General features: G+C 47.9%; 64 protein-coding genes, 1 tRNA gene, 1 pseudogene and 1 riboswitch (1 of these 67 cut by a window edge). Of the genes and pseudogenes, 56 read left to right on the top strand and 10 right to left on the bottom strand.

What is annotated here, in order from left to right; all coding sequences use genetic code 11:
• A partial coding sequence (locus tag NXS09_RS08340; protein ID WP_259292088.1) for a hypothetical protein occupies positions 1–817 on the bottom strand: 817 nt, incomplete at its 3' end.
• A 563-nt stretch (positions 818–1,380) separates the two neighbouring features.
• Between NXS09_RS08340 and NXS09_RS08335 the strand changes: the two genes are divergently transcribed.
• The 4 genes from NXS09_RS08335 (at position 1,381) to groL (ending at position 5,200) form a co-directional block, all read left to right on the top strand.
• Complete coding sequence (locus NXS09_RS08335; RefSeq protein ID WP_259292087.1) at positions 1,381–2,391, top strand: S49 family peptidase; 1,011 nt, start codon at positions 1,381–1,383, stop codon at positions 2,389–2,391.
• 389 nt (positions 2,392–2,780) lie between these two features.
• Complete coding sequence (groES, locus tag NXS09_RS08330) at positions 2,781–3,068, top strand: co-chaperone GroES (RefSeq protein ID WP_151049839.1); 288 nt, start codon at positions 2,781–2,783, stop codon at positions 3,066–3,068.
• 77 nt (positions 3,069–3,145) lie between these two features.
• Positions 3,146–3,499: a type III secretion system chaperone gene (locus tag NXS09_RS08325; protein WP_259292086.1), complete on the top strand. Its 354-nt coding sequence runs from the start codon at positions 3,146–3,148 to the stop codon at positions 3,497–3,499.
• Positions 3,500–3,553: 54 nt separating this feature from the next.
• A complete protein-coding gene (gene groL / locus NXS09_RS08320; protein ID WP_259292085.1) occupies positions 3,554–5,200 on the top strand; it encodes a chaperonin GroEL in 1,647 nt (548 codons plus the stop codon).
• 141 nt (positions 5,201–5,341) lie between these two features.
• On the opposite strand, the gene NXS09_RS08315 is transcribed toward groL, so the two are convergent.
• The 5 genes from NXS09_RS08315 to NXS09_RS08295 form a co-directional block, all read right to left on the bottom strand.
• Positions 5,342–6,238 carry an ABC transporter ATP-binding protein gene (locus NXS09_RS08315; protein ID WP_259292084.1) on the bottom strand — a complete coding sequence of 299 codons (897 nt, stop codon included), beginning with the start codon at positions 6,236–6,238 and terminating at the stop codon, positions 5,342–5,344.
• A 113-nt stretch (positions 6,239–6,351) separates the two neighbouring features.
• Positions 6,352–7,107, bottom strand: a complete 756-nt coding sequence (locus tag NXS09_RS08310) for an ABC transporter permease (protein ID WP_259292083.1) — start codon at positions 7,105–7,107, stop codon at positions 6,352–6,354.
• Between the two features lie 121 nt (positions 7,108–7,228).
• Complete coding sequence (gene metG / locus NXS09_RS08305) at positions 7,229–9,307, bottom strand: methionine--tRNA ligase (RefSeq protein WP_259292082.1); 2,079 nt, start codon at positions 9,305–9,307, stop codon at positions 7,229–7,231.
• A 254-nt stretch (positions 9,308–9,561) separates the two neighbouring features.
• Positions 9,562–9,638: transfer RNA gene (locus NXS09_RS08300), tRNA-Met, on the bottom strand.
• Between the two features lie 129 nt (positions 9,639–9,767).
• Positions 9,768–11,180 carry a cryptochrome/photolyase family protein gene (locus NXS09_RS08295; RefSeq protein ID WP_259292081.1) on the bottom strand — a complete coding sequence of 471 codons (1,413 nt, stop codon included), beginning with the start codon at positions 11,178–11,180 and terminating at the stop codon, positions 9,768–9,770.
• 223 nt (positions 11,181–11,403) lie between these two features.
• Here NXS09_RS08295 and phhA point away from each other — a divergent pair, with 223 nt between their 5' ends.
• From phhA to rsmD, 6 genes are all read left to right on the top strand, one after another.
• Positions 11,404–12,192 (top strand): phenylalanine 4-monooxygenase, encoded by a 789-nt coding sequence (phhA, locus tag NXS09_RS08290; protein WP_259292080.1) that lies wholly within the window; start codon positions 11,404–11,406, stop codon positions 12,190–12,192.
• A gap of 80 nt (positions 12,193–12,272) precedes the next feature.
• The gene (locus NXS09_RS08285; RefSeq protein ID WP_259292079.1) at positions 12,273–12,614 is read left to right on the top strand and encodes a 4a-hydroxytetrahydrobiopterin dehydratase; all 342 of its coding nucleotides are present in this window, start codon (positions 12,273–12,275) and stop codon (positions 12,612–12,614) included.
• 143 nt (positions 12,615–12,757) lie between these two features.
• Positions 12,758–13,204 (top strand): surface-adhesin E family protein, encoded by a 447-nt coding sequence (locus NXS09_RS08280; RefSeq protein WP_259292078.1) that lies wholly within the window; start codon positions 12,758–12,760, stop codon positions 13,202–13,204.
• Positions 13,205–13,647: 443 nt separating this feature from the next.
• Positions 13,648–15,957 (top strand): type I DNA topoisomerase, encoded by a 2,310-nt coding sequence (gene topA / locus NXS09_RS08275; RefSeq protein ID WP_259292077.1) that lies wholly within the window; start codon positions 13,648–13,650, stop codon positions 15,955–15,957.
• Between the two features lie 170 nt (positions 15,958–16,127).
• The gene (locus NXS09_RS08270; RefSeq protein WP_259292076.1) at positions 16,128–16,583 is read left to right on the top strand and encodes a hypothetical protein; all 456 of its coding nucleotides are present in this window, start codon (positions 16,128–16,130) and stop codon (positions 16,581–16,583) included.
• Between the two features lie 88 nt (positions 16,584–16,671).
• Positions 16,672–17,247 carry a 16S rRNA (guanine(966)-N(2))-methyltransferase RsmD gene (rsmD, locus tag NXS09_RS08265; RefSeq protein WP_259292075.1) on the top strand — a complete coding sequence of 192 codons (576 nt, stop codon included), beginning with the start codon at positions 16,672–16,674 and terminating at the stop codon, positions 17,245–17,247.
• 21 nt (positions 17,248–17,268) lie between these two features.
• Here the strand turns inward: rsmD and NXS09_RS08260 are convergent, their stop codons facing one another.
• Entirely contained in the window at positions 17,269–17,706 is a 438-nt protein-coding gene (locus tag NXS09_RS08260) for a thioesterase domain-containing protein (RefSeq protein ID WP_259292074.1), read from the bottom strand.
• Positions 17,707–17,948: 242 nt separating this feature from the next.
• Positions 17,949–18,051: riboswitch (TPP riboswitch) on the top strand.
• An 86-nt stretch (positions 18,052–18,137) separates the two neighbouring features.
• Here NXS09_RS08260 and thiC point away from each other — a divergent pair.
• From thiC to NXS09_RS08240, 4 genes are all read left to right on the top strand, one after another.
• Positions 18,138–20,012, top strand: coding sequence for a phosphomethylpyrimidine synthase ThiC (thiC, locus tag NXS09_RS08255; RefSeq protein ID WP_259292073.1), 1,875 nt, complete (start codon positions 18,138–18,140; stop codon positions 20,010–20,012).
• Positions 20,013–20,180: 168 nt separating this feature from the next.
• Positions 20,181–21,275, top strand: a complete 1,095-nt coding sequence (thiO, locus tag NXS09_RS08250) for a glycine oxidase ThiO (RefSeq protein WP_259292072.1) — start codon at positions 20,181–20,183, stop codon at positions 21,273–21,275.
• Between the two features lie 131 nt (positions 21,276–21,406).
• Positions 21,407–21,601, top strand: coding sequence for a sulfur carrier protein ThiS (gene thiS / locus NXS09_RS08245; RefSeq protein WP_151049888.1), 195 nt, complete (start codon positions 21,407–21,409; stop codon positions 21,599–21,601).
• A 131-nt stretch (positions 21,602–21,732) separates the two neighbouring features.
• The gene (locus tag NXS09_RS08240) at positions 21,733–22,533 is read left to right on the top strand and encodes a thiazole synthase (RefSeq protein ID WP_259292071.1); all 801 of its coding nucleotides are present in this window, start codon (positions 21,733–21,735) and stop codon (positions 22,531–22,533) included.
• A 164-nt stretch (positions 22,534–22,697) separates the two neighbouring features.
• On the opposite strand, the gene NXS09_RS08235 is transcribed toward NXS09_RS08240, so the two are convergent.
• Complete coding sequence (locus NXS09_RS08235) at positions 22,698–23,951, bottom strand: OmpA family protein (protein WP_259292070.1); 1,254 nt, start codon at positions 23,949–23,951, stop codon at positions 22,698–22,700.
• A gap of 95 nt (positions 23,952–24,046) precedes the next feature.
• Complete coding sequence (locus tag NXS09_RS08230) at positions 24,047–24,682, bottom strand: MBL fold metallo-hydrolase (protein ID WP_259292069.1); 636 nt, start codon at positions 24,680–24,682, stop codon at positions 24,047–24,049.
• Positions 24,683–24,761: 79 nt separating this feature from the next.
• On the opposite strand from NXS09_RS08230, the pseudogene NXS09_RS08225 reads away from it, so the two are divergent.
• Positions 24,762–25,358: pseudogene (locus tag NXS09_RS08225) on the top strand (DNA ligase); the annotation flags it as partial.
• A 184-nt stretch (positions 25,359–25,542) separates the two neighbouring features.
• Here the strand turns inward: NXS09_RS08225 and NXS09_RS08220 are convergent.
• The gene (locus NXS09_RS08220; RefSeq protein WP_259292068.1) at positions 25,543–26,301 is read right to left on the bottom strand and encodes a S24 family peptidase; all 759 of its coding nucleotides are present in this window, start codon (positions 26,299–26,301) and stop codon (positions 25,543–25,545) included.
• Positions 26,302–26,613: 312 nt separating this feature from the next.
• Between NXS09_RS08220 and NXS09_RS08215 the strand changes: the two genes are divergently transcribed.
• The 41 genes from NXS09_RS08215 to NXS09_RS08015 form a co-directional block, all read left to right on the top strand.
• Positions 26,614–26,862: a helix-turn-helix domain-containing protein gene (locus NXS09_RS08215; protein ID WP_259292067.1), complete on the top strand. Its 249-nt coding sequence runs from the start codon at positions 26,614–26,616 to the stop codon at positions 26,860–26,862.
• Entirely contained in the window at positions 26,859–28,973 is a 2,115-nt protein-coding gene (locus tag NXS09_RS08210; protein ID WP_259292066.1) for a Mu transposase C-terminal domain-containing protein, read from the top strand. The genes NXS09_RS08215 and NXS09_RS08210 overlap by 4 nt, the downstream gene beginning before the upstream one ends.
• Before the next feature lie 203 nt (positions 28,974–29,176).
• A complete protein-coding gene (locus NXS09_RS08205) occupies positions 29,177–29,896 on the top strand; it encodes an AAA family ATPase (protein WP_259292065.1) in 720 nt (239 codons plus the stop codon).
• Entirely contained in the window at positions 29,893–30,462 is a 570-nt protein-coding gene (locus tag NXS09_RS08200) for a helix-turn-helix domain-containing protein (RefSeq protein ID WP_259292064.1), read from the top strand. The genes NXS09_RS08205 and NXS09_RS08200 overlap by 4 nt, the downstream gene beginning before the upstream one ends.
• On the top strand, positions 30,455–30,778 hold the full coding sequence (locus tag NXS09_RS08195) for an XRE family transcriptional regulator (RefSeq protein ID WP_259292063.1): 324 nt from the start codon (positions 30,455–30,457) through the stop codon (positions 30,776–30,778). The genes NXS09_RS08200 and NXS09_RS08195 overlap by 8 nt, the downstream gene beginning before the upstream one ends.
• A gap of 79 nt (positions 30,779–30,857) precedes the next feature.
• Complete coding sequence (locus NXS09_RS08190; RefSeq protein ID WP_259292062.1) at positions 30,858–31,085, top strand: hypothetical protein; 228 nt, start codon at positions 30,858–30,860, stop codon at positions 31,083–31,085.
• Positions 31,086–31,232: 147 nt separating this feature from the next.
• Complete coding sequence (locus NXS09_RS08185; RefSeq protein ID WP_259292061.1) at positions 31,233–31,364, top strand: hypothetical protein; 132 nt, start codon at positions 31,233–31,235, stop codon at positions 31,362–31,364.
• Positions 31,365–31,416: 52 nt separating this feature from the next.
• A complete protein-coding gene (locus NXS09_RS08180) occupies positions 31,417–31,719 on the top strand; it encodes a hypothetical protein (RefSeq protein ID WP_259292060.1) in 303 nt (100 codons plus the stop codon).
• A complete protein-coding gene (locus NXS09_RS08175) occupies positions 31,719–32,402 on the top strand; it encodes a DUF2786 domain-containing protein (protein WP_259292059.1) in 684 nt (227 codons plus the stop codon). Before NXS09_RS08180 ends, NXS09_RS08175 begins: the two co-directional genes overlap by 1 nt.
• Before the next feature lie 9 nt (positions 32,403–32,411).
• Positions 32,412–32,552 (top strand): hypothetical protein, encoded by a 141-nt coding sequence (locus tag NXS09_RS08170; RefSeq protein ID WP_259292058.1) that lies wholly within the window; start codon positions 32,412–32,414, stop codon positions 32,550–32,552.
• 1 nt (position 32,553) lies between these two features.
• Positions 32,554–33,042 carry an HI_1489 N-terminal domain-containing protein gene (locus NXS09_RS08165; protein ID WP_259292057.1) on the top strand — a complete coding sequence of 163 codons (489 nt, stop codon included), beginning with the start codon at positions 32,554–32,556 and terminating at the stop codon, positions 33,040–33,042.
• On the top strand, positions 33,039–33,494 hold the full coding sequence (locus NXS09_RS08160; RefSeq protein WP_259292056.1) for a hypothetical protein: 456 nt from the start codon (positions 33,039–33,041) through the stop codon (positions 33,492–33,494). Before NXS09_RS08165 ends, NXS09_RS08160 begins: the two co-directional genes overlap by 4 nt.
• Positions 33,491–33,706, top strand: a complete 216-nt coding sequence (locus tag NXS09_RS08155) for a hypothetical protein (protein ID WP_259292055.1) — start codon at positions 33,491–33,493, stop codon at positions 33,704–33,706. The genes NXS09_RS08160 and NXS09_RS08155 overlap by 4 nt, the downstream gene beginning before the upstream one ends.
• A 12-nt stretch (positions 33,707–33,718) precedes the next feature.
• Complete coding sequence (locus tag NXS09_RS08150; RefSeq protein WP_259292054.1) at positions 33,719–34,246, top strand: host-nuclease inhibitor Gam family protein; 528 nt, start codon at positions 33,719–33,721, stop codon at positions 34,244–34,246.
• The gene (locus NXS09_RS08145; protein WP_259292053.1) at positions 34,246–34,422 is read left to right on the top strand and encodes a hypothetical protein; all 177 of its coding nucleotides are present in this window, start codon (positions 34,246–34,248) and stop codon (positions 34,420–34,422) included. The genes NXS09_RS08150 and NXS09_RS08145 overlap by 1 nt, the downstream gene beginning before the upstream one ends.
• A 54-nt stretch (positions 34,423–34,476) precedes the next feature.
• Positions 34,477–35,364 carry a recombination-associated protein RdgC gene (locus NXS09_RS08140; RefSeq protein WP_259292052.1) on the top strand — a complete coding sequence of 296 codons (888 nt, stop codon included), beginning with the start codon at positions 34,477–34,479 and terminating at the stop codon, positions 35,362–35,364.
• A gap of 256 nt (positions 35,365–35,620) precedes the next feature.
• Positions 35,621–36,493 (top strand): hypothetical protein, encoded by an 873-nt coding sequence (locus NXS09_RS08135; protein ID WP_259292051.1) that lies wholly within the window; start codon positions 35,621–35,623, stop codon positions 36,491–36,493.
• A gap of 302 nt (positions 36,494–36,795) precedes the next feature.
• Entirely contained in the window at positions 36,796–37,416 is a 621-nt protein-coding gene (locus tag NXS09_RS08130; protein ID WP_259292050.1) for a Rha family transcriptional regulator, read from the top strand.
• A 3-nt stretch (positions 37,417–37,419) separates the two neighbouring features.
• Entirely contained in the window at positions 37,420–37,593 is a 174-nt protein-coding gene (locus NXS09_RS08125) for a DNA polymerase III (protein WP_259292049.1), read from the top strand.
• A gap of 144 nt (positions 37,594–37,737) precedes the next feature.
• Positions 37,738–38,148, top strand: coding sequence for a gp16 family protein (locus NXS09_RS08120; protein WP_259292048.1), 411 nt, complete (start codon positions 37,738–37,740; stop codon positions 38,146–38,148).
• 1 nt (position 38,149) lies between these two features.
• Positions 38,150–38,608, top strand: a complete 459-nt coding sequence (locus NXS09_RS08115) for a Mor transcription activator family protein (RefSeq protein ID WP_259292047.1) — start codon at positions 38,150–38,152, stop codon at positions 38,606–38,608.
• A 139-nt stretch (positions 38,609–38,747) separates the two neighbouring features.
• A complete protein-coding gene (locus NXS09_RS08110; RefSeq protein WP_259292046.1) occupies positions 38,748–39,293 on the top strand; it encodes an N-acetylmuramoyl-L-alanine amidase in 546 nt (181 codons plus the stop codon).
• Positions 39,290–39,523: a hypothetical protein gene (locus tag NXS09_RS08105; protein ID WP_259292045.1), complete on the top strand. Its 234-nt coding sequence runs from the start codon at positions 39,290–39,292 to the stop codon at positions 39,521–39,523. Before NXS09_RS08110 ends, NXS09_RS08105 begins: the two co-directional genes overlap by 4 nt.
• A gap of 2 nt (positions 39,524–39,525) precedes the next feature.
• Positions 39,526–39,759, top strand: coding sequence for a hypothetical protein (locus NXS09_RS08100; RefSeq protein WP_259292044.1), 234 nt, complete (start codon positions 39,526–39,528; stop codon positions 39,757–39,759).
• Positions 39,740–40,150: a SirB2 family protein gene (locus NXS09_RS08095; protein WP_259292043.1), complete on the top strand. Its 411-nt coding sequence runs from the start codon at positions 39,740–39,742 to the stop codon at positions 40,148–40,150. The genes NXS09_RS08100 and NXS09_RS08095 overlap by 20 nt, the downstream gene beginning before the upstream one ends.
• Entirely contained in the window at positions 40,050–40,370 is a 321-nt protein-coding gene (locus NXS09_RS08090; RefSeq protein ID WP_259292042.1) for a hypothetical protein, read from the top strand. The genes NXS09_RS08095 and NXS09_RS08090 overlap by 101 nt, the downstream gene beginning before the upstream one ends.
• Positions 40,367–40,711: a hypothetical protein gene (locus NXS09_RS08085; RefSeq protein WP_259292041.1), complete on the top strand. Its 345-nt coding sequence runs from the start codon at positions 40,367–40,369 to the stop codon at positions 40,709–40,711. Before NXS09_RS08090 ends, NXS09_RS08085 begins: the two co-directional genes overlap by 4 nt.
• Positions 40,712–40,716: 5 nt before the next feature.
• Positions 40,717–40,980, top strand: a complete 264-nt coding sequence (locus NXS09_RS08080) for a hypothetical protein (RefSeq protein WP_259292090.1) — start codon at positions 40,717–40,719, stop codon at positions 40,978–40,980.
• The gene (locus tag NXS09_RS08075) at positions 40,980–41,198 is read left to right on the top strand and encodes a hypothetical protein (protein WP_259292040.1); all 219 of its coding nucleotides are present in this window, start codon (positions 40,980–40,982) and stop codon (positions 41,196–41,198) included. Before NXS09_RS08080 ends, NXS09_RS08075 begins: the two co-directional genes overlap by 1 nt.
• A complete protein-coding gene (locus tag NXS09_RS08070) occupies positions 41,198–41,707 on the top strand; it encodes a DUF1804 family protein (protein WP_259292039.1) in 510 nt (169 codons plus the stop codon). Before NXS09_RS08075 ends, NXS09_RS08070 begins: the two co-directional genes overlap by 1 nt.
• A gap of 10 nt (positions 41,708–41,717) precedes the next feature.
• The gene (locus tag NXS09_RS08065; RefSeq protein ID WP_259292038.1) at positions 41,718–41,972 is read left to right on the top strand and encodes a hypothetical protein; all 255 of its coding nucleotides are present in this window, start codon (positions 41,718–41,720) and stop codon (positions 41,970–41,972) included.
• A gap of 9 nt (positions 41,973–41,981) precedes the next feature.
• Positions 41,982–43,607, top strand: coding sequence for a phage terminase large subunit (gene terL / locus NXS09_RS08060; protein ID WP_259292037.1), 1,626 nt, complete (start codon positions 41,982–41,984; stop codon positions 43,605–43,607).
• Between the two features lie 18 nt (positions 43,608–43,625).
• Entirely contained in the window at positions 43,626–45,050 is a 1,425-nt protein-coding gene (locus NXS09_RS08055; RefSeq protein WP_259292036.1) for a phage portal protein family protein, read from the top strand.
• Positions 45,050–46,390, top strand: a complete 1,341-nt coding sequence (locus NXS09_RS08050) for a phage minor head protein (protein ID WP_259292035.1) — start codon at positions 45,050–45,052, stop codon at positions 46,388–46,390. The genes NXS09_RS08055 and NXS09_RS08050 overlap by 1 nt, the downstream gene beginning before the upstream one ends.
• Positions 46,387–46,710, top strand: coding sequence for a hypothetical protein (locus NXS09_RS08045; RefSeq protein WP_259292034.1), 324 nt, complete (start codon positions 46,387–46,389; stop codon positions 46,708–46,710). The genes NXS09_RS08050 and NXS09_RS08045 overlap by 4 nt, the downstream gene beginning before the upstream one ends.
• Positions 46,711–46,825: 115 nt before the next feature.
• On the top strand, positions 46,826–47,902 hold the full coding sequence (locus NXS09_RS08040; protein ID WP_259292033.1) for a hypothetical protein: 1,077 nt from the start codon (positions 46,826–46,828) through the stop codon (positions 47,900–47,902).
• Between the two features lie 10 nt (positions 47,903–47,912).
• Positions 47,913–48,245, top strand: coding sequence for an oxaloacetate decarboxylase alpha chain (locus tag NXS09_RS08035; RefSeq protein WP_259292032.1), 333 nt, complete (start codon positions 47,913–47,915; stop codon positions 48,243–48,245).
• A 65-nt stretch (positions 48,246–48,310) separates the two neighbouring features.
• On the top strand, positions 48,311–49,297 hold the full coding sequence (locus tag NXS09_RS08030) for a major capsid protein (protein WP_259292031.1): 987 nt from the start codon (positions 48,311–48,313) through the stop codon (positions 49,295–49,297).
• A 14-nt stretch (positions 49,298–49,311) separates the two neighbouring features.
• Positions 49,312–49,731 carry a DUF1320 domain-containing protein gene (locus NXS09_RS08025; RefSeq protein ID WP_259292030.1) on the top strand — a complete coding sequence of 140 codons (420 nt, stop codon included), beginning with the start codon at positions 49,312–49,314 and terminating at the stop codon, positions 49,729–49,731.
• Positions 49,715–50,161 carry a phage virion morphogenesis protein gene (locus tag NXS09_RS08020; RefSeq protein WP_259292029.1) on the top strand — a complete coding sequence of 149 codons (447 nt, stop codon included), beginning with the start codon at positions 49,715–49,717 and terminating at the stop codon, positions 50,159–50,161. Before NXS09_RS08025 ends, NXS09_RS08020 begins: the two co-directional genes overlap by 17 nt.
• Positions 50,161–50,547 carry the 5' portion of a phage tail terminator protein gene (locus NXS09_RS08015; protein WP_259292028.1) on the top strand. Its footprint extends 93 nt past the window's final position, so 387 of the gene's 480 nt are visible here — the first part of the coding sequence; its start codon is at positions 50,161–50,163; the stop codon falls past the right edge of the window. The genes NXS09_RS08020 and NXS09_RS08015 overlap by 1 nt, the downstream gene beginning before the upstream one ends.

Genomic DNA, 50,547 nt, shown 5'->3' with positions numbered 1-50,547 from the left:
GTTCTGCGGTTGTATCGTTTTTTTCAGTTTCTAACGGTGGTTGAACAGCCTGGTTTTCTTCCGGCTGTTTATTGGTTTCAGACGGCTGTTGTGTAGTATTTTCCTGTTTTGTATCAGGTGTTTCAGGCACATTTTCTGAATCTGAAGATTGATTGGTGGTTTTATCTTCAGATTCGGTTGAAATAGTAGGCTCAGTTTGTTTTATTGTTGAAGTAGTGTTGTTTTTAGCTTCTACCGATGGTTGGCTGCTATTTTGTTGGGGTTGGGATGAAGTATCCGCTTTAGACGGATTAGCTATGGATGATACATTTGTGGCTTTTGTATCATTGTGTTCGGACGAACCGCCGCCACCGCCTCCGGCTAGGGCGCCTACCAGGCCTGCTCCGACTAATCCGCCGAGTGCAAGGGGTATTTTGCTACCGCCGGTCTCTTGTGGAGATGAGTTGATGGTAACCTCTTCGGCTAATTGTGTTTCTTGTGTTGTTTCAACCGTATATTCTTGGGTGTTATCGGCTGCATAAAAGCCTGCAGGTAGGCTGTTGCCCACCACTTCAGGGTAGTAAGTGTAGTAATTTTTAATAACAATATCAGGTGTTTCAGAAGTGGAATTTGTTGTTTGAATATATAAATCGTTGCCGTTGCGGGTAAATTCCAAATTTTCGGGCGTTAAGCCAGTTTCGGCATCTGCCAAACGGTAGTGTGCTTGGTCGAAAGCCTGTATATAAACAGGTTGGCCTGAGTTGGGGTGGACAGAGTGAAGTACAGTATTTGACGAGCTGTTGCTTTTGCCTACGGCAATCATGATTGGATTGGACATTTTTTTATTTCCGTAATGTTGTTAATTATTTTTTATGTAGTGTTTTTTTAATTTTCTTAGTATGCTGTATTAGGCTGTTTTTTATATCTTTTTGTCATTTAATATGATTTTTTAACATCATTTCAGCTCCCTTTCTTAATATAAATTAACTTGTTAAATAGTTGATTTAAATTTATAAAGATAAATTTATTTACACATATTAAAAATAACTTATGTCATATTTTTGGAATTTATCATTTATGATAAATTCATGCAAATATTGATATGGTATTTATGTTTTAATATATGATTTATGCAACAGTGGTGATTTTTGATGGGGCTGATTATTAGGAAATAACCCGAGAGGACAAAGATGTTTTGATAGTGCTGCGGTTGGGAGTGATAGAGGGATTAAGCTATTTTTCTGATTAAATATTAAGTACTAAATTCGGGTTGGTTGGTGTTGTTATAAGTTGTGGATAGGCATCAAACAGATTTATTGGCTAAGGCCGTCTGAATGCTAAGTTTTCAGACGGTCTTAATTCGCCTACAATAACCAAAATTTATTTTAGAGAGATTAGATTATGCAATATCGTATCCGTCGAACAGGTGATGATTCTTCTACACCACATCAGTCTAATGAAAGTTGGGAGCGCAATACTTTGCGTGATGTGTTGCTTGAGGCTTATAAAGAGCAGCGGCGTACCCGGTTTTGGCGTAATTTTTGGCGTATTGTGTGGGTATTAATTTTCTTATCGCTGCTTATCAATATAAGATCGTGCAGTGATTCGGAAAAACCATCCGGTCACGGGCGATTTGTGTCTGCTTCCGGTGAGCATACGGCGGTTATCTCGCTGACGGGGGAAATCGGTAATGAATATGGTGAAGATCAGGTTGCGCTGTTGCGTGAAAGCCTAGAGGCCGCATACAGTAATTCGGCAGTAAAAGGGATTATTATCCGTGCCAACAGCCCGGGCGGCTCTCCGGTGGTTTCCAATACGGCGTTTAATGAAATCCGCCGCTTGAAAGCCGAACATAAAGATATTCCTTTGTATGTGGTTGCCGAAGATATGTGTGCATCGGGTTGTTATTATATTGCTTCGGCTGCCGATAAGATTTATGCGGATCCTTCCAGCTTGGTCGGCAGTATCGGTGTGATTGGTGGTGGTTTTGATGTAACGGGGTTAATGGATAAACTCGGTATCAAACGCCGCTTGAAAATCGCCGGCAACAATAAAGGCATGGGTGATCCGTTTACGCCTGAAACGCCTGAGCAGGCGAAGATTTGGGAAGGTATGTTGACCGATATTCATCGCGAATTTATTAATGCGGTTAAATTGGGTCGTGGTAAACGTTTGAAAGAAAAAGAAAATCCTGATTTGTTTAGTGGCCGGGTTTATAGCGGTACCGAAGCCAAACAAGTTGGATTAATTGATGATTTCGGCAGTATTTATACGGTTTCACGAGATGTTATTCAGGCACCGGAAATGGTTGATTATACGGCTGAAGAAGATGATTTCCGTAAGTTATTCAGACGCGGTTTGCGTTCTGAGGTTTCATCGGCCATTGAGGCGGTTGGCAATCGTCTTTGGTAGTTTATCGGTTAATTTGGAAGCAGGCCGTCTGAATTGTTGTTCAGACGGTCTTTTATATTATCGGTAAGATACAAACGATTTTAAATGGTTGATTACAATTTATCAGCTTTGGATTATTTAATTAAACTAAGGTGTTTCCCTTGTTTTGAATATACATTGATTTATTTAAAAGAATAACGTATTTTGTCTGATGGTACGGAAAAGGCTTCCTGAATATGGAATTTTTTTATTGCAAAGATTCAAAAAGGGCTTGAATTTACCGTTTACAGCCTTATGTTGCCTTTCGTTCAAATGAGAAATGTTGTGTTATTCAAAACATGGCATTGCATTTTTTTAAATAACCTGAATTCAGGCATTTGTTTTTTAATTATTTTATTTGGAGCATACTCATGACCATCCGTCCTCTGCACGACCGCGTAGTTGTTAAACGTTTGGAAGCCGAAGAAAAAACCGCTTCCGGTATCGTATTGCCCGGCTCAGCTGCCGAAAAGCCCGATATGGGCGAAGTGATTGCCGTAGGTGCGGGCAAAGTTGGTAAAGGTGGTGAACGCCGCCCCTTAGACGTTAAAGTCGGTGACAAAGTGATTTTCGGCAAATACAGCGGTCAAACCGTGAAAGCAGACGGTGAAGAGCTGTTGGTAATGCGCGAAGAAGACATTTTCGGCATTGTTGAATAAACCATTATTATTGAGTAACGATTATTATTAATTTCAAAAATATCAAGAAAATCGGGTTGGTATCTGCCGGTCTGATGATGGCAGCGTGTGCTTCCCACATACCTACTTCCGGCTTTTATGCAGACGAAAGTTATGCGAAACGCAGCGAAGGATATGATTGGGTGGGCATTGATATTGCGCGAATAGACAGAGAGCACTACCGGGTAACGGTAAATTCCCGTAGCGATATCAAAAAACCGACTTGTTCGGGCAACTTTACCGCCCGGGCTGTCGGCCGGGATACTTTGCAGGTGGATTCCGAGCAGGGTCCGTTTCAGTTGGTATTCGGAAAAGATTCTTTAACCATAGATTCCGAAGAAGACGACAGAATTTTATATTTTTTCTGTTCGGGCGGCGCTTCGCTTATCGGCGAATATCATAAATTCCGATAATTTTCTTATTTTCAGTTTCGTACAAGTTTATTTAATTTTTAGGAGTAATAAAACATGGCAGCAAAAGACGTACAGTTTGGTAATGAAGTCCGCCAAAAAATGGTAAAAGGCGTGAACGTATTGGCGGATGCGGTTAAAGTCACCTTGGGCCCGAAAGGCCGTAATGTTGTGCTTGACCGTGCATTCGGCGGCCCGCAAATCACCAAAGACGGTGTAACCGTAGCCAAAGAAATCGAATTGAAAGACAAATTCGAAAACATGGGCGCGCAAATGGTGAAAGAAGTGGCTTCTAAAACCAACGATGTGGCCGGTGACGGTACCACAACCGCAACCGTATTGGCTCAAGCCATCGTGGCCGAAGGTATGAAATATGTAACTGCCGGTATGAATCCGACAGACCTGAAACGCGGTATTGATAAAGCGGTTACTGCGTTGGTAGACGAATTGAAAAATATTTCCAAATCTTGCGAAACTTCTAAAGAAATCGCCCAAGTAGGTTCGATTTCCGCCAATTCCGACGAACAAGTCGGCGCGATTATTGCCGAAGCGATGGAAAAAGTAGGCAAAGAAGGCGTGATTACCGTAGAAGACGGTAAATCTTTGGAAAACGAATTGGATGTTGTAGAAGGTATGCAATTCGACCGCGGCTATCTGTCTCCTTACTTCATCAATGATGCCGAGAAACAAATTGCCGGTTTGGATAATCCTTTTGTATTGTTGTTTGACAAAAAAATCAGCAATATCCGCGATTTGTTGCCGGTATTGGAACAAGTGGCCAAATCAAGCCGTCCGTTATTGATTATTGCCGAAGATATCGAGGGCGAAGCCTTGGCGACTTTGGTTGTGAACAATATCCGCGGCATTCTGAAAACCGTTGCCGTTAAAGCTCCGGGCTTTGGCGACCGTCGTAAAGCCATGTTGCAAGACATCGCTATTTTAACCGGCGGTACCGTAATTTCCGAAGAAGTGGGTTTGTCTTTGGAAAAAGCCACTTTGGAAGACTTAGGCCAAGCCAAACGCATTGAAATCGCTAAAGAAAACACAACCATTATCGACGGCTTCGGCGATGCGGCACAAATTGAAGGCCGTGTGGCTGAAATCCGCCAACAAATCGAAGTGGCAACCAGCGACTACGATAAAGAAAAACTGCAAGAGCGCGTGGCTAAATTAGCCGGCGGTGTGGCCGTGATTAAAGTAGGCGCGGCTACCGAAGTAGAAATGAAAGAGAAAAAAGACCGCGTTGACGATGCATTGCATGCAACCCGTGCGGCTGTTGAAGAAGGTATTGTAGCCGGTGGTGGCGTTGCACTGTTGCGTGCCCGTGCGGCTTTGGAAAACCTGCCTACCGGTAATGCCGACCAAGATGCCGGTGTGCAAATCGTATTGCGTGCCGTTGAATCTCCGCTGCGTCAGATTGTGAAAAATGCCGGTGGCGAGCCTTCTGTTGTCGTAAACAAAGTATTGGAAGGCAAAGGCAACTTCGGTTACAACGCCGGTAATGATTCTTACGGCGATATGCTTGAAATGGGTGTGTTGGATCCTGCCAAAGTAACCCGTTCCGCATTGCAACATGCTGCATCTATTGCCGGTTTGATGTTGACTACCGATTGCATGATTGCCGAAGTTGTTGAAGACAAACCTGCTGCTATGCCTGATATGGGCGGCATGGGTGGTATGGGCGGCATGGGCGGTATGATGTAATACTGCTTATCCGGCTTTATCCTGAATAAAAAAACCGCATATTTCACAATATGCGGTTTTTTTTATTTCTATGATGAGAAAGATGATTGAAGGCCGTCTGAAATATATTTCAGACGGCCTTTTCACTGGTATTTTATATAATTACATATTCATCATGCGCACAAACACATCTTCTAAGTCGGTTTGTGGCAATGAAAGGTTTTTAACCTCTATGCCGGAATATTTCAGCGTTTGCAAAACAAAGGCCAATTGGTCGTAATCATCTAGTTTTAATACAACCGAACCGTTGTTCTCAGATACCAACCAAGGCCGTAAATTATCAGGAAGGGTGCCATTAATCAACAGCTCGGCGTATAGCTTTTGATCACTTTGTAATAAGTCGGCAGTGTTATCCAATGCCACCAGTTCGCCTTGTTTCAGCATGGCAATCCGGTCGCAAAAACTTTGTGCTTCTTCGAGATAGTGGGTAGTGAGAATCACCGTGTGGCCTTGTTTGTTCAGGCTTTCGATAAATACCCATAAGCTTTGTCGCAACTCAACATCCACGCCGGCAGTCGGTTCGTCGAGCACAATAACGGGCGGACGGTGAACCAATGCTTGTGCCACCATCACCCGCCGTTTCATCCCGCCGGATAGATTGCGTGTATTGGTGTGGGCTTTGTCGGCAAGGCCGAGATTTTCAATAATTTCTTCAATCCAATCATCGTTTTTTCTAATGCCGAAATAGCCGGATTGGAGCCGTAATGTTTCGATAACGGTAAAGAAAGGGTCGAATACCAGTTCTTGCGGCACGACACCTAAGTTCATGCGGGTATGGCGGCTGTCTTTCACCACATCGTAGCCCATGACTTGAATGGTGCCTGAGGTAAGGCGGCTTAAGCCGGCCATAGCGGAAATTAAAGTGGTTTTGCCTGCGCCGTTAGAACCGAGCAGGCCGAAAAATTCGCCTTGATTAATATCGAAGCTGACATCTTTTAGTGCGGTAAAGCCGTTAGGATACGTTTTAACGGCATTTTGAATGTGTATAGCCGGTTGCATAATGATTTCCGGTTTTCAGACGGCCTGTTTATGGTTTGAGGCCGTCTGAAAACATTTTGATAAATAATAAAATAATGTGGTGTGCAGTGGGTGTGTTCAACCATTGGGCTGTTTTATACGCGCAGCTTCCAGCCGGATTTTAATATGGCCAGCACCAAAACAGTCAGTACGGCGGCGGCAGCGGCTACTACGCTCAAAGATAACCACGGGGAAACGTCTGCAACACCGAAAAAGCCATAGCGAAAACCGTCGATCATATAAAAAACCGGATTGAAGTGGCTAACGCTACGCCAGAACGGTGGCAAACTGTTAATAGAATAAAATACGCCGGATAAGAACGTTAAAGGCATAATCAGGAAGTTTTGAAACATAGCCAATTGGTCGAATTTTTCAGCCACAATGCCCGCCAGTAAACCGAACATCCCCATAATAAAACAGCCTAATAAGGCGAAAGCCAGTATCCACGGGATATTATGCGGCATGGGCAGGCCGAACGGTGCGGTAACGGCAACCACACCGATGCCGACCAATAAGCCGCGTAATACCGATGCGCCGACATAAGCCGAGAAAAAAGCCGGTATCGACAACGGCGGCAGCAAAATAAACACCAGATTGCCGGTGATGCGGGATTGAATCAGGCTGCTGGAGGCATTGGCAAAGGCGTTTTGCGTCATGCTCATCATGGCCAGACCGGGGATTAGGAACGCGTTGTATGCAACATCGGGTAAGGCTTCGATATGCCGGCCGACGGCATGGGAAAAAATCATTTGATAAAGCAGGGCGGTCAGCATGGGGGCGGCAACGGTTTGTAAGCCGACTTTCCAGAAACGCAATACTTCTTTTTTAAACAGGGTATAAAAACCAATCATTTTGGTGTGATTTCTTTATATTTTTAACTATTTTGAATATAGGCCGTCTGAAAAGCAGCGCATTCCTATTAAAAGGTTGATGCGTTATTCAGACGGCTGTTTTTAGATGTGTGATAAAAAGTTAACCGACTTTATCGCCCGGTTGTGCGCCTTCGTGTACATCCAGCAGGCGCAGTTTGCCGTCGGCAGTGGCGGCGGAAAGAATCATGCCTTCGGACATGCCGAACTTGGCCATTTTACGCGGCGCAAAGTTGGCAACGGCAATCACCATTTTGCCGTTGAGTGCGGCAGGTTCGGGATAGCTGGCGGCGATACCGGAAAAAATAATCCGCTTTTCAAAGCCAAAATCCAAATCGAATTTCAATAGCTTGGTGCTGCCTTCGACCGCTTCGCAGTTCAATACTTTGGCGACACGCATATCGATTTTCATAAAGTCGTCGAAGCTGGCTTGTTCGGCCACGGGTGCATATTTTGATTCTTCGGCAGGTGCGGCTTCGGCGGCGGTCTGCATGCTTTGTTTGTTGGCGTCGATTAAATCATCCACTTGTTTTTGCTCCACTCGTTGCATTAGGTGTTCGTATTTGTTGATGGCGTGCCCTTCGGGCAATACGGTTGCGGTATCTGCCCAGCGCAGGCCGTTGAGATTGAGGAAAGCGGCGGCACGCTCGGTCACTTTCGGCAACACGGGCGCCAGATAGATACTCAAAATCTTAAAGGCATTAATCAGTTCGCTGCATACTTCGTGCAATCGTTGCTCTTGGCCTTCTTGTTTGGCCAATTCCCACGGCTTATTGGCATCAACGTATTCGTTAACGGTATCGGCCAGCGCCATGATTTCGCGCAGGGCTTTGGCGTATTCGCGGTTTTCAAAATCAGCGGCAATAGCATCGCTTTCCGCAGCCAGTTTTTGAATGAGTTGGCTGTTGGCAACATCTTTCAGACGGCCTTCGAAACGTTTGGTAATAAAACCGGCGGCACGGGCGGCAATATTCACATATTTGCCGACCAAGTCGCTGTTTACGCGGGTGATAAAGTCGTTCAGGTTTAAATCGATGTCTTCGATTTTGCTGTTGAGTTTGGCCGCGATGTAATAGCGCATCCATTCGGGGTTGAGGCCGCCGTCCAAATAGGATTTGGCAGTAATAAACGTGCCGCGTGATTTGGACATTTTTTGCCCGTCTACGGTTAAAAAGCCGTGGGCAAACACGCCGGTAGGGGCGCGGTGGCCGCTGAATTTCAACATGGCCGGCCAGAATAGGGCATGGAAATAAAGAATGTCTTTACCGATAAAGTGATACATCTCGGTTTGGCTGTCGGCTTTGAAAAATTCTTCATAATTCAAACCGATGCGGTTGCATAGGTTTTGGAATGAAGCCATATAGCCGACCGGGGCATCCAGCCAAACATAAAAATATTTACCAGGTGCGCCGGGAATTTCAAAACCGAAATAAGGGGCATCACGGCTGATATCCCAATCGGATAAGGTTCCGTTGCCGTTTTCATCCGTGCCCAGCCATTCGTTCATTTTATTCAATGCTTCGGCTTGCAAATGCGGTTGGATACGGCCGTCTGAAAGGGTGGTGGTTCCGGCCGTCCATTCTTTCAAATAATCGGCACATTCGCCCAATTTAAAGAAGAAGTGCTCGGATGTTTTTAATACCGGCGTGGCGCCGGATACGACGGAATAGGGGTTAATCAGCTCGGTCGGGCTGTAAGTGGTACCGCAGACTTCGCAGTTATCACCGTATTGGTCTTTGGCATGGCATTTGGGGCACTCGCCTTTTACAAAACGGTCGGGCAGAAACATGTTTTTTTCGGGGTCGAACAGCTGTTCGATTACACGGCTTTCGATTTTGCCGTTGGCTTTCAGCGCCAGATAAATCTGTTCGGAAAGGGCTTTGTTTTCAGGTGAATGAGTGCTGTAATAATTGTCGTAGCCGATATGGAAGCCGGTGAAGTCGGCCAGATGTGCTTCGCGTACTTGGGCAATCATATCTTCGGGTGCCATGCCTTGTTTTTGTGCCGCCAGCATTACCGGTGTGCCGTGGGTATCGTCGGCGCAGCAGTAGTAGCATTCATGACCGCGGATTTTTTGGAAGCGTACCCAGATATCGGTTTGGATATGCTCGACCATATGGCCCAAATGAATGCTGCCGTTGGCATAGGGCAGGGCAGAAGTAACAAGGATTTTGCGTGTCATGGTTTGGTGTGTCTTGTATTCGGATAGGAAAAACAAACAGTATAACAAAGAAACCGATGCATTCCACGAATTGCCGGACGATTGTTGTACTGCTGTTGCCACATTGACTTGAAAATGGCGGAAATCCGGTTGGCGGCATAGTATTACTGCCCATTATTGATAACGGTAATGTTCCGGATAACGGGGAATGCGGATTGTTGCTTTATATTTATATATGATAAAAACCCACTTGGAAAAAGTGGGTTTTTTGAATTTGGTTGCGGGGGCAGGATTCGAACCTACGACCTTCGGGTTATGAGCCCGACGAGCTACCATGCTGCTCCACCCCGCGATAGATTTGAAAGTATATGCCGGAGCAGGGGTTTTGTCAATGGTTAATTGTATTTTTGTTACAACCGTGCGGTGCGCCCCTGTTATCCGATTACTGTATTGATGTGTGTGTATTTTGTTTATTGAGGTTTCAGACGGCCTGATTCTGTTGGAATAAAGCCTTGACCAGTTCGCGCTGTTCGGCGTGGTTCACAATGGGATAAGGATAGCCGTGGGTGTCGATACTTTCTTTTGCCAGCCACGGGGCGTGGATAATATCTTTACCCAGATGTGCCAACTCGGGGATATGGCGGCGGATAAATTGCCCGTCGGGGTCGAATTTCTGCGATTGCAATACGGGGTTAAAGATGCGGAAATAAGGTTGTGCATCACAACCGGTGCCGGCCGACCACTGCCAGCCGCCGTTGTTGGCCGATAAATCATAGTCGATTAATTGCTCGGCAAACCATGCTTCGCCCAGCCGCCAGTCGGTTAACAGGTCTTTCACCAGAAAGCTTGCCGTTATCATGCGCAGGCGGTTGTGCATCCAGCCGGTGCCGGAAAGCTGGCGCATGGCGGCATCGACAATCGGAAAGCCGGTTTGCCCCGCTTTCCAACGCTCGAACCATTCGGGATTATTCGGCCATTGGATGGCACGGTATTCGGGGCGGAAGCTTTGGTATGCGGTTTCAGGGTGGTGAAACAACACTTGTTTGAAAAATTCGCGCCAGATTAATTCGCTCAGCCATACGTTTGCGCCTTCGCTGTCGGCTTGTTTGGCAAGATAAACCAGATGGCGGGGGGAAAGCAGGCCGTGGCTGAGGTAGGGTGATAGGCGGCTGGTGCCTTTTTGTGCGGGGAAGTCGCGGCTGATGTGGTAGGTGTCGACGTGTTCGAGAAACCGGCCGAGTTGTTTTTGTGCTTCCGCTTCACCGCCGGGAAATAAGGTGTTTTGATGGGTGAAGCCGATGGTTTCCGGTGAGGGTAATGTTGGAGTACGACGTGCGGCCTCCGGCAGCTTGGTTTGCAGTGCCGATAAGGCGGCCCAATCGTCGGCGGGTTGCCAGTGGCCGAAATATTGGGTGTAGGTTTGCAACCATGCTTTTTTATAGGGGGTAAACACGGAATAGGGGCGGCCGGTGTGGGTCATCACGGCGGCTTTGGGCAATAAGACTTGGTCGTCTACGCGTATCAGTGTGCGGCCGGCTTCATCAAGTCTGCGCCAGATGGTATTGTCGCGTGCGGTGGATTGGGGTTCGTAGTCTTCGGCGCATATCACGGCCGTTGCATGGAGTTGTGCCGCCAGTTTGGGTATTTCCTGTTCGGCCGCACCGTGCAGGATATAAAGCGGGATATTCTTTTCGTTTAAGGCCGTCTGAAAAGCCTGTACGCTGTCGTAAATAAAACTGGCGCGGCGGTGGTTGGTGTGTAGTAAAGGATCGGCATCATTGTCGAAAATAAATACGCCGACAACGGGCAGTCCCTGCCTTATGGCGGTTTGTAGGGCTGTATTGTCAAACAGGCGCAGGTCGCGGCGGAACCAGATTAGGGTGATAGGTTGCATAAGGCCGTCTGAAAATAAAATGGGTTGGCAAATATTGTAAAGCGTTTGGCAAGGGGTTGCGTATAAGGTTCATTCATAATCATCAATTTGCTTGCTAAATAAAAATAAAAATGCCAAACTGAGCTCGAGTATCTAAATAAATATTATAAATTTCATACTCATTGAAAGTAAAATATAAAAAAATAAATAATTAAGCAACTTAATGCTTAAAATAGGAGGATGTATGACTACTGCCTGTGCTTATACCGCAAGAGAAGCCGATTCAGACGGCTTCATTCATTATCCGCCCGAAGAACATCAGGTTTGGCATGATCTGATTGTGCGCCAACAACGTAACCTGCCCGGGCGTGCCTGCCACGAATATCTTGAAGGGCTGGCCAAGCTGGCGTTGCCGCACGACCATATTCCTCAATTGGCCGATATTGATGCCGTATTGTTAGACAATACAGGTTGGCGTACCGCGCCGGTGCCCGCACTGATACCGTTTGGCCGTTTCTTCAAATTGCTTGCTAATAAAGCGTTTCCCGTTGCCACATTTATACGTCGGCACGAAGACTTCGATTATATTCAAGAGCCGGATATTTTCCATGAAATTGCCGGCCATTGCCCGTTGCTGACCCATCCGGCTTTTGCGGAGTTTAATGAAATTTATGGCAAACTCGGATTAGATGCCGATAAAACCGAAAGAGTATTTTTGGCCAGACTGTATTGGTTTACCATTGAATTCGGCTTGGTCGGTCTCAATCCGCAAGAGCGGCGTATTTATGGCGGTGGTATTCTCAGCTCGCCTTCGGAAACCGAGTATGCGCTGAGTGGCAAGCCTGAATACCGCGCGTTTAATATTGCCGATGTTTTGCGCACGCCTTACCGTATCGATCGCATCCAGCCGATTTATTATGTACTCGACAAGCTGGATACATTATTTGAAATAGCGCAAAGCGACATTATGGGTGAAGTACATAAAGCCATGAGCAAAGGTTTATTCGAGCCGCATCCGAGTTTGGCGGATTGAACCGACACGGTTTTAATCAGGCCGTCTGAAAATCATCAAGGCGGATTCAATCATATAAATAGTTAATGAAGGAGAAAAAGATGAACGATTTGGCTAAACAAGCCTGCGAAGCCTGCCGTGCCGATGCGCCGAAAGTCAGCGATGAGGAACTGGCGCAACTGATGAAAATGATTCCGGAATGGCAGCCGATAGTGATAGACGGCGTATTGCAATTACAGCGGCAATTTAAATTTAAAAACTTCAAGCAGGCGATGGCGTTTACCAACCGTTTGGCCGACTTGGCGGAAGAAGAAGGCCATCATCCGGGCATTCTAACCGAGTGGGGCAAAGTAACGGTTACCTGGTGGTCGCATAGCATTAAGGGGTTGCACCGCAATGATTTTATTATGGCGGCGAAAACCGATACATTGGCGGCCGTCTGAAAAAAACGCTATTATTCGGTTTAGTGCATACGGCAAATATTCTTTGCCGTATTTTATTTATTTTTGTGTTCAATCACATAAAACCGCTTAATATACGCTATTTTGATTTAAGGCTTGATATCAGGCCGTCTGAAAGGAAAACAATGAACTTTTACCGTTTCTGCCAACGTACCGCTGCCGTTTCACTGGCTCTATGGGTTGCCGCCTGTTCCACAACTGGCATGGAAAATGTAGTCGGCAGCAGTTGGAGCAGCATCGGCACCACTTCGGATGGCAATATCAAAGCTTATATCGATAAAAACAGCATCAGCAAAAACGGCAATCTGGTGACCTTCCGCGACCGTAAAGTTGTGGTGGATCAGGATAAAGAACGCTACGTCAACACGCCGCGCTATAAAACCGCTATCGGTACATGGGAAATGCATTGTGCCAATAAAACCTACCGTTTGACTGCTTTGCAGCTATTGGACGAACGCGGCACGGTTGTGGTTAATGAAAACTATACTGCGGTGGATTTGCGCCCGATGAGCGTAATGAACGGGTCGGTAACCGAAAAACAATTCGAGCAAGTGTGCGGGCAAAGCCTTTAATTTTCAGACGGCCTGACTTTATTTAAATATCTGTTTGAAATATATTTGAAAATATTTAAAACCGATTGTATGGCGTGTGGCATTATTTTATGCGTTGCAGGGCAAAAAGTTTCATACTTTCTTTTGCGGGTGTCTGGTATAGTAAAAAACAGACGATGTTCAATTTAGGTAGAATCATTGGTAAATATTCTCGGTTTTATCCATTACCCGACCGCCTTTATTGACAATCATCGCATCCCCTGACGCTATGTGTTCCTACCATTGCAGACAGGGCCGCCGTCTTGAAAATGCCGTTTACCGCCTCAAAATTGTTTTGACAAGGCTTCAGACGGCATCATATAAATAATATATAAGCACAGTGAACCTATATTTATTTCAGATGGCCTTCCATCTGAAAATTTATTTGTGCGCGAAGTAAACGACTTTAAAAGGGAAACCGGATTATGGCAAAGAATTTATTGATTGTGGAGTCACCCTCCAAAGCCAAAACGTTGAAAAAATACCTCGGCAGCGATTTTGAAATCCTCGCTTCCTACGGACACGTGCGCGATTTGGTACCGAAAAACGGTGCGGTGGATCCCGATAACGATTTTGCTATGAAATACCAATTGGTTGCCCGCAACAGCAAGCACGTGGATGCCATTGTTGCCGCTGCCAAAGAATCCGAAAACCTGTATCTCGCAACCGACCCGGATAGAGAAGGCGAAGCCATTTCATGGCACTTGCAGGAAATTTTGAAATCCAAACGCGGTTTGAAAAATCTCAAGCCGCAACGTGTTGTGTTTCACGAAATTACCAAAAATGCCGTTTTAGATGCCATTGCCCATCCGCGGGAGTTGGAAGAAAACTTAGTGGATGCGCAACAGGCGCGGCGCGCATTGGATTATTTGGTCGGCTTTAATCTTTCCCCGCTGTTGTGGAAAAAAATCCGCCGCGGCCTGAGTGCCGGTCGTGTACAAAGCCCGGCCTTGCGCCTGATTTGCGAGCGTGAAAACGAAATCAAAGCGTTTGAAGCGCAGGAATATTGGACCGTTCACCTTGATAGTCATAAAGGCCGCAGCAAATTCACCGCCAAACTGGTGCAATGGCAGGGCGAAAAGCTGGAACAGTTTTCCCTGCCAGACGAAGCGGCACAGCAAGCCGTTTTAAACGGGCTGACCGATAAAGAAGCCCAAGTTGCCAATATTGAAAAGAAAAAACGCAGCCGCAACCCCGCCGCACCGTTTACCACTTCGACGATGCAACAGGATGCCGTGCGTAAACTCGGCATGACCACCGACCGCACCATGCGAACCGCCCAACAGCTTTACGAAGGTATTGATGTCGGACAAGGCGCAATCGGTTTGATTACCTATATGCGTACCGACAGCGTTACCTTGTCGGATGAAGCTTTGGTGGAAATCCGCCATTATATTGAAAACAAAATCGGCAAAGAATATCTGCCTGCTTCCGTTAAACAATATAAAACCAAGTCGAAAAACGCCCAAGAAGCGCACGAGGCCATTCGTCCGACTTCGGTTTACCGCACCCCCGAAAGCGTAAAACCTTTCCTGAGTGCCGACCAATTCAAGCTTTATCAGATGATTTGGCAGCGTACCGTTGCCTGCCAGATGACGCCTGCCAAATTCGACCAAACCACCGTCGATATTGCTTTGGGCGAAGGTGTTTTCCGCGTTACCGGCCAAGTGCAGACTTTTGCAGGTTTTTTAAATGTGTATGAAGAAGGCACCGACGATAGCGATGAGGGCGAAGACAATAAAAAACTGCCCGAAATGAAAGAGGGCGACAAACTGCCTGTCGACCAGCTTTATGGCGAACAACATTTCACCACCCCGCCGCCGCGCTTTAATGAGGCTACTCTGGTGAAAGCATTGGAAGAATTCGGCATCGGCCGCCCTTCGACCTATGCCAGCATTATTTCCACCTTGAAAGACCGAGAATACGTTACGCTTGATCAAAAACGGTTTGTGCCGACCGATACCGGTGAAATTGTGAATAAATTCCTGACCGAGCACTTCGCCCAATACGTGGATTACCACTTTACAGCCAAGCTGGAAGACCAGCTTGACGAAATCGCCACTGGTAAGCGCCAGTGGATTCCGGTGATGGATAAATTCTGGAAAGGCTTCAGCAAGCAGGTTAAAGAAAAAGAAGGCATCGAACGCGCCAAAATTACCACCGAAGAGCTAGATGAAATCTGCCCGAAATGCGGCAATCATAAGCTGCAAATCAAATTCGGCAAGCGCGGTCGCTTTATCGCCTGTTCCGGTTATCCCGAATGCGACTACACCCGCAATATCGGAGAAACTGCCGAAGATGCCGCCAAAGAAGCGGAAGAGCCGACAGTGGTCGAAGGCCGCGAATGCCCGAAATGCGGCGGACAGCTGGTGTATAAAAAAGGCCGTTACGGTAAATTTATCGGTTGTTCCAACTATCCGAAATGTAAACATATCGAGCCGTTGGAACCGCCGAAAGATACCGGCGTGGTATGCCCGAAATGCGGCAAAGGCCACTTAATCGAACGCAAATCCCGCTACGGCAAACTGTTTTACAGCTGCAATACCTATCCCGACTGCGATTACGCCGTATGGAATCCGCCCATCGCCGAAACCTGCCCCAACTGCAAATGGCCAGTATTAACCATTAAAACTACCAAGCGCTGGGGGGTAGAAAAAGTCTGCCCGCAGAAAGAATGCGGCTGGAAAGAGCAAATCGAACCGCCGGCACCGAAAGGTTCTAAAGTGGCTGAGTAAATCTTGATTAAAAAATAAGCTCCAAAAATTGTCATTATTCTATTGTCATGATAATATTTATTTCAATTTATATTTTTCATCTAAAGAAAATATACATAATAAATATTGCTAATGAATAATTTCATTTTTGGAGCTATGTTTTTCAGTTTTTACTTGGTTTGGGATAGGTTATGAATATATTGTCAAGAAGTACAAATATTTTAATTAATATTTCAGTACTGTCTTTTGGTTTTTTAAATGTTTATATTTTTTATATTTATGATAAATTAGGATTTATTTTGGAAAAAGGTAGTCTTTCCAAGTATATATCAATATTAGTGTCGGCAGTATTTGCAATTTCCACGCTATGTTTAATTTATAAAATGATAGTTTTTGCTGCTGGTGAGAAAAAAATTGATATACAAAAGATTCCTGCTGATGTTCAAAAAAAATTTATTAATTTTTATAATCAAAAAAATGTAGTTATAATTTGTTTAATGCTTTTTTTATATTGCTTCTTTTTGTATTTTTTTAAAAACAATGATCTTTATTTTAATTTAAATATTTATACTATGATATCAATAGTGTTGATATTTGGGTTGACTTTATTTTTCTTGGTTATTAATCATAAAAAGACTTTATCTTAGATTAAAGGCCGTCTGAAATGAATACCGGTTTCAGACGGCCTTTGCTATACAATACCGTACCATTCAAATCATAAATTCAAATCCAATCATGAATAAAAGCCGACATGTCAAACACCAAAACCAAGTCCGTATTATTGGTGGAACGCATCGGGGCAGGAAACTGCACTTTAGCGATGCCGACGGTTTGCGCCCTACGCCGGATAGCGTACGCGAACGCCTGTTTAACTGGTTGGGGCAGGATTTAACCGGGCAGGCGGTGTTGGATTTATTTGCAGGCAGCGGGGCTTTGGGCTTGGAAGCGGCTTCGAGGGGGGCGCGTTCGACGGTGTTGGTGGAACGTAACCGCCAAACCGTACAGGCGATTAGAGAGAATATCCGCCAATTAGGTGTGGAGCAGGTTGAAGTGGTGGGAGCCGATGGTTTGCTTTATTTAAAGCAGAATGCTAGCCGTTTTGATACGGTTTTTTTGGATCCGCCGTTTAATTGGCAGCAATGGCCTGAGTTGTGGGCAGTGCTTCAAGGCCGTCTGAATGAGCAGGCTATGGTGTATTTGGAAGCAGGCGTGCTGCCGCAACTGCCAGAGTGGTTGGAAGTTTATCGGGAAGGCAAGGCAGGAAAAAGCCGGTTTGTTTTGGCGGTGTATCAGCCGGAAGCAGAAGTTTAATCGTTGCTTGCGAGTGTTGTGCTATTCGGCTAATACAACATATTTCCCTTCAAATTCGGCAACCTTTATATCGTTGCTAAACAATGTGCAGGTGATATGAATTTTGCCTTTACCGCGCGCAGCCAACATGGCACTGCATTGCGCCCATGCTTCGGGGTCGGTTTTCTCGCAAACGGCGGTTAAATCGCCCCGGGCAGGTTTTAAATATCGGATATGGCTTTCCTGAATCACGATTTTGCCGTGATATTCCGGATAATTAAGATGCACCAACGACCAGCCGCATAATGTTGCCAACATCACAATACTGCCGCCGAAAACGGTATGGTGATGGTTGCAATTGGCGGCAATAGGGGCGATTAGGGCAGTACGGCCGGGATCCGCTTCGGTAACGCTGAATTGTAAAGCGGCGGAAGCGGGAATATTACGGTGAAGAAAAGTTTGTAGTTCGGCTGGCGTCATAATATTCGTTTGGCGTGATTGATAAAGCAATTATATAGCAGCAAAAGCGGTTGTGCCGCCATTGTATTGGCTTCTCGGAAATGATTTTTCGATAAGTGAATATTAATATATAAACAAGCCGTCTGAATATTTCAGACGGCTTGTTTTCATTATAGAGCAGGTGTTTTTATAAAAATATTACACAATATTGTTTTTTTTTGTAATCCGATGTTGTTTGCGGGATTTGTTTGTTATAATCAGTTGGAACGAAACAGGGGTGCTGCATGGGCTAACCAATGCGGCTGAGAAACACCCTTAACACCCGATCAAGGTAATGCTTGCGTGGGAAGATTTCAGCGTCGATAATGTTTTCAGACGGCCTGCCGAATATGAAATTCTGAAAATGCGACAAGCTCCTGTTTCTTTTTATAAAACGAGAACAGGAGTTTTTTATGGCTGCCAAAACCACAGGCCGCGAATCGGCACAACTCGACCGCCTTTCGCACGACTTAGGCATTCAATTTGCCTATCCCAATTCCACCAAAATTTATCTTTCAGGCAGCCGTGCGGATATCCGCGTGCCGCTGCGCGAAATTGCCCAAGACGACACCATCACCGATAAAGGCAACGAGCCGAATCCGCCGATTCCGGTATACGATACCAGCGGCGCTTATGGCGATCCGGAAGCACACATTGATTTGAAACAAGGTCTGCCGCATGTGCGTACGGCTTGGCTGGACGAGCGCGGTGATACGGAAATCCTCAACGGTTTATCCAGTGAATACGGTTTGGAACGCGCGCATGACCCGAAAACCGCCCATCTGCGCTTCAATCAGATTACCAACCCGCGCCGTGCCAAAGCAGGCAAAAACGTTTCGCAAATGCACTATGCCCGCCAAGGCATTATTACGCCGGAAATGGAATTCGTGGCCATTCGCGAACGCCTGAAAATGGAAGAAATTTTCCGTGACCCGCGTTATGCCAAAGTGATCAAACAGCATCCGGGCGAATCTTTCGGTGCCAATATTCCGACTCATCCCGACCAAATCACGCCTGAGTTCGTGCGCAGTGAAATTGCCGCCGGCCGTGCCATTATCCCTGCCAATATTAACCACCCCGAATTGGAACCGATGATTATCGGCCGTAATTTCCGCGTGAAAATCAACGGCAACTTAGGTAACTCTGCGGTCACTTCGTCGTTGACTGAAGAGGTGGAAAAAATGGTGTGGTCGCTGCGTTGGGGTGCCGATACCATTATGGATTTGTCGACCGGTGCGCACATTCACGAAACCCGCGAATGGATTATCCGTAATGCACCCGTTCCGATTGGTACGGTACCGATTTATCAGGCCTTGGAAAAAACCGGCGGTATTGCCGAAGATTTAACTTGGGATCTGTTCCGCGATACCTTAATTGAGCAGGCAGAACAAGGTGTCGACTACTTCACCATTCACGCCGGCGTATTGCTGCGCTATGTACCGTTAACGGCCGACCGTATCACCGGTATCGTATCGCGCGGCGGCTCGATTATGGCCAAATGGTGTCTGGCGCACCATCAGGAAAACTTCCTCTACACCCATTTCGATGAAATCTGCGAAATCATGAAGGCCTACGATGTTTCCTTCAGCTTGGGTGACGGCTTGCGCCCGGGTTGTACGGCAGATTCCAACGATGCCGCCCAGTTCGGCGAATTGCATACTTTGGGCGAGTTAACCTACAAAGCATGGCAACATGATGTTCAGGTGATGATTGAAGGCCCCGGCCATGTGCCTTTGCAACGTGTCCGCGCCAATATGGATGAGGAATTAAAACATTGCTTTGAAGCGCCGTTCTATACCCTTGGCCCGTTGGTTACCGATATCGCTCCGGGTTACGACCACATTACTTCAGGTATCGGCGCCGCCAATATCGGTTGGTATGGTACCGCCATGTTGTGTTATGTGACCCCGAAAGAACACCTAGGTTTGCCGGATAAAGAAGACGTCCGCACCGGTATTATTACCTACAAACTCGCCGCTCATGCCGCCGATTTGGCCAAAGGTTGGCCGGGTGCGCAATTGCGCGACAATGCTTTATCGAAAGCCCGTTTTGAATTCCGTTGGCGCGACCAGTTCCGCCTCGGTCTCGACCCCGAACGTGCCGAAAGCTACCACGACCAAACCCTGCCGGCCGAAGGTGCGAAGATTGCCCACTTCTGCTCAATGTGCGGCCCCAAATTCTGTTCGATGAAAATCACGCAGGAAGTACGCGATTACGCCGCCGCACAAAAAGGTATGGAAGAAAAAGCTGTCGAGTTTGTGCGTAAGGGTGCAAAAATTTACAGCTGATGTGTGAAGTTTACAGGCCGTCTGAATCTGAATATTTTCAGACGGCCTGATAAGTTGCGCCGGTATATATCCGAATGCATGTCAATATGATATGCGCCAAGCCTTAATCTATTTGTTGTGATGGGCATCGGCAACGGCCGGCCAATAAAAATGAAAAAAGGAACCATCATGAAACCCTATCAGGTAGCGATTGCCGGCGGCGGTCTGCTCGGGCGGCTGACGGCATGGCGCTTGGCGGAACAAGGTATCCGCACGGTATTGTATGATGCCGGATCACCTACCGGTGAAAACAGCGCGGCTTATGTGGCTGCCGCAATGTTGGCGCCTGCTGCGGAAGCGGTAGACGGGGCGCCCGAAGTCATCGCATTGGGATACAGCAGCCTCAAATTGTGGCGGCAGTATCTGAAACGCATCAACAGCCCGGTTTTTTTTCAGGAAAACGGCAGTCTGATTGTTTGGCATAACCAAGATGCCGCCCTTAAAAACCGCTTTTTGCAACACTTAGCGCGTGCCCATCACGGCAAGCAGCCGGCACAACAATGGTCGGCCGACGATATTGCCCGCAATGAACCGCAATTGGGCGGACGCTTCAATCAAGGCTTATTTCTGCCCGAAGAAGGGCAGCTCGACAACCGCCAAACCATCGCCGCCTTAGCAGAAGCCGCACAACAGGCCGGTGTCGATTGCCGTTGGCATACGCCTGTTGATAACCTTGACGAACTTCATGCGCAGGCCGATTGGGTGATTGACTGCCGCGGTATCGGTGCGCGGCAGGCATGGAACCAAAGCGGCGGCACCCGTTTGCGCGGTATCCGCGGTGAAGTCGCCCGCGTGTTGGCGCCCGAAGTGAAACTTAACCGACCCGTCCGCCTGTTGCATCCGCGTTATCCTTTGTATGTTTGCCCGAAAGAAAACGGCTTGTATGTGATCGGTGCGACTCAGATTGACAGCGAAGACGACAGCCCGGTGTCGGTGCGCAGCAGCTTGGAATTGTTCTCGGCTTTATATGCCGTTCATCCGGCTTTCGGTGAGGCAAGGGTTTTGGAAACCAATGTCGGTTTACGCCCGACGCTGGTACACGACCGCCCTGAAATCCGCTGTCATGCCGAAAAACAGTTAATCGAAGCAAACGGTTTGTTCCGGCATGGTTTTATGATTTCGCCGTCGGTGGCCGAAGCGGTGGTAGAAACCGTTTCCGGCGTGCTGGGTGGTAACCGCCCCGAAACGGCAGGTGAGCTGCCGGTGCTTTATTGCGGTAGTTGAATCAAATTGGCAGGTAAACCATGATATAACGGCCATACCGATATAAGCCGTCTGAAAACTTTTCAGACGGCCTTAGGTGAAGCGATAGCCGTTTGTCGGGATTACAAGCAATCGTTAAGGAATACTGCGTGATGAATATTCAAATAAACGGTGAAAACCGTCCTTTTAGCGGCGCAACACTTGCCGAGTGGCTTAAAGATAATCCGCCGCAAGCACCGTTTGCCGTATCGGTAAACACGATTTTTATCCCTAAAACCCGTTATGCCGAAACCGCATTGAATGAGGGCGACAAAATAGAGATTGTCCGCCCTGTTGTGGGTGGCTAAACACGCTGGTAACGGGGGAAGATAAAAGAGGCCGTCTGAAAAAATATTTAGATGGTTGATATCTCAATTGAAAACAGGGCAGGGTTGTGAAAATAATATCTGCCTGTATCAGTCTATAAGGAAGCTCAATTATGCTGACTCTATACGGACAAACTTTTTCGTCGCGCTTATTATTGGGCACGGCGGCTTATCCTTCTTTGGATATTTTGCGTCAGGCCGTCGGTGTTGCCGAGCCGGCTATGATTACCGTTGCGCTGCGCCGTCAGAATACGCCCGATGGCAATGGCGGCGGTGCGTTGTGGGCGTTGTTGCAGGAAGCGGGTATTCCGCTGCTGCCCAATACCGCAGGCTGTTTGAGTGTGCAGGAAGCGGTAGCCACCGCGCACATGGCACGCGAATTATTTGAAACCGATTGGGTTAAACTCGAATTAATCGGCAACGACGACACCTTGCAGCCGGATGTTTTCCAATTGGTTGAAGCGGCCGATATTTTGATTAAAGAGGGCTTTAAGGTGTTGCCCTATTGCACCGAAGACCTTATCGCCTGCCAACGGTTATTAGATGCCGGTTGTCAGGCATTGATGCCGTGGGCGGCGCCGATCGGTACCGGATTGGGTGCCATAAACGGCTATGCTTTGCGGATGTTGCGCGAGCGTTTGCCGGATACGCCGCTGATTGTGGATGCCGGTTTAGGATTGCCGTCTCATGCCGCGCAAGTAATGGAATGGGGGTTCGACGGCGTATTGTTGAACAGTGCTGTTTCCCGCAGCGGCAATCCCGTACAGATGGCGCAGGCATTTGCGCAAGGGGTTCAGGCGGGGCGGAATGCTTATGAAGCGGTACCGATGCCGCCCTCAGAGCATACACGCGCAAGCACACCGACGGTTGGCCAACCGTTCTGGCATAGTGATGAATACGAGTATGCGTCTTAATATTCACAAGGTATTGCGGTTTGAATCAAAGATGCAAACGATTTATCTGAATGCGAGCATAGTGTTCTTTATACAGCCATAAAACAAAGCCGTCTGAAACTTTTTCAGACGGCTTTGTTTTTTAATAACGGCTGTTTGGCACATTGCCGGAATATACGCAGTGATTAACCTTCTACGGTCACTTCCACACGGCGGCCTTCTACGTCATTACCAATGGCGCCGGTGGTATTGTCCGGTTCGCGCAGTTCGATATTGGCCGTATCGACACCTTGTGCTTCAAAGAAAGCTTTCACTGCGTTGGCACGTTGTTTGGATAACTCGGCATTGGCGGCGGCATTGCCGGTGCTGTCGGCAAAACCGCTGATGACCAGTTTTTTACCGGCTTTACCCGCTTCAATCACTTCGCCGACAATTCGTTCCGCACCTTCGGCAACATTATTTTGAGATGTGGCGAAGTAGAATACGGCCATGCCGTTTTGATAAACCACACCGGCTTGGTCGGGCGCAATGGCCGGCGCGGAGGCGGCAGTATTATCCATAGGCGCGGATGCCGTACCAATCATATCTTGTTCGGGTGCGGAAGCAACCGGCTCGATAATATTAGAGGGTTCGGAAGGCATCACGCTGGAAGCGGTTGTTTCCGTATCCTCATCGGATGCCGTGATGGCATCAGTTTCTTCCGGTGCCGATGCGGCCACGTCTGCCGGCGGAACGGGTTGTTCTTGAGTGCTGCAGCTTTTATAAGCGAATAAAGCCACGAGGGCGGCAATCACCAAAGCAATCCATTTGCCCAAGCCCGAACCTTTGGCTGCCGCCGCACCGGCCGCATTTGCCGTGGCACCGGTAGCCCAACTGCTCAATCCGCCGAAGATACCGCTTAAGCTGCCGATACCGAGCGCGGAAAGCATGCCGCTGCTTAATGTACCGGCCAGCCAATCGTGTTGTGCGCCTAATACGCCGGCCAATTGACGTTGGTTTAGGTTTTCCGCTTTCACTTTTTTGCTTAACACAGAAAGTACTAACGGCAATGCTAGGGCCAATAGAGAACCTGCCGCTGCTTTGGCAATACCGCTTTCATGGGCGATTTGATCGGAAACATCCGCAGCATTGCCGCTAAACAGAGTGGGGAGCTTTTCCCGCCCCCATTGCAACACACCGTCAAAGCCGATGCCGCCTTCTTCGACTTGTATAACCGCACGGTTTAAGGGAGTGGATGCCGTGCCGGTGAGGGTGTCGTGTAAGCTGTTCAGATGGGCGGGATCATTGTTGAGGTGTTTGACCAAACCGGCAATCACGGTAGGCAAAACGATTTTGGCAGCATGGGTGCTGTTTTCCGCACTTTCGCCGTTTTGGGTGAGAAAACGGCTTAATACACCGCCCAATTCGTTTTGTAATACATTGCCAAAATCAGATGACATCGTGCTCTCCTTAAGAAGTATAGAAGTATGTTAATGAGAAAATCTTGGTTTCCCCGACAAAAAATATTAAAGCCGCTCCGTTTATGACCAAACCCTTATTGCAAAAACGGATTATGCTGTTTCTCATGGCCGATATGTGTGGTTCGGCCGTGTCCGGCAATAACGGTTGTGTGCTCGGGTAATACCAGTAGTTTATCGGTAATATTGCGGATTAAATCGGCATGGTTTCCGCGTGGGAAATCGGTTCTGCCGATGGTTTCATAAAACAAGACATCACCGGCAATCAATAATTCCGCATCTTTACAATAAAACACAACATGACCCGGCGTATGGCCGGGAATATGTAGGACTTCAAAGGTATAACGACCGACGTTCAGCGTATCGCCTTCTTTCAGCCACTGGGTGGGGGTAAATGAGGGGGATACGGGAAAGCCGTATTGGGCGGTTATCTGAGGCAGTTGTTCGAGTAAGAATAAGTCGTTTTGATGCGGCCCGAATACGGGTACGTCGACTTGCGAACGCAATTCTACGACGCCGCCGGCGTGATCAAGGTGGCCGTGTGTCAGCCAAATAGCTTTTAAGGTCAGGCCGTGTTTTTCAATTTGCTCTAATAAAAAAGAGACATCGCCACCAACATCGGTGAGCACTGCTTCACGGGTTTCGTCGTCCCAAATTAAGGTGCAGTTTTGGCGGAACGGGGTAACGGCAATGATTTCACACTGTAAAGCCATAGGTGTTTCCTTTATTTTAAATAAATAATGTAATAATATTTTAAGTTATTTTATTTGATAATAATGAGGGGAAAACAAAATGAAAACCATCATACTCGTTTGCGGGCTGTTTTTCACGCAGGCGGTGATTGCGGCGGCTCCTGATTTGCTGTTGGCTAAAAAATATACCCGTACAAAACATATTCGGGGGTGGGCGATGAGTGAGAAACTCGATGGTGTTCGTGCGTATTGGGATGGAAAACGCTTAATCAGCCGCCAAGGGTATCCGTTTACGCCGCCGACAGGTTATACGCATAATTTCCCACCTTATCCGCTTGACGGGGAATTATTCAGCAAACGCGGGCAGTTTGAACGGATTTCCGGTGCGGTGCGTTCTGCTTCGGGTGATTGGTCGAATATTAAACTTTATGTATTCGATGTGCCGCAGGCAAAGGGCAATCTTTATCAACGCTTGGCGGTATTACAAGCATGGCTTGAAAACCATCCCAATGCACCGATTGCTGTTATTGCGCAAACACCGGTTCGTAATCATGCGCAGGTACAGGCATTTTTAAAACAGGTAGAGCAACAAGGCGGGGAAGGGGTAATGCTGCGTCGGCCGGATATCCCGTATCAGGGTGGCAGAAGCCCGCATTTGTTGAAAGTGAAAAGCCGTCATGACGATGAATGTACTGTGGGGGGGTGATTGTTTTGTCACAAGGGACACGACCATATAAACGCGAAAAAATTTAAATAAAACAAAAAACAAGGCAGAAAATCGGCGAAAAACCAAAACGCGAAAAAAAGTGCAAAAATGAATATATTTAAATCATTTTTGCACTTTTTTTGTCATTAAATAATCAAAAAGAAATCACAAATTATTATTTGGCGATGCCGCAACTCCATAGATAGCGGCCGTAAATCTCAAACTCATGTGACTGCATCTGTGTTAAATCAAGGTCTGTGGTTGGGTATATGCTTTTGTTGGCGTTGTCGCTGATTATGCGATAGGTGTGCGTATTAAGCCGTTGCAGGCGTTTGACGCGCAATTCGTCGCCTTGCCGGAACAGATATATACCCTCGCGCGTGTATTGGCTTACGGCCTGCCATAGCGCGGTACCCTGATCTATTAATGTGGGTGCCATGCTGTCGCCGTCAATCCGCGTACAAAAACAACTATCAGGGCGCAAACCCAAGTAAGTAAAGAAAGCATCCCTAAACCACATGGCTTCCGGGTTGGTATCCCACGGAATTGAGCCACTACCGGCGCTGGCGAATACCTGCTTGTAGTATCTTACCGGCACAATGCGGTCACGGTCTTGTTTGTTGGCCCAGTCATCATAATCAGCTAACCAGTTTTCAGACTCTTTTAAATTTTGGTCTGTTGGTGTTTCAGCTTCGTCAAACTCATTTGCGAGTAAGTCAAATATTCCTTTTTGTTTCAATTCATTAACTACATATTCAGGTAAGAGGTAAATTTTCTTAACCCCTCTTTTCCCGCCTTGTGATGGTGCTTCGCTATATTTCCAATTTTCATTTTGCGCACGATATTGAATTGCACGGCCAGTATTAGGCAGGCTTAAAAGCCCAAACTTGGAAACTAAACTCTCTATTTCAGAGACGCTGAACATCTTTTTCATGGTTTCTTAGCTCTGTTGCAAAGCATGGAAAAAGCTTTGAAATTAATTATTAAATATAAACAATATGTTATATAAAACTGTGAAAATAACTTAGAAAAATAAGTTGCGAAATATTTTCCAAGCTTTATAATGTTTACAAATACCAAACGGAACATTTAAACCATTGTAACCGATTTGGCACTGGTCTTTAACAATTTGGAAAAACGCCGAAAAAATGCAGACGAACGGTCTTTTATGAGAAGGCTGTTTAACAGGCCGTCTGAAGTAGTAAATCGGACGGCCGATTAAACAGTTTTATAGAAAGGAAAACGTATGCACCCAGAATTGATTAGGGCTGAAATCAAGATGCGTGGCAAGACGTTATCTGATTTGGCTAGACAATATGAGGTTAGTCCTCGGGTAGTATCTTTGGCACTTAAAGCCCCAAGCCTATCGGGTGAAAAAGTGATTGCAAAGTTTTTGGATAAACCTCTGCATGAACTGTGGCCTGAAAGATGGACACGCACGGGGCAAAGGATACGCCCGAGATACAGACATCTATATAAAGAGGATGCAGCATGAAAAAGCATTACTCTATTTCCGAGCTTTTTGATATGAACTTGGAAATATTAAAAGGTACGGCACGCACCATACAAAACCGAGCCAATAGAGAAAACTGGCCGTATGTAGAGGTTGCCTGTCAGGGTGGCAAAAACGGCAAACGCCGCGAATACACGCCCCCGCCACCGATTATGGCGCAAATCAAAGAGCGCGAAATGGCAAAAGTGTTGGCGGATACCGCGCCAAAATTACCTGCATTAACGACCACGGCGATTGCGAAAATCGAAGAAATCAACACAACCGAAGCGCAACGAACCCGCGAGGGGGCGCGGCTGGCGGTGTTGAAAACGATTGAACAGTTAATGGCCGAGTCGGGCGTAAGCAAAGAGGCAGCGATTACTACATTGTTGACACAAGCCAAGATGCCTAATTTTGAGCATGTGGCCAAGATGTTTGAACTGGCGTTGGATGAGCGCGGCGCATCGGGCGGATTGCCTAGCAGCCGCACCATCAAACGATGGTTTGCCCAGCGCGAAAGCCATACGCTGACACCCAAAGTAGCGCAAGCAGATATGGATATGCCTGTTTGGTTGCCCTTGTTTTTGCAATGCTACCGCTTGCCTACCAAGCCTAGCGTGTTGATGGCTTATGAGTCGTTTGTAGCGGCTTTGGCCAAAGAAATGCCGCTGGTTAAAGTACCAAGCATACACGCGGTGCGGCGGGCGATGAGCAAAGTGGGCAAGGTTGCCTTGCAAGACGGCCGCAAAGGTAAGCGCGAGCTGAAAAACGACCTGCCATTCAAACGACGCGAGTTTTTACACCTGCCGCCTGCTGCAATCTACACCGCCGACGGCCATACGATTGACGCCGAAGTGCTTAATCCGATGAGCGGCCTACCGTTTAGGCCGGAAATCACCACGGTGGTGGATGTGGCAACACGCCGCTGTATGGGCTGGAGCGTAGGGTTAGCAGAAAGCCGGTTTACGGTACTGGAAGCCTTATGCCATGCTTCCCGCGCGGCTATCGGGTCGGTTTGGTATGTGGACTGGGGTAAAGGCTTTGAAAACCTTATGATGACGGACGAAGCCACGGGGGTGCTTGGTCGGCTGGGCATGACCATGAAACATGCAAGGGCTTATAACTCGCAAGCCAAAGGCGCGTCGGAACGAAGCCATAATATTTTTACCCGCGCGGCGAAGAAATTGCCGACCTATGTGGGTAAAGACATGGATCAGGAAGCACGCAAAGCCTTGTATCACTGGACACGCCGAGAAATCAAGCTGCAAGGCAAGATTGTGGCATCGCCGATACCGACGTGGGACGAATTTAAAGCATTTATAGAAGCTGAAATTGAGGCTTACAACAATAAGCCACACCGCAGCCTGCTTAAATTTACCGACGACAACGGCAAAAACCGACACATGACACCCAATGAGATGTGGGCGCTCAAGGTGGCGGAGTTTGGTGAGCCGCCCAAAGTATTGCCAGAGGATGAGGGGTGGTTATTCCGACCGCAAAAAACCTGCACGGTACGGCGCGGCGAAGTGCAACTGTTTAATAACGTTTACTTTTCGTCGGCGCTTGAAGAATTTAACGGTGAACGGTTGCGGGTTGGCTACGATGTACAAGACGCGCAATGGGTATGGATATATGACGATGTTGGCCGCTTAATCTGCAAAGCCGAATGGCGCGGAAACTCGCAAAGTTATATGCCTGACAGCGTGATTGCACAAGCAATGGACAAACGCAACGACGCCGCACTTAAACGAGTAGAAATCAAGCGCGACAATGTGTTGGCAGAGCGTAGGCAGCAAATTATCGAGCATCAAAGCAGCGTTAATCTTGGTGGTTTGGTGTTGGATATGGAGCAGCTTAAAGCGCAAGGCCAAAAAGTGTTGGCCAAACAGCCGGAAGCCGAAACGTTGGAAGCGGTATATAAATTTGTGCCGAATCCGGAACCGGCTTGGGAAGCACCTGATAGCAACGCGACCAAAGCGCAATATGCCGAGTATAAGCGGTTAAGCAGTATGAGCCGCGACAGCTTAAGCGAGCCGCAGCAAAAGTGGCTTGATTGGTATGCAAACAGTGGCCGCATGGAATTGATGGAAGAGTTTATGCGGGCTTATGGATAAGGGGTAAAAAATGAAAACACCTGAATGGCTTGTAAAAAAGATGGCGGATACACAAGCCTACCGCCGGCAACAGCAAGGCTTATTAGATTATGTGGCGCGAGAAGTGTTGCGCCGAAAGTAGAATGTGCGGGGATGCAGCCCCGCACGGTTTTTAAACAGCCATTAAAAACGGCTTAACGTCAAAAAACTCACGGAGAATTGTAATGAAAATTGCCAATATTAACAACTTATCACTGGTTGCAATTGCTATGCAACGATTGCTTAACCGACAAGACGGCCTGCCCGGTTTGGGGGTGTTGTATGGCCCAAGCGGATTTGGCAAGACCACGGCAACCGTAGCGGTAGCCAATCAATCACGCGCTTATTATGTGCAGATGAGAAGCGCATGGAGCAAAAAAGTGTTGTTGGAAAAAATCTGCTTTGAAATGGGGTTGCCCCCTGCCAAGACTACGGCAGGCTGCTTGGATGTTATTTGCGAGCAACTGGCCGCAAGCCAACGCCCGCTGATTATTGACGAGGCGGATTATTTGGTCAGCAAGGCAGGCATGGTTGAGTTGGTACGCGATATCTATGAGGGCAGCCAAGCCCCGGTAATGTTGGTCGGTGAGGAAATGCTGCCCAACAAGCTTAAAAAATATGAGCGTTTTCATGGCCGGGTGCTCGCTTGGGTACCGGCGCAACCGGTGGATTTATCGGACGCGGCAGAATTGGCGGCGGTATATGCGCCCAATGTGACCATCTCAAATGAGCTGCTTAAACATTTGGTGGATATTGCTCACGGGTCGGTACGGCGCGTAACCGTTAATTTAGTCAATCTCGCTGATTTTGCGAAAGAAAAAGGCTTGTCGGCATTGGATTTGGGCGATATTGCCAAGGCCGACCTATACCAAGGGGAAGCACCAAAACGGGGGGTGAAAGTATGAGCGTTAAAGAGTTGACCAAGCCTAAAAACGCACGGCAAAAGATTTGGGATGTGTTGCGGGCGAATCAAGATAAGTTTTTGATAATTGATGAAATTATGGAATTAAGCGGCGTACAGTATGACGCAGCTTATATATATTTAATCAGTTTGCATCGCGGCAAGTATCTGACAATCCAGAAAGGGCTTAAATTTGCGAGTCATAACGGCTATCGGCTAGAGCGCAATATAGGCGTTGAAGCTCCTAGATTACATCGCGATGGCTCGCTATGTGCTCCGCTTAAGGTGGATACCTTGTGGCGCACGATAAAAATAATTAAGCAATTTAGCAATGAGGAGCTGTATCAGCACGTTAATATGACCCAGAGTATTAGCCGCAAAACCGTTAGTCAGTACACGGCAGCACTTACCAAGGCCGGATATCTGGTTAATGTTGGCACGGGCAAACATAAGCGGTACCAACTTGTAAAAAATACCGGTGCCAAAGCACCTAGGCTGTTAGATGTTACCGAGATGTATGACCCTAACTTAGACCAGATTATGTTTAGAGAGGTGGCAGACAATGAATAAAGATTACATGCAATATGAATGGTTTGCCATCTTGAAGCGCGAGGTAGAAGCAAACGGCATTAAGGCGGTAAGCGACAAAATCGGATACAGCCGCACGGCAATCAGTCTAGTGGTTAACGGCAAATATGCGGGCAAAACCGACAGGGTGGCGGCCAAGGTAATGCAGGTTTACACCAACGTTAAATGCCCGTTTAACGGCGAGATAATCACCTTGCAGGATTGCCGCGATACCGCCCACGCCGCCGCGCCAACCCACAACCCAATCAAGATGCAGTATTGGCGGGCGTGCCTCAAATGCCCCCGCCGCCCCGATTAAATTAATAAGCCATTGATACGGCTATATATTTTTTGCCTAATGGTTTATATAACCTATTGAAAATAAAGGAAAATGAAAAATGGTACGTAATTTATTAACGATTTTTGCCATCGTGTTGTTTATAACCGCCTGTGCCAATAGCTGTGTGAAACCCGTGCCGGCCCGCGAATTTTTTAAAGACGAGACCGCCACCCAACGGCTTATGCGTGAGATGCAGGATATGGCCGATTTTGCGGCTTTAGAGGCCGAAAAAGCATACGAGCGGTTGAGTGATGACGAAAAAATGGAAGCGGTGGTATACGAATGAAACGGCGCAGACTAGAAAGCCCTGACCGCCGCCGAAAGCATACCTATTATGCAATAGGCAAGCGGCAAAAGCAGGCAAGATTAGCGGCGGCATTGAGGGCAATCAATGCCAAGTTTGGCGATAACACAATACATACGGGAGCAGTAAATGAAGCTCAAAATAAAAACGGCCATGTGGGTGATTAAGTGGTGGCTGTTGTTGCTGGCTATATTTTGGAGCACGGCATTAGCCGGCGCTTGGCTGGGTATGAGGGCGGCATCTAAATTACTAGGGCAATAATTTTTTTGCCTTAATGAAAATATAAACAATTGAAAATAAAGGAAATATAAAAATGAACTTGGTGGAAAACTTAATTAAAGCGGCGGAAGACCCGGAAACACCGGCAGCATTACGGCTGCTGTTATCGCATGCCTCAGCCCGCATCGTGAACCTTGAAAAACAAGAGTTATACGACTCATTTAGGCTTGATTGGCTTGAGGATTTGGGCAGTTTTGGGATTAGCAAGCAAGATGGCCAAAACCCGCTCATGACGGTTGAGATTGATACGGATGCTGTTTGTACGGCATCAGCGCCAACGGTGTGCGAAACGATTGATTTGGCGCGTGAAGAATATTTGGCGAATAGAGGTGTGTGATGGATAAAGAAAAAGTGTTGAACCGCATTAAAAAATGCTTGGCCTTGAGCCAAAGTGCGAATGAGCACGAAGCAGCGCTGGCATTGAAGCAGGCACAAGCATTAATGCGTAAATATAGCATCAATGATGACGACATAGCGCTCTTAGATATCCGCGAGCATATCTGCACATGCAAAACTGCCCAAAATATACCGGGCTGGCAGGTAATGTTGGCCAATGTAGTTGCGAGCGCATTTGGCTGTGAGTGGTATCTCGGCGGCACTTGGCGCGACCCAAGAATCCATTATTACGGTATCGACAACAAAGCCGCGCTAGCAGCCTACGGCTATGAAGTGTTACTGCGTCAAGTTAAAACCGCCCGCAAAGAGTATATAGCCACGGCACTCAAACGTGTACGGTTGGCCAAAAACAAGACATACCGCGCCGATGAATTTTGTAAGGGCTGGATTTTGAGCGTGTATGGAAAGGTGGATAAGTTTGCCAACGGAGAACGTGAACGTACGTTATTGCAGCAATTTGGGCAGAAATTGAACCTAAGGAACGAAAAAACGCGAGAAATAAACCCCGGCAGCCATGCTAAACAGGCAGCAAATATTGACCGATTTTTGGGCGGCCAAGAGGGTAAAAAAGCGCAGCTAAACCATGCCATGAATGCTGGAGAGCAGCTTAAACAGATTGTATAGGAGCAAATGATGGAAGCAAAAAAATTTACAGACAAACAAATTGCCGAAGCCTTGGGGGATAGCAATCGGTTGGAATGGTTGGTTAAACGAGGCGGGGCAGAGTTTAGCGTTGCGATAGACGATGCCAGAGAAGATTGGGAGGCAAAATGAAATGAATATCAAATGCCCAAACTGTGGTGCCGTGCATAGCCTTGACAGCTTAATCGGCAACGACGGGGCGGCTGATCTGATTAAGGCGGTATTGGAGTTTGATGCGGCCATAGGCAAGGCGGCGGTGCGTTATGTGGGCTTGTTTAGACCGGCCAAGAGCCAACTAACCTTTGCGCGCACCGCCAAGTTGCTGGGTGAGCTGCTGCCGGATATTAAGGCCGGGCAAATCAGCAGAGACGGTGTTGTCTACCCCGCCCCGCCGGGAGCATGGCTGTATGGCTTTGGGGCGGCGGTTGAGGCACGGGATGGTGGCCGTCTGAAAACACCCCTTAAGTCGCACGGCTATCTATACGAGATTATCAGCCATTGGCGACCGGCTACCACCGCTGCCGTCTCGCCCCCTGAAGCGGCTGGAAGTGCCCGCCCTGCCAGCCAAACATTAACCGCCGCTAGTATGTTGCAAGCGGCCAAGAAAGGGGCGCAAAAATGAAAGAGCTACCCGACAACCTGCACAACGCGGTAGTGGACGGCTTAACCATGTTGCTTGCGCTACGCCTAACGGGTACGCCTGCGGTGGATACCGTGCAGGCTACCGCCCAAGCATGGAGCGTAGCACTGGCGCATGGCAAGCAGTGGGATGAGGCGCAAGATATCAAGCGTATTCAGACGGCCTTTGTCGTGTTGTCGGGGCAGGCCAAACGTTGGCCGTCACCAAGCGACTTACTAGACTGTATGCCGCCCCGTCCGGAGCGGCTGAAGCTGGAATACCGCCACCAGCCGACACCCGCCCAAAAAGCAGCCGCTAAACAGGTTATGGCGCAAATCAATGCCGCCCTAGCTAAAGCGCCTTGTATGCAGCGGGATTGGATACACGGGCCGCGCAGTCGGTCGGTGGATGAGTGTAGACGGATTTATGCCGCAAGGCAGAAAGGCAAAAAATGAAGAAATATAAAATTATTATCAAAGAAGATGAGGGAGGGAATTTGCAGATCAAAGTCCCGTTAATATCAGTTGATAAAGACTCCTCATTACAAGAATTAGCAGCCTACTTACTTGCTGGGATTGCTGAAGATATAAAAAAAGATGCTGATGCAGACCAAGAGGGTACTAAAAACCGTCTCTATCAACACATTGTTATTAATGCCTTAAGCTGAAAGGAAACCAAAATGGCTAAACCCAAAAGAATCAAGAAAGAAGCATTAGTAGTGGCTGTACAAGACCGTGACGCGGCGGCCGAACAAATCAAACGCCTAGGCGATTTACAGCGCGAGATTGACCGCATCGAGGCCGACCATAATGACAAGGTGGCCGAATTGCAAAAGGCTGCGGATGAGCAAATCACGCCAATTAAGGATGAGATGCAGTCAATTGAAGCCGGTGTGCATGCTTGGGCGGAAGCCAACCGCGCCGTATTGACAGACGGCGGCAAAGTGAAATTTGCCGAGCTGAATACCGGCATTATCAGATGGCGCAATAATCCGCCTAGATGCACGGTGAGCGGCATGGATGCGGTGCTGGCCTTGCTAGAGTCCAATCCGGATTTGCAACGGTTTGTTCGCGTTAAACGTGAGGTTAACAAGGATGCCGTGCTTAATGAGCCGGAGTTTTTTGCGCAAAACCCCGTGCCCGGCATCAAAATCGTGACGGGGAAGGAATTTTTTGAAATTAAACCGCATCATCAGGAGTTTGCGTAATGGCCGAAATCAAAATTATCATCAAAGACCACGTTAATGGCGTGTCATTTGAGTGTAAAAGTAACCGCCCAATGCCGGAAAAATCCGAAGATCGCACGCCAGCGGAAGAAATGGCAATCGTTGTTAATGAATTTATGGCTGGAGTGTTCTGCCCTGAGCCGAAAACCAAGCACTAACCAAGCGGGCATTTGCCCGCTTTTTATTACGTTATCTGAATAAAGGAAAATATTATGTGGTTTAAACAATTAACAGCATATCCAATGCCGAAAAAACCAGAAAAAAAACAATTGGATGAAATGCTTGGGGGTAGTTGGTTTGGCCCCTGCTTGGGCTTGGATTGGTTTGCAGAGGGGTTCACACAGCCGACACCCTATACAGACATGGCGGTGGCTGATGCCGACGGCCATTATTTGGTTGCGCTGAAACGAGAAGAAAAGGTATTACCATCGGCAGCAATCAAAGAAATTTTAGAAGAAAAAATTAATAACATCAAAAATGCCGAAGGGCGCGATGTAGGCAGTAAAGAGAAGCGAGAGCTTAAAGAGAAAATTATCGACGACCTGTTGCCGCGTGCCCTAACACGGAGCAGCCGTACTCATGCAATCCTGACCGATGGCTGGTTGTTGATAGACAATGCTGCACCAAACAAAGCCGAAAAGATGTTGGCAAAACTGCGAGAAGCATTGGGTGGATTGGAAGCTAAACAGCCTGTTACACGGCAATCACCATCAAGCCTGATGACTAACTGGTTACTTGCAGGTGAGGCGCAAGGTAATTTTAAAATTGGCTCCGATATTGTGCTACGCGGAAGCGGCGATATTGCCCCTGTGATTAAAATCAAGGATAAGGATTTGACCGATAACGATGTGGTACAGCACGCCCGCAACGGCATGACCGTTGCGGAAATGAACCTACAATGGCATGGGTTAGATTTTGTTTTAACGGATAAAATGACCCTGAAAAGCATTAAATATTTGGATGTGCTGACAGAGTTACCCGAAAGAGATGGATGTGATGGCTATAATTTTTGGTATACATCACAAATCATTATGACCCGTTACCTAACGGATATGTTAACCGAGCTGCTGGGATACTTAGGCGGCTGGAATCAGCAATAAAGGCCGTCTGAAAACCCCAAATCCAAGCCGATTTATTCAATAAGCCGGCTTCAGTTTGTGGTTTTAAGTATAATTTAAACCTTTTTAACAAAGGGGTTTGGTTATGACGAAAATAAAAAATTACCAAAAACAGGCGGTAAACGAACTGGTTGATGCTTACAGCTTAAACCCTGTTTTATTTAAAACAGGCGCAGTACACAAACTATTGTGCAATATACAAGATTCGCAAACCGCTGCAAAAGCATTAGCGGAACTGTTGGATTACCAAGATTTTGAATGGGTGGATTTTGATAAGTGCATCGGATTTTGCGAAAAATACGATATTAGGCCAAGTGCGTACTGGTTTTTGGATAAAAAGCCGAAGGCTGCTGAAACATTAAAAGAATTTTTAGAAACGCTTACTATCCCTGAAATCAAAAAAATGGCGAAGCAAAAAAGCATTGCCAAGCTGCCTACCCGCAAGGCGGAAATCATTGAAAAGATTTGCGCTGAAGCAGATTTACAGGATTTTAAAACGGATATAAATGCCGTTTTAGAAGAACGCGAAGAAAAGTATCGGCAAGCAAGATTTATAGCAAAATGCGAAACTTTGGTACACGATATTGCTGCGAGGGCAAGCAGTAACGGCCTAATTGAAAGAAACGATAAAAGATCGCTTTCATTCAATTACAGCATTTATATTCAAAACGAAGACGAAAGGGAAATGGCTTATCTGATGATGGGCGGTTACCATACTGCCGAAGATGGGAAAGGCGGCCTGAAATCATTACCGCCGTTCTTCCCGGGTGATTCTGCTTGGGTATCTGCCGAATGGGACAGAAGTAAAAAACTTGAAATCACTTCCCCTATTACGCCGACCATTCCTGTTGAGCCTACCGCGCATAAGGGAAAACTGAAAGCTCAAATACTGGCAGATCAACCGCTCGAAAGCCCGCATAAGGTAGCAAAAACAAACATGAAAATGTCTGCTTTACCATATCTGAAATGGGCAGGCATAGGGTTTGTCACATGGGTATTATTCGCTGTTTTGAAGGAAGCTTCAATTTCAAACCAAATCAGAGTTGCATTTTTTGCCATAATTTTTCTAGCTCCATTTGTGGTTTTGTGGATTTTTCTTAACAAGCGGTAATTATTTCAAATAATCGGCGCAAAAACAGTTGCAATTATTATGCGTTTGCCGTATTGTATTTTTAGGTGCTCAAAACACCTTGAATACAAAGACGGACATAACGCCCCGATAGCGCGGATTTTTTATGCCTATCATTTCGGATGGCCTGTTCAGGCCGCCCGAATCACAGCCTTATGGCCGAGTGTGCGAGGAATACAATACCCGAAAGGGGAATAACTCCGCCGTTTCTTTGTACGGTTTTGAGCACTTGGCCGCCCTTTACGGGCAAATTTTCAAATATCCTCTCAAAAAGGAACAAAGAAATGAACTCTCAACCTTTGGTGCGCCATTCCGGTAACCGCTTAATCACTACTTCCCTAGCTATTTCTAATCACTTCAACCGAAAACACAAAGATATTTTACGAGCAATAGAAAATTTAGAATGTTCACAAGAGTTTAGAGAGCGCAATTTTGCGCCCACCTCTTATAAAACTTCTCAAGGAAAGATCATGCCTGCCTACGAAATCACCCGAGACGGATTTGTTTTCTTGTGTATGGGCTTTACAGGCACGCAGGCGGCACAATGGAAAGAAAAATATATTGCCGCGTTTAACGCGCTGGAAGCCGAAGTCAACAAAGGCGGCGACGTTGCCCTGTTGCAACAACAAAATGAAGCCCTGAAACAAGAATTGGCTATCCATGCCCCGAAATTTGTAAGACTGGCCTTTTATCACAACGTCGGGCTTGAGATGAGCGAAATGCGCGCCCTTACTAACCGTTCCGCCCGTACCGTGCGCCGCAATCTAAAAAGACTGGCCGCCTGCGGCCTAACCGAATACCGCCCCGACCCGCGCTTGTCTGCATTTGGGAAACTCGGCAATCTTCGCCGCCGCCAGAATGCCGAATTTTTTGCAGCTCAACAATCTTTAAGCTTGGGGGAATAAACAATGAATAACGAGTTTAGATTAAACCAACTGGCCAACGGCTTGGAATTTTTGGGCTATGCCGTGATGCAATGTGAAAACATCAAAGGGATAACGGCCGAGCAATTAGGCAATCTATTATTGGTGCTGTCGGATTATGCAGCGATAATAGAAAAAGATAACGACGGGCAGATTTAAATAAGGCCGTCTGAAAAAAAACAACCCCGCTTTAATGGCGGGGTATTTTTTATTAAAAATATTAATGGCATAAATACAAAATATAGTAGAAAAATATATAAAAAATGATAAAATACCGCAATATATAGTATTTTAGGGTTTGCCATGAAAACATCAAGAAACGCCATGATTGCCAAAATCAAGATAGCCCAAAAAGAGCTTAATATGGCCGATGATGCCTATCGTGCAATGTTGATGCGGATAACGGGTAAAAACTCGTGCACCAAAATGACCGAGGGCGAACTTGATAAAGTAATTGCCGAGATGCAGCGCATGGGTTTCCGGCCGCAAGTCAATCAATACGGCAAGCGGCCGAACTGTCGCAGCGATGCCGACCCGATGATGCGCAAAATTGCAGCCCTACTCGCAGAGGGCAATTTGCCGTGGAATTATGCTCATGCGATGGCCAAGCGGATGTTTGGGGTTGACCGTGTGCAGTGGCTTTCACACGGGAATATGCATAAGTTGGTGGCGGCGTTGCAGATTGCCGCCAACCGCAAAAAGAAAGAGGCCTGATATGGCTTGGAGCTTAACGGAGCAAGAATTTGATAACGTCCGCCACCTGCTGCCGGATGGGGCAATTGATTTGATACAGGTGGTGGGGGCGGATGCCGCCTACCGCATGATTAAGCGTTGGGGCGGCACCAGCCTACCCGTGGGGATGAATAAAACCCGTAACGGCAAAATCCTACACGCAAACCTAGCAGAGGAAATTGGTGAGGAAAACGCCCTTAAAATCGGGCGGCTCTTTGGAAAGCAGCGGTTTTTGTGGGTGCCGAAATGCCAAGATGCTTTGCGCGAGGTAAGAAACCGCAAAATCCGTGCCCAAATTGATGATTTAACAATGCGTGGTAGTTACTCAATGCCTGAAGCAGTGCGTAAGATTGCCGTTGAGTATAATTTAACCGACCGCCAAATCTGGTATATCGCCAAACAGACGGATATTGATGCAAGCCCTCAGATGGCGTTGATTTGAGGCCGCCTGAAAACACCAACCCCCGATTTATTCGGGGGTTTTTGTTTTGAGGTGAAATAGGTGTATCCGGTTTTCATACGGCATTTTTTTAAAATTTAGGCCTTAACACGTTATTTAAACAGACATTAAAAGGATGTGTATGGGCAAAATTATTGTATTGACTGCCGGGCATAGCAATACCGACCCGGGCGCGATTAATGGCAGCGACCGTGAGGCAGATATGGCGCAAGACATGCGCAATATTACGGCGCACATCTTGCGTAATGATTATGGCCTTACCGTGCGCACCGATGGCGAGGGCAAGGGCAATATGCCGCTGCGCGAGGCGGTTAAATTAATTAAGGGCGGCACTGTTGCGGTTGAATTTCATACCAATGCGGCTTCGAATAAAACGGCCACCGGAATTGAAGCCCTAAGCCTGCCGCAAAACAAGCATTGGTGCCAAGTATTAAGCCAAGCAGTGGCCAGTGTGACCAATTGGCGTTTGCGCGGTGACAAGGGTTTTAAGCCTGACAACGCCGGACAGCATAGCCGATTGGCGTATGCACGCGCGGGCGGCATTATTTTTGAGCCGTTTTTTATCAGCAATGACAATGATTTAAAGCTGTTTAAAGAGCGCAAGTGGGTGATTTGCCGTGCCATTGCCACGGCCATCGCGGAAGAATTGGGAGTGGCCAAGGTATGAGCATCTTAAAAAATATCAAAGCGGCTGCCATGTATTTTGTATTAATGCTTCTTGGTAATAATCCCAGCGATGAGCAAGTGGCACAGGCGGTTACCAGACTGCCTAATATCCGACCGTTGGCCGATTATCCCCGTCCTAATCGCCAATCAGGTGTGGCGGCGGCCAAGCGTGCGGCAGGCAAAGCGCGTAGATATAGAGCGCACCAACGCCGCAAACACAAAGGTCGCTAATCATGGCGGTATTGGATATTTTGCGCAATCCGGCAACGGGCAAACTTAGCCACTCTAAGGTATGGGCCAATATAGCTTGTGCGGCGGGTACTTATAAGTTTGTGACGCTGCCGGAACCATCGGCGGAAATTTGGGCGGTGTATTTGGGTATTGTGGGCGGTTACGCCGTAGCACGGGCATTTGTGAGTGTTAAACGGCAAGCCTTGGAGACGGATGATGCCGATAAAGTGGATTAAATATCTGCCGCATCTTGTTATTGCCATACTGCTGGGGGCGGCCTTATGGCTTGCCTACCGCAGTGGTTTTCAGACGGCCTATAACGAGCAACAGCTTGTGATTGACAAGGCCGAAAAAGACAAAAATGCGGCGCTGCTGGCGTCGGCCAATGCCTACATAGAGCAGCTAAAACAGGTGCAGCAAGCCAAAGATGATCAGACAGCCAAAACGCAGGCGGTAGGTGCGCAATTGGCACGGGCGCAAGCCAATGTATATCGGCTTAAGCAGCAACACAAGACAGGGATTAATCATGCAATCGAGCAAGACAAGACTGATATTGGTGAGTGTATTAACGGGTTTGGCCCTAACAGCCTGCGGCAGTACCGCCGCGCCCTCGGATACGCCGATTAAGACCATTGATGTGCCGGTTATGCCTGCGCCGCCGGCTGCCCTAATGGTGCCGCCGGTGCGCCCGGAACCGCCCCAAAACGGCACGGTTGCGGCCATCTTGGAGCATGCGGTCGAGTTTGGCGGCTATGTGGCGGAATTGGAAAACCAAAACACGGCTTGGCGTGATTGGGCTGGTGTGAGTCGTCAACCTAGAGTTGACAACTGGAGTAATGCGAAATGAATTATCAAGATATGGTATCCCGTGTGTTGTCGGTTAAGTTTGCCGGGCTTGAGATGGGATTGGCCAAAGCACGCGAGCAACAGTCATTTGTGCAGCATGTAGCCCGTACGCTGGACGATACCAGTTGGGATTATCGGGTGAGTATGGATAAGGACTTTGGCGTGACATTTTGCGTCGACACTGGATTGGTTGGATATAAACACCAGTATCAAGCCATTAAACAAGCGTTATCCGAGCGATTTGATGTGGATTTTACCGTGGATAATTTGTCGGCTACGTTGCAGGTATCCTGCCGCCGTACGGGGTATGGCTGCCGGGTGATGTTTGGGAGCGCCGAATGAATCCTATTGATTTTGAGTTTGGTTTTAAGGCTTTGTGGGGGCTTGCAACTGCTGCCGGTTGGTTTTGGGTTAATGGCATATCAGGCCGTCTGAAAGAGGCCGAAAAAGACCGGGAAGAGCTGCGCCGAGAGCTGCACCAAGTCCAACTTAAGTACCACAGCAAACAAGACGCAGAGGCCGACCAAAAAACCGTGATGGCGTTTTTAACGCGAGTTGAAAACAAGCTAGATAAGCTATCCGACAAACTTGACCGAAAGGCAGACAAATAATGGATTACAACCGTAAAGACCCCGTGATGGAAGCCCTGCTTAGAATCGAATCCAAGCAGGAACAAATATTAGAAAACCAACAGGCTATGGACGAAGAAATCAAAGAAATCCGTAAAGAGTGCCGTAAAACCGCTGCTTTATATGGCGGCTTGGGCGGCATGACAGTGGCGGCGGGTTTTGAGTTGATTAAGATTAAATTAGGGATTGGTGGTAACTAATGGCGCACTCGCAAGAGACCCGCGAGAAGCTGCGACAACTGTATGTATCAGGCAGCCAAACCTTAGAGACGGCGGCAATGATGTGTGAGGTACCGCAGGCGACCGCAAGAAATTGGAAAAAAGCAGCCAAAGCAAAAGGCGATGATTGGGATAAGCTACGGGCGGCCTATACCTTGGCCGGGGGTGGTATTGAGGATTTAAGTCGCGCGATGTTGGCTGGTTTTTTGATGCAGTACAACAACACCATGACCATGTTGCAAGAAGAAGACACGGAAAAACTGCCCCCATCCGAACGGGCAAAACTGCTGGCCAGTCTTGCTGATGCATTTACCAAAACCGTGGCGGCCAACCGTAGGATGATGCCCGAAATAAGCGAATTGGCAGTGGCGATGGAAACCATTAAAGCCTTTGGCGATTTTATCCGCGAAAATCGCCCGGCCGTGGCAATGGATTTTATTGAGTTGATTGAGATGTTTGCGCCCGAATTGCAACGGCGCTTCAGTAGTTGAGGCCGTCTGAATGATGATAGAGGTTAAATACACGCATAAGGGCTGGTATTTGTTTTGCCCGATTTGGATTAGTAATTGGCAAAACCCCGATGATGCCCCTGCCGTTGCGCCCCGTTATAAATTGGCATGGCTGTTTTGGTTGGCAGACCAGTTTTTTTATGCAATGAGCGCCGCGCACGAAATGAAAACGGGTGAGCCGTTGCCATTTTGTTTCAAAGTTGACCCCCGCCCGCTTAAAAAGCCGGTGATCCATTATTACAAATAGGCTAATAACATGCGTTTAAAGTCGCCGTTAAAAAGCAAAGAGTTTAGGCGCGAGCTGGTGGATTATGCAGGCCAGTTGCGCCGTCTAATTGAAGCAGAGGTTGAGGGATTTCCCACTAAACCTGCCGATATCCTACGTCGCCGTCAAGCGGTATTAGACCCGGTTCACGGATATGAATACTTTGTAAACAACTATTTCCCACATTACATCAGTAGTGGCAGCAAATCGGAATTGCACGAGTATTTGTTTGAGCGGCTGCCAATAGTAGCGGCAAGCAAAGAAAGCCGCTCGGAAGCCATTGCCGCCCCCCGTGGTGAAGCTAAATCGACGCTGGTTACTCAACTCTATACCCTTTGGCGGATTGTGACGGGGCAGACGCACTACGCCGTGATTGTGATGGACAGTATCGACCAAGCATATCCGATGCTGGAAACCATTAAAGCCGAGTTGGAGTTTAACCCGCGTATTGCTGCTGATTTTCCGGCTGCTGCGGGGGCTGGCCGTGTATGGCAGGCCGGTACGATTGTAACGGCCAATAACACCAAAGTGCAGGTGGCCGGTAGCGGCAAAAAGCTGCGTGGTATGCGCCACGGCCCCTACCGCCCTGATTTATGCGTCCTCGATGATATCGAAAACGACGAACAGGTACATAACCCGGAACAACGCAAAAAGCTCCAATCATGGCTTGAAAAAACCATAGAGCCGTTGGGCGGCGTGGGCAAGAAGTACGACATTATCTATATCGGCACCATACTGCATCATGACAGCGTGCTTGCCCGAACACTAAGTAATAAGTTTTGGCACTCCCGTTTGTTTAAGGCTATCAAACGCTGGCCGGACAATATGGACTTGTGGGAGGAGTGGGAAACCATTTGGCGGAATTACGGCGAAGAGGCGGCAATGCGGTTTTACACGCAAAACAAAGCCGAAATGGAAGCCGGCGCGGTTACCTCTTGGGCAGCACGCGGTATTTTGGAGCTTATGAAAAAACGCGCCAAAATCGGCCCGCACTCATTTGCCTGCGAATACCAAAACGACCCCGCCAGCGGCGAAGACTCCCCCTTTGCCGATTATTTAGACAGTTGCTACTTTGCCAGCCTACCGCACGATGTGGTGATGTATGGCGCAGTTGACCCGTCGTTGGGTAAGAGTAGCAAGAGCCGTGACCCCTCTGCCATTTTGGTGGGCGGCTATCAAAAAAGCACCGGTATTTTGTTTGTAGAGGTCGCAAAAATAAAACGCCGAGTACCCGACTTAATCATTGAGGACACGATTAAGTTGCAAAAAGAATATCAATGCCAAGTGTGGGCGGTTGAAACGGTTCAGTTTCAAGAATTTTTTAAGGATGAACTGGTTAAACGTTCCGCCCGTGCCGGTTGCCCTGTGCCTGCCAGAGGCATTAAGCCGGCCAGCGATAAGCTGCTGCGTATTGAGAGCCTGCAACCGCATATTGCCAACGGATTGATTAAGTTTAGGCAAGAGCAGCGCGAGCTAATCGAGCAGTTGCGGTATTTTCCTAATGCTGATCATGACGACGGCCCCGATGCTCTGCATATGTTGTGGATGTTGGCCGTGAGCGGCAATAAGGCGGATAGATCTATACCGATTAATTTGCCGGAGCCTACCTATGACTGATTTACTAAAGGTGTAAATATGTTTGGATTAACCAAGAGCAAAGCTCAAAGACACATTGATGCGTTGGTTACAGACACCGCTTATGCGCTGGATGGTTTTATGGCTAGCGCAGAAAGCTCGGACGAGCTTTTAGACCGTCTTGGGTTGAGTCGCGAGCAAGTTTTTGCAGCTGTAAATTCCGATGATGAGGTGGAGTCATGCAAAGAGGATTTGCGCACGGCAATGATGGCGAGCGGATGGCGGTTGTATGGCGACGGTACCGATGATACCCAGCTTGACCGCATCTATCGGGTGATACGCAAAAACTTGGCCGCATTTGTTGAGCTGGTTTTGACTGCACGGCTCAACGGTTATGCGGTAGGTCGTTATATCTACCGCCGTGAAGCAGACGGTTTGATTGTGCTTGATTACATTGCCGACCGTCGAGACGAGCTAGACCGCTATACGCCCAAGCGTGGCGGAGTGTTGATATATCGGGCAGACATAGGCGAGGAGCAGTTGGACACGCAGGTAATGAATCTGCTATTGGTTAACCGCGCCACCGCCAAAAACCCAGCCGGTGAGATGGCCGTTGCCCGGCTTTATCCTGCCGTATCCATGCGCAAAAACGGCTTTTTATATGCACACCAATTTATCAAGCGTTATGCCCAGCCTTATATGGTCGGCAAGGTTTCCGGCGATGCGCAAGGCTTTGTTCGCAAATTGTTTTCATTCATTTCGGGCGGTGCGATTACCGTAGATGCCGATGATAGCGTGGAGATGCTCACCAACTCGGCGAATGGCGAGGGCTTTGAAAAGCTGGAGCGTATGGCAAACGCCCGTATTCAAAAGGCATTACTTGGACGTGTAAAAATATCCGACATGGCAAACGGCAGCCGGGCGGCCCAAGAAACCGAAGAAAACACCCGTCAAGACCGCATTGAGGCTTATTTGAGCCTGCTATCGTTGGCAATACAGCACGCCATTGATGCAATGGTGGCCGTTAATGCCGTGTGGGGCGTTGAAATTAAACAGCAAGGCGGCTTGTGGTTTGAGTTCATCGAAGAAATCAAAATTGATAAGGCGCGAGCGGAACGCGATAAAATTTACGCTGATTCGGGTATGGTGCGCTTTACGCAAGACTATTTTACGCAAGTGTTAGGGTTTGAGCCCGAACATTTTGAAATTGTTGACCAAGCGCAGCAAGGCGCAAAGGCAACACTTGCCCTGAAACTTGCAGACGGCCAAAACGGTCAAGAATCGCCGCTTTTGAAGTCAGACCAAGCCTTAATGCAGCCTAAAATGCAGATGATATTAAGTGCATTACAGGCGGCAGAAAGCTATGCCGAGTTTGAAACATCCTTAAGTAAGATGGACTTGAGCGACGGCGATATGGCGATTGTCGATAAATTGGTCGGCGAGAGTGTGCGTGGTTTTTCAGACGGCCTTGAGGACGGTAAATAATGGAGTTGAGCTTTAACAGCCTGATTGACCGTGCTGCCTTGGGGTTTCTGAAAAGTAAGAAATTGCTGCCCGGGTTTAGCCATTACGACGTATGGCTGTATGAGCATGCCGTCGCCTTTACCGTTGCCAAGATGATGGATAAGGATATGCTGGCGGACGTACAGGCGGCGTTAACCGATGCCATGCAAAACGGCACAACTTTTGCCGAGTTTAAACAACGTTTAAAACCCTATTTAATGGCCAAAGGCTGGTGGGGCGAATCGGTGATGACCGACCCGGTGGACGGTGTGCCGAAAGTCGTGCAACTGGGCAGTACCCGCCGCCTGCGCACGATTTTTCATACCAACTTGCAAACCAGCTACGCCGCCGGGCAATGGGCGCGGGTACGAAACCGGAAGACGGCCCTGCCGTATTTGAAATATATCCCCAGTGCGGCTACGCACAAGCGCGAGGCGCATAAACCTTACTACAATTTAATTTTGCCGGTTGAGCACGATTTGTGGCATACGATTTTCCCGCCCAACGGTTACGGCTGCTTGTGCGGTGTGCGCCAACTCACCAAAGCCCAAGCTCTGCGCGAACGCGGTGAAGATATCGACAAAGACCCCGACAGCTTTACCGATGCACAAAAAGAGGCATATAAGCAGGGTCGCATTGATGACAACCCTGATATCAAAACCATAGAATTTACCAACCCCCGCACGGGGCAGACAGTAACGATCCCCGCCGATATTACACCAAGCTTTGCGCACAACCACGGCGACCGTGTAGGTGCATTGCAGAGGCTGTTTGGTGAGCGGCACGGCTCTGATGCTTTAGATAAGATGATCGACCAGCGTGAAACTTATTTGAGTGCGAAGATGCGTCCTGTAGGGGTTTCGGTGACCGGTTTTGGGGGATTGAAGGCTGATAAATCAGAAATTGCACGTTTGCTAGAAGATGGTGCACAGAAAAAACAAAACCTGCATGAGGCCGAAGCCGCTGCCCTATGGCAGCAGGCTTATGGTGTGAAATTGGAGCGATACGATTTACCCAATAAGAATCCACCCGATTTTATGGTGGTGACTGACGGCACACCTGAAACATGGCCGACATTGGATTTTATGTTTACGGCAGACCTATCCAATGAATACAAAATTAACGGATTTAATATCCACGTTAGTAAAATGTGGGATGACGTTGCAGGAAATATCCAAAGGCACTTGAAAAAAGCCGATATTGTGCCGTTGGATTTACGCCCGCTCAATGCCCTCAATCGCGCCAAGGTTATTACCTATGTGGTATCATTACCAGAAGAACAACGTAATAAAATCACTTTGATATTGGGGGATAAAAAATGAGCGTCCCGTTTGGATTAACAATTAGCAATGGTAACTGTTTTGATATGAGCCGTGCGGCCGTAGTGGACTTATACGATTATCTAGAGCCGCTTTTTATGGATAATTGGCGCGATGACAACAATCCTGATAAAGACTATGCAGGCTGCTTTACCGGTATGTTTTTCGGCAGCATCATGCCCTTTTCGCACCTGCCCTCCGCCGAATACCGACAAGCCTGTCAATGGGTGGACGAGGCGGTGGATAAGCTGGATTCCCTTAAACCCTATAAGTCCGATTTAACGGCCGCTTTGCAAGCCGACCCACGTTACAAAACCGCCTGAAACCAAAAAACGACAAAAACGCGCTTTTTAGCGCGTTTTGTCTTATGGGTATCTTTACCCCTTACCTTTGCTTATACCCCCCCGTTAAACCCCCGTTAAAATCGCCGCAATCGGCATGTCTGTCATTAGTTGGCAATGTCAAACCTTAGCAACGGATAAAAATGCCGTTTCCCCTGTCGGCAGTAATGAACTGCTGCCAAGCCAATTCTTCACAAGCTGCCTCTATCATGGCGGCATGAATACAAAAAACATCCCCCAAACTTTAAACCTGCGCCTTTCTTCTGCTGATGCGGTGGCTGTAGCTGCTGTATCCGGCGAAGAGCCGCGCAAGTTTTCCGGTATTGCCAACAGCGGCCGTCCGTTCGGTTTAGGTATGTGGCAAACGGTTATCGACTTCGACGGTATTAAGCTCAAAGACAAAACCGCATTTCTTATAGACCACGCAGGCAGTAAGCGTGCCGGCATGGGTAAGTTATCGGTGACTTCAGACGGCCTATATGCCGAAGGCACTTTGCTCAACAATGAACACGGGCGAGCCGTGGCGGAAGAATCCGACCAAGGCTTTCCGTGGGAAATGTCAGTATATGTGCAATCGGCGCGCGTTGAAGAGTTGAGCGCAGGAGCTAAAGTCAGCGTTAACGGCCGTGAAGTACAAGGCCCTATGCTGATTATGCGTGATTGCACCATCCGCGAAGTATCGTTTACCGCCGTCGGTGTTGACGGCAATACCCACGCCGTGGCCTTGTCTGATGATGGCAAGCCGCAGGTATTTGATTATCAACCCAAACAGGAGCGCTTGAGCATGACACCTGAAGAAAAGGCCGAGTTCGACCAACTCAAGGCGGATAAGGCCGCGTTAGAAAAAGAAAATGCTGATTTAAAACTATCAGCGCACAAGGCGCAGATTGACGCCAAGTTGTCGGCAGCCGGATTTAGTGTCGGCGAGGACGGCAAGTTTAGCGGCGTCCATGAATCCACCTACAAGCTATTGTTAGCAGCGGATTTGGCGCAAGCCGAAGAAGTGATTGCTGATTTAAAACCCAAAGATGCAGCATTGTCAGCTAACGCCAAGCCACCGGTGCCGGAAGCGTTGCTTGCCGATAAGGGCGGTAATGTGCAAGACGGAACCGCTGCTGTGAAGTTGTCAGTGGCAACAGGTAAAAGCTCTTTTAATGGGGGTGAATATGTCTGAAGACGCGAAAATGAAAACCACAGGTGAAACCTTAGCGCCTGTTACCGGACACTTTTTGAAGTGGGAAGCTACGCCGTTAACCCGTGTGGCGGTGGCTGCCGACGAGGGTACTAAAATCGGCACATTTGTCGATTACCCCTTGCGCGAGGGTAAAAAACTGCTGGCCTTGACCAATGAGCAAGACGGTAAGGTGATTGTACAGCCGCATAACTGCATTATCGACTTGTCGCTGGTTGCAAGTACGGCGGTTAATGCAGCCGCGTCAACAGGCGGCAATCTGGACGGCCTGAAAAAAGATGGCGACCCTTACGGTATTGTCTATCAGGGCACGCCGCAGGCTTAATCCCAATTAGAGCAGGCTGTTTCAAAACAGCCTGAATCAAACCGTTTTTTATATGAAAGAAAACTATGCCGTTATCAAGTGAGAGCAAATTTGGCGTTAAGGCTTTGACCGCCGCCATTAATAAAATCCCCGCCGTGCCCACGCAAATCCGCGATTTGGGCGTTTTTGAGCCGCAATATCTGACAACGACTTATGTCAATATCGAGTACAGCGAAGGCCGCCTAAGCTTGGTTCAAAGTAAAGAGCGCGGTGAATCTGGCCAGGCAATCCCTGCCAAAGACCGTGTAATTAAAACTTTCCGCATCCCCCATCTGCCTGAAAATGATGTGGTGCGTGCTGACGATGTGCAAAACCTGCGCGGATTTGGCACGGACAAAGCCGAAACCGTAGAGAGTGCAGTCACCGACAAATTGCAAGATGGCAAACTCAACCTCGAATACACCCGCGAGCATCTAATGTTGGGTGCATTACAGGGCAAGATTTTAGATGCCGACGGTACGATGTTGTATGACCTCTATAAAGAGTTTGGTGTTAAACGCGAAACCTTTGATTGGAGTCTTGATAGCGCCGATACCGAGGTGGGCAAAATGATCGATACCACTATTGCCAAGCTACGCGCCAAGCAAAAAGGGGCGATGGTTACGGGCTGGGTAGCTTTGTGCGGCCTTGATTTTTTAGAGGCGCTTAAATACCACGACAAAATGAAGGCGATTTATGAGCGCTATAAAGAGGGCGCGGTGTATCGCGACGGTACGCTCAATCCGATTGCATTTGAGCATGGCGGCATTAAATTTATCCAGTATGTCGGCGATTTTGGTGCAAAAGGCGCAAAAATCGAATCTGACAAAGCAATCTTGATGCCTGTCGGTCGCAAACTGTACACAGAGGCATTTGCCCCTGCAGACATGAACGCCACCGTAAATACCCGTGCGTTGCCATATTATGCCAGCCGCGAAAAGCTAACCCACGACAAAGGATGGAGCCTGCACATGCAGTCTAATCCGCTGCCGATTGCTTTACGCCCCGAGCTGGTGGCAACACTTACTGCTTAAAAAGGCCGTCTGAAATGCTGATTACCCGCGAAGATATGATTTTACGGTTTTCCGAAAGGGAAATCGCCGCCCTTACCGACCATGAATACGGTAAGACCGTAAACGCGGAAGTATTGGAGCGGGCAATCGCAGACGCAGAAGCCGAGGCAGGCAGTTATTTGGCCGCAGCCGGTTATAAAAACCTTGACGGTGTAGAAACGCCGCGTGTGTTGGTTTTAAAGGTTTGTGATATTGCACGTTACTACCTACACGAGGACGGCGACATTGAAATTGTCGAAAAACGCTACAAGGCTGCTATTGATTGGCTGAAAGCGTTGGTTAAAGAGCCGCGCCTGTTGGGTTTGGATGCAACCCAACCCGCAGGCAAGGCTTCAGACGGCCTGTATGCGGTGATACCCAATAGAGTGGAGGCATGGCATGAGACTAACAATTGATGCCCAACTGCCAGAGCTGACAAGCCATTTAAGCACGTTGTATATCCGTTTAAACGGTGATTTAAAACAGCCGTTAGATGCCGTTGCTGCGCTGTTAGAAAACAGCACCCGAAAGCGGTTTGAAACCAAAACCGCACCCGATGGCAGCAAGTGGGCTGGTTTGTCGCTGTGGACGCTATATGCAAAAACGGCAAAAAACGGCAGAACGCGCGGCTCAATCTTGGTTGACCGTGGCGACCTACTCAAAAGCATTACCAGTCATGCAACCGAGAGCATGGCCGAAGTGGGTACCGATAGAGTATATGCCGCCTATTTGCAAACAGGTACCGCAAAAATGCCCGCTCGTGAGATTTTTGGCTTGAGCGAGCAAGATCACAGCGACATCCGCGCTTCTTTGGGAGAGTGGCTGCAAACCATTTGGAGTAAGTAATGGCAACCTTGCCTATGTATCACAATATGCTGGCCTGCTACCCCGCCATTATGGAGCGCATGGCACAAGTGCCGGGCGTGAGTTCGGTTTTAGAGGCGGCAGACCTTGAGGCGGTAACGTCAGACCGCAAAATCAAGCCGCAAGACGGTGCGGTTTATGTGGTGTTTGATGGTTTCACCCCTGACGTAACAGCCGGCAAAAAAGGCTTGTTGCGCGAGCGTTTGAGCTTTAGTTTTATTTTGGTTAAACGTCAATACAACCCTAACCGCCTGCAATATGGTGAGGACGGTGTCGGCGAGACGATTACCGCCATTAAATCGGCATTTCAGGGATTCGACCCGTGCGGCGGTAATGGTGAAAAGCTCACGCTGGAGCCGTTTACCGCC

The organism is Neisseria montereyensis, from assembly GCF_024834045.1.
GTDB lineage: Bacteria > Pseudomonadota > Gammaproteobacteria > Burkholderiales > Neisseriaceae > Neisseria > Neisseria montereyensis.
This window is presented reverse-complemented; position numbering and strand designations above follow the sequence as displayed.

What these genes read in the sequence shown, in the direction of transcription:
- NXS09_RS08335 (WP_259292087.1), top strand. Translation starts at nt 1,381, where the DNA reads ATGCAATATCGTATCCGTCGAACAGGTGATGATTCTTCTACACCACAT.
- groES (WP_151049839.1), top strand. Translation starts at nt 2,781, where the DNA reads ATGACCATCCGTCCTCTGCACGACCGCGTAGTTGTTAAACGTTTGGAA.
- NXS09_RS08325 (WP_259292086.1), top strand. Translation starts at nt 3,146, where the DNA reads ATGGCAGCGTGTGCTTCCCACATACCTACTTCCGGCTTTTATGCAGAC.
- groL (WP_259292085.1), top strand. Translation starts at nt 3,554, where the DNA reads ATGGCAGCAAAAGACGTACAGTTTGGTAATGAAGTCCGCCAAAAAATG.
- NXS09_RS08315 (WP_259292084.1), bottom strand. Translation starts at nt 6,238, where the DNA reads ATGCAACCGGCTATACACATTCAAAATGCCGTTAAAACGTATCCTAAC.
- NXS09_RS08310 (WP_259292083.1), bottom strand. Translation starts at nt 7,107, where the DNA reads ATGATTGGTTTTTATACCCTGTTTAAAAAAGAAGTATTGCGTTTCTGG.
- metG (WP_259292082.1), bottom strand. Translation starts at nt 9,307, where the DNA reads ATGACACGCAAAATCCTTGTTACTTCTGCCCTGCCCTATGCCAACGGC.
- NXS09_RS08295 (WP_259292081.1), bottom strand. Translation starts at nt 11,180, where the DNA reads ATGCAACCTATCACCCTAATCTGGTTCCGCCGCGACCTGCGCCTGTTT.
- phhA (WP_259292080.1), top strand. Translation starts at nt 11,404, where the DNA reads ATGACTACTGCCTGTGCTTATACCGCAAGAGAAGCCGATTCAGACGGC.
- NXS09_RS08285 (WP_259292079.1), top strand. Translation starts at nt 12,273, where the DNA reads ATGAACGATTTGGCTAAACAAGCCTGCGAAGCCTGCCGTGCCGATGCG.
- NXS09_RS08280 (WP_259292078.1), top strand. Translation starts at nt 12,758, where the DNA reads ATGAACTTTTACCGTTTCTGCCAACGTACCGCTGCCGTTTCACTGGCT.
- topA (WP_259292077.1), top strand. Translation starts at nt 13,648, where the DNA reads ATGGCAAAGAATTTATTGATTGTGGAGTCACCCTCCAAAGCCAAAACG.
- NXS09_RS08270 (WP_259292076.1), top strand. Translation starts at nt 16,128, where the DNA reads ATGAATATATTGTCAAGAAGTACAAATATTTTAATTAATATTTCAGTA.
- rsmD (WP_259292075.1), top strand. Translation starts at nt 16,672, where the DNA reads ATGAATAAAAGCCGACATGTCAAACACCAAAACCAAGTCCGTATTATT.
- NXS09_RS08260 (WP_259292074.1), bottom strand. Translation starts at nt 17,706, where the DNA reads ATGACGCCAGCCGAACTACAAACTTTTCTTCACCGTAATATTCCCGCT.
- thiC (WP_259292073.1), top strand. Translation starts at nt 18,138, where the DNA reads ATGGCTGCCAAAACCACAGGCCGCGAATCGGCACAACTCGACCGCCTT.
- thiO (WP_259292072.1), top strand. Translation starts at nt 20,181, where the DNA reads ATGAAACCCTATCAGGTAGCGATTGCCGGCGGCGGTCTGCTCGGGCGG.
- thiS (WP_151049888.1), top strand. Translation starts at nt 21,407, where the DNA reads ATGAATATTCAAATAAACGGTGAAAACCGTCCTTTTAGCGGCGCAACA.
- NXS09_RS08240 (WP_259292071.1), top strand. Translation starts at nt 21,733, where the DNA reads ATGCTGACTCTATACGGACAAACTTTTTCGTCGCGCTTATTATTGGGC.
- NXS09_RS08235 (WP_259292070.1), bottom strand. Translation starts at nt 23,951, where the DNA reads ATGTCATCTGATTTTGGCAATGTATTACAAAACGAATTGGGCGGTGTA.
- NXS09_RS08230 (WP_259292069.1), bottom strand. Translation starts at nt 24,682, where the DNA reads ATGGCTTTACAGTGTGAAATCATTGCCGTTACCCCGTTCCGCCAAAAC.
- NXS09_RS08220 (WP_259292068.1), bottom strand. Translation starts at nt 26,301, where the DNA reads ATGAAAAAGATGTTCAGCGTCTCTGAAATAGAGAGTTTAGTTTCCAAG.
- NXS09_RS08215 (WP_259292067.1), top strand. Translation starts at nt 26,614, where the DNA reads ATGCACCCAGAATTGATTAGGGCTGAAATCAAGATGCGTGGCAAGACG.
- NXS09_RS08210 (WP_259292066.1), top strand. Translation starts at nt 26,859, where the DNA reads ATGAAAAAGCATTACTCTATTTCCGAGCTTTTTGATATGAACTTGGAA.
- NXS09_RS08205 (WP_259292065.1), top strand. Translation starts at nt 29,177, where the DNA reads ATGAAAATTGCCAATATTAACAACTTATCACTGGTTGCAATTGCTATG.
- NXS09_RS08200 (WP_259292064.1), top strand. Translation starts at nt 29,893, where the DNA reads ATGAGCGTTAAAGAGTTGACCAAGCCTAAAAACGCACGGCAAAAGATT.
- NXS09_RS08195 (WP_259292063.1), top strand. Translation starts at nt 30,455, where the DNA reads ATGAATAAAGATTACATGCAATATGAATGGTTTGCCATCTTGAAGCGC.
- NXS09_RS08190 (WP_259292062.1), top strand. Translation starts at nt 30,858, where the DNA reads ATGGTACGTAATTTATTAACGATTTTTGCCATCGTGTTGTTTATAACC.
- NXS09_RS08185 (WP_259292061.1), top strand. Translation starts at nt 31,233, where the DNA reads ATGAAGCTCAAAATAAAAACGGCCATGTGGGTGATTAAGTGGTGGCTG.
- NXS09_RS08180 (WP_259292060.1), top strand. Translation starts at nt 31,417, where the DNA reads ATGAACTTGGTGGAAAACTTAATTAAAGCGGCGGAAGACCCGGAAACA.
- NXS09_RS08175 (WP_259292059.1), top strand. Translation starts at nt 31,719, where the DNA reads ATGGATAAAGAAAAAGTGTTGAACCGCATTAAAAAATGCTTGGCCTTG.
- NXS09_RS08170 (WP_259292058.1), top strand. Translation starts at nt 32,412, where the DNA reads ATGGAAGCAAAAAAATTTACAGACAAACAAATTGCCGAAGCCTTGGGG.
- NXS09_RS08165 (WP_259292057.1), top strand. Translation starts at nt 32,554, where the DNA reads ATGAATATCAAATGCCCAAACTGTGGTGCCGTGCATAGCCTTGACAGC.
- NXS09_RS08160 (WP_259292056.1), top strand. Translation starts at nt 33,039, where the DNA reads ATGAAAGAGCTACCCGACAACCTGCACAACGCGGTAGTGGACGGCTTA.
- NXS09_RS08155 (WP_259292055.1), top strand. Translation starts at nt 33,491, where the DNA reads ATGAAGAAATATAAAATTATTATCAAAGAAGATGAGGGAGGGAATTTG.
- NXS09_RS08150 (WP_259292054.1), top strand. Translation starts at nt 33,719, where the DNA reads ATGGCTAAACCCAAAAGAATCAAGAAAGAAGCATTAGTAGTGGCTGTA.
- NXS09_RS08145 (WP_259292053.1), top strand. Translation starts at nt 34,246, where the DNA reads ATGGCCGAAATCAAAATTATCATCAAAGACCACGTTAATGGCGTGTCA.
- NXS09_RS08140 (WP_259292052.1), top strand. Translation starts at nt 34,477, where the DNA reads ATGTGGTTTAAACAATTAACAGCATATCCAATGCCGAAAAAACCAGAA.
- NXS09_RS08130 (WP_259292050.1), top strand. Translation starts at nt 36,796, where the DNA reads ATGAACTCTCAACCTTTGGTGCGCCATTCCGGTAACCGCTTAATCACT.
- NXS09_RS08125 (WP_259292049.1), top strand. Translation starts at nt 37,420, where the DNA reads ATGAATAACGAGTTTAGATTAAACCAACTGGCCAACGGCTTGGAATTT.
- NXS09_RS08120 (WP_259292048.1), top strand. Translation starts at nt 37,738, where the DNA reads ATGAAAACATCAAGAAACGCCATGATTGCCAAAATCAAGATAGCCCAA.
- NXS09_RS08115 (WP_259292047.1), top strand. Translation starts at nt 38,150, where the DNA reads ATGGCTTGGAGCTTAACGGAGCAAGAATTTGATAACGTCCGCCACCTG.
- NXS09_RS08110 (WP_259292046.1), top strand. Translation starts at nt 38,748, where the DNA reads ATGGGCAAAATTATTGTATTGACTGCCGGGCATAGCAATACCGACCCG.
- NXS09_RS08105 (WP_259292045.1), top strand. Translation starts at nt 39,290, where the DNA reads ATGAGCATCTTAAAAAATATCAAAGCGGCTGCCATGTATTTTGTATTA.
- NXS09_RS08100 (WP_259292044.1), top strand. Translation starts at nt 39,526, where the DNA reads ATGGCGGTATTGGATATTTTGCGCAATCCGGCAACGGGCAAACTTAGC.
- NXS09_RS08095 (WP_259292043.1), top strand. Translation starts at nt 39,740, where the DNA reads ATGCCGATAAAGTGGATTAAATATCTGCCGCATCTTGTTATTGCCATA.
- NXS09_RS08090 (WP_259292042.1), top strand. Translation starts at nt 40,050, where the DNA reads ATGCAATCGAGCAAGACAAGACTGATATTGGTGAGTGTATTAACGGGT.
- NXS09_RS08085 (WP_259292041.1), top strand. Translation starts at nt 40,367, where the DNA reads ATGAATTATCAAGATATGGTATCCCGTGTGTTGTCGGTTAAGTTTGCC.
- NXS09_RS08075 (WP_259292040.1), top strand. Translation starts at nt 40,980, where the DNA reads ATGGATTACAACCGTAAAGACCCCGTGATGGAAGCCCTGCTTAGAATC.
- NXS09_RS08070 (WP_259292039.1), top strand. Translation starts at nt 41,198, where the DNA reads ATGGCGCACTCGCAAGAGACCCGCGAGAAGCTGCGACAACTGTATGTA.
- NXS09_RS08065 (WP_259292038.1), top strand. Translation starts at nt 41,718, where the DNA reads ATGATGATAGAGGTTAAATACACGCATAAGGGCTGGTATTTGTTTTGC.
- terL (WP_259292037.1), top strand. Translation starts at nt 41,982, where the DNA reads ATGCGTTTAAAGTCGCCGTTAAAAAGCAAAGAGTTTAGGCGCGAGCTG.
- NXS09_RS08055 (WP_259292036.1), top strand. Translation starts at nt 43,626, where the DNA reads ATGTTTGGATTAACCAAGAGCAAAGCTCAAAGACACATTGATGCGTTG.
- NXS09_RS08050 (WP_259292035.1), top strand. Translation starts at nt 45,050, where the DNA reads ATGGAGTTGAGCTTTAACAGCCTGATTGACCGTGCTGCCTTGGGGTTT.
- NXS09_RS08045 (WP_259292034.1), top strand. Translation starts at nt 46,387, where the DNA reads ATGAGCGTCCCGTTTGGATTAACAATTAGCAATGGTAACTGTTTTGAT.
- NXS09_RS08040 (WP_259292033.1), top strand. Translation starts at nt 46,826, where the DNA reads ATGTCTGTCATTAGTTGGCAATGTCAAACCTTAGCAACGGATAAAAAT.
- NXS09_RS08035 (WP_259292032.1), top strand. Translation starts at nt 47,913, where the DNA reads ATGAAAACCACAGGTGAAACCTTAGCGCCTGTTACCGGACACTTTTTG.
- NXS09_RS08030 (WP_259292031.1), top strand. Translation starts at nt 48,311, where the DNA reads ATGCCGTTATCAAGTGAGAGCAAATTTGGCGTTAAGGCTTTGACCGCC.
- NXS09_RS08025 (WP_259292030.1), top strand. Translation starts at nt 49,312, where the DNA reads ATGCTGATTACCCGCGAAGATATGATTTTACGGTTTTCCGAAAGGGAA.
- NXS09_RS08020 (WP_259292029.1), top strand. Translation starts at nt 49,715, where the DNA reads ATGAGACTAACAATTGATGCCCAACTGCCAGAGCTGACAAGCCATTTA.